This window comes from Pseudomonas sp. GW822-FHT02D10 (genome assembly GCF_058802345.1).
In genome coordinates this window covers 57,672-115,342 of record NZ_JBXAOB010000016.1, presented here as the reverse complement: position 1 = coordinate 115,342, position 57,671 = coordinate 57,672, and the positions used below count along the sequence as shown (strand labels likewise).

At 60.5% G+C, this 57,671-nt stretch carries 47 protein-coding genes, 2 pseudogenes and 1 riboswitch (2 of these 50 cut by a window edge); of the genes and pseudogenes, 35 read left to right on the top strand and 14 right to left on the bottom strand.

The features are described from left to right. Window positions 1-1,330: the 3' portion of a lipopolysaccharide kinase InaA family protein gene (locus tag AC1RPZ_RS22375; protein WP_493139478.1), read on the top strand. It extends 110 nt beyond the left edge of the window; 1,330 of the gene's 1,440 nt are visible here — the last part of the coding sequence; its start codon lies off the left edge, out of view; its stop codon occupies window positions 1,328-1,330. 618 nt (window positions 1,331-1,948) lie between these two features. Here AC1RPZ_RS22375 and AC1RPZ_RS22370 read toward each other — a convergent pair. Then, window positions 1,949-2,273 (bottom strand): annotated as a pseudogene (locus tag AC1RPZ_RS22370) (DUF6124 family protein). 346 nt (window positions 2,274-2,619) lie between these two features. On the opposite strand from AC1RPZ_RS22370, the gene AC1RPZ_RS22365 reads away from it, so the two are divergent. The 9 genes from AC1RPZ_RS22365 (at window position 2,620) to AC1RPZ_RS22325 (ending at window position 12,914) form a co-directional block, all read left to right on the top strand. Next, window positions 2,620-4,377 (top strand): carbamoyltransferase family protein, encoded by a 1,758-nt coding sequence (locus AC1RPZ_RS22365; protein ID WP_103316341.1) that lies wholly within the window; start codon window positions 2,620-2,622, stop codon window positions 4,375-4,377. Further along, window positions 4,361-5,491, top strand: a complete 1,131-nt coding sequence (locus AC1RPZ_RS22360) for a glycosyltransferase (protein ID WP_493139476.1) — start codon at window positions 4,361-4,363, stop codon at window positions 5,489-5,491. The genes AC1RPZ_RS22365 and AC1RPZ_RS22360 overlap by 17 nt, the downstream gene beginning before the upstream one ends. Continuing rightward, window positions 5,491-6,387, top strand: a complete 897-nt coding sequence (locus AC1RPZ_RS22355; RefSeq protein ID WP_493139475.1) for a GNAT family N-acetyltransferase — start codon at window positions 5,491-5,493, stop codon at window positions 6,385-6,387. Before AC1RPZ_RS22360 ends, AC1RPZ_RS22355 begins: the two co-directional genes overlap by 1 nt. Before the next feature lie 8 nt (window positions 6,388-6,395). Then, entirely contained in the window at window positions 6,396-7,808 is a 1,413-nt protein-coding gene (locus AC1RPZ_RS22350) for a PIG-L deacetylase family protein (RefSeq protein WP_493139508.1), read from the top strand. A 52-nt stretch (window positions 7,809-7,860) separates the two neighbouring features. Beyond that, window positions 7,861-8,745, top strand: coding sequence for a DUF6625 family protein (locus AC1RPZ_RS22345; RefSeq protein ID WP_493139474.1), 885 nt, complete (start codon window positions 7,861-7,863; stop codon window positions 8,743-8,745). Next, window positions 8,742-9,896 (top strand): glycosyltransferase, encoded by a 1,155-nt coding sequence (locus AC1RPZ_RS22340; protein ID WP_493139472.1) that lies wholly within the window; start codon window positions 8,742-8,744, stop codon window positions 9,894-9,896. The genes AC1RPZ_RS22345 and AC1RPZ_RS22340 overlap by 4 nt, the downstream gene beginning before the upstream one ends. Continuing rightward, window positions 9,893-10,777: a glycosyltransferase gene (locus AC1RPZ_RS22335; RefSeq protein WP_493139471.1), complete on the top strand. Its 885-nt coding sequence runs from the start codon at window positions 9,893-9,895 to the stop codon at window positions 10,775-10,777. The genes AC1RPZ_RS22340 and AC1RPZ_RS22335 overlap by 4 nt, the downstream gene beginning before the upstream one ends. Before the next feature lie 101 nt (window positions 10,778-10,878). After that, complete coding sequence (locus AC1RPZ_RS22330) at window positions 10,879-12,135, top strand: glycosyltransferase family protein (protein WP_493139469.1); 1,257 nt, start codon at window positions 10,879-10,881, stop codon at window positions 12,133-12,135. A gap of 53 nt (window positions 12,136-12,188) precedes the next feature. Further along, window positions 12,189-12,914 (top strand): glycosyltransferase family 25 protein, encoded by a 726-nt coding sequence (locus tag AC1RPZ_RS22325; protein WP_493139467.1) that lies wholly within the window; start codon window positions 12,189-12,191, stop codon window positions 12,912-12,914. A gap of 33 nt (window positions 12,915-12,947) precedes the next feature. Here AC1RPZ_RS22325 and AC1RPZ_RS22320 read toward each other — a convergent pair whose 3' ends face one another. Next, window positions 12,948-14,804, bottom strand: a complete 1,857-nt coding sequence (locus tag AC1RPZ_RS22320; protein WP_493139466.1) for an O-antigen ligase family protein — start codon at window positions 14,802-14,804, stop codon at window positions 12,948-12,950. Window positions 14,805-14,963: 159 nt separating this feature from the next. Between AC1RPZ_RS22320 and msbA the strand changes: the two genes are divergently transcribed. The 4 genes from msbA to hldE all read left to right on the top strand — a co-directional run bounded on the left by msbA (window position 14,964) and on the right by hldE (window position 19,787). Beyond that, window positions 14,964-16,769: a lipid A export permease/ATP-binding protein MsbA gene (gene msbA / locus AC1RPZ_RS22315; RefSeq protein WP_493139507.1), complete on the top strand. Its 1,806-nt coding sequence runs from the start codon at window positions 14,964-14,966 to the stop codon at window positions 16,767-16,769. A 184-nt stretch (window positions 16,770-16,953) separates the two neighbouring features. Beyond that, a complete protein-coding gene (locus AC1RPZ_RS22310) occupies window positions 16,954-17,658 on the top strand; it encodes a sulfotransferase family 2 domain-containing protein (protein WP_493139505.1) in 705 nt (234 codons plus the stop codon). Continuing rightward, window positions 17,651-18,262, top strand: coding sequence for an adenylyl-sulfate kinase (cysC, locus tag AC1RPZ_RS22305; protein WP_493139465.1), 612 nt, complete (start codon window positions 17,651-17,653; stop codon window positions 18,260-18,262). Before AC1RPZ_RS22310 ends, cysC begins: the two co-directional genes overlap by 8 nt. 103 nt (window positions 18,263-18,365) lie before the next feature. Beyond that, window positions 18,366-19,787, top strand: coding sequence for a bifunctional D-glycero-beta-D-manno-heptose-7-phosphate kinase/D-glycero-beta-D-manno-heptose 1-phosphate adenylyltransferase HldE (hldE, locus tag AC1RPZ_RS22300; RefSeq protein WP_493139464.1), 1,422 nt, complete (start codon window positions 18,366-18,368; stop codon window positions 19,785-19,787). 95 nt (window positions 19,788-19,882) lie between these two features. Here the strand turns inward: hldE and AC1RPZ_RS22295 are convergent, their stop codons facing one another. From AC1RPZ_RS22295 to AC1RPZ_RS22280, 4 genes are all read right to left on the bottom strand, one after another. Next, window positions 19,883-20,848 (bottom strand): metal ABC transporter ATPase, encoded by a 966-nt coding sequence (locus AC1RPZ_RS22295; RefSeq protein WP_493139462.1) that lies wholly within the window; start codon window positions 20,846-20,848, stop codon window positions 19,883-19,885. 43 nt (window positions 20,849-20,891) lie between these two features. After that, on the bottom strand, window positions 20,892-21,704 hold the full coding sequence (locus AC1RPZ_RS22290; protein WP_493139460.1) for an aldo/keto reductase: 813 nt from the start codon (window positions 21,702-21,704) through the stop codon (window positions 20,892-20,894). Then, window positions 21,701-22,876, bottom strand: a complete 1,176-nt coding sequence (locus tag AC1RPZ_RS22285) for an NAD(P)/FAD-dependent oxidoreductase (protein WP_493139458.1) — start codon at window positions 22,874-22,876, stop codon at window positions 21,701-21,703. The genes AC1RPZ_RS22290 and AC1RPZ_RS22285 overlap by 4 nt, the downstream gene beginning before the upstream one ends. Window positions 22,877-23,027: 151 nt before the next feature. Continuing rightward, complete coding sequence (locus AC1RPZ_RS22280; protein ID WP_493139455.1) at window positions 23,028-23,360, bottom strand: DMT family transporter; 333 nt, start codon at window positions 23,358-23,360, stop codon at window positions 23,028-23,030. A gap of 104 nt (window positions 23,361-23,464) precedes the next feature. On the opposite strand from AC1RPZ_RS22280, the gene AC1RPZ_RS22275 reads away from it, so the two are divergent. Then, window positions 23,465-24,355 (top strand): LysR family transcriptional regulator, encoded by an 891-nt coding sequence (locus tag AC1RPZ_RS22275; RefSeq protein WP_493139454.1) that lies wholly within the window; start codon window positions 23,465-23,467, stop codon window positions 24,353-24,355. A gap of 23 nt (window positions 24,356-24,378) precedes the next feature. Continuing rightward, window positions 24,379-25,656 carry a lipid IV(A) 3-deoxy-D-manno-octulosonic acid transferase gene (gene waaA / locus AC1RPZ_RS22270; RefSeq protein ID WP_493139452.1) on the top strand — a complete coding sequence of 426 codons (1,278 nt, stop codon included), beginning with the start codon at window positions 24,379-24,381 and terminating at the stop codon, window positions 25,654-25,656. Window positions 25,657-25,756: 100 nt separating this feature from the next. Here the strand turns inward: waaA and AC1RPZ_RS22265 are convergent, their stop codons facing one another. Further along, entirely contained in the window at window positions 25,757-27,196 is a 1,440-nt protein-coding gene (locus AC1RPZ_RS22265) for a TolC family outer membrane protein (RefSeq protein WP_493139450.1), read from the bottom strand. 195 nt (window positions 27,197-27,391) lie between these two features. Beyond that, window positions 27,392-27,497: riboswitch (TPP riboswitch) on the top strand. Window positions 27,498-27,668: 171 nt separating this feature from the next. Between AC1RPZ_RS22265 and thiC the strand changes: the two genes are divergently transcribed. Further along, a complete protein-coding gene (gene thiC / locus AC1RPZ_RS22260; RefSeq protein ID WP_493139448.1) occupies window positions 27,669-29,558 on the top strand; it encodes a phosphomethylpyrimidine synthase ThiC in 1,890 nt (629 codons plus the stop codon). 184 nt (window positions 29,559-29,742) lie between these two features. Beyond that, window positions 29,743-31,035 carry a putative hydroxymethylpyrimidine transporter CytX gene (gene cytX, locus AC1RPZ_RS22255; protein WP_493139446.1) on the top strand — a complete coding sequence of 431 codons (1,293 nt, stop codon included), beginning with the start codon at window positions 29,743-29,745 and terminating at the stop codon, window positions 31,033-31,035. Here cytX and AC1RPZ_RS22250 read toward each other — a convergent pair. After that, entirely contained in the window at window positions 31,004-31,750 is a 747-nt protein-coding gene (locus AC1RPZ_RS22250; RefSeq protein WP_493139444.1) for an RsiV family protein, read from the bottom strand. The two genes, cytX and AC1RPZ_RS22250, sit on opposite strands and share 32 nt — an antisense overlap. Window positions 31,751-31,973: 223 nt before the next feature. Here AC1RPZ_RS22250 and AC1RPZ_RS22245 point away from each other — a divergent pair, with 223 nt between their 5' ends. From AC1RPZ_RS22245 to AC1RPZ_RS22210, 8 genes and pseudogenes are all read left to right on the top strand, one after another. Next, entirely contained in the window at window positions 31,974-32,591 is a 618-nt protein-coding gene (locus tag AC1RPZ_RS22245; RefSeq protein ID WP_493139443.1) for an NUDIX domain-containing protein, read from the top strand. Continuing rightward, the gene (locus AC1RPZ_RS22240) at window positions 32,582-33,034 is read left to right on the top strand and encodes a DUF1249 domain-containing protein (protein ID WP_493139441.1); all 453 of its coding nucleotides are present in this window, start codon (window positions 32,582-32,584) and stop codon (window positions 33,032-33,034) included. Before AC1RPZ_RS22245 ends, AC1RPZ_RS22240 begins: the two co-directional genes overlap by 10 nt. Window positions 33,035-33,144: 110 nt before the next feature. Next, window positions 33,145-33,960, top strand: a complete 816-nt coding sequence (gene cpdA / locus AC1RPZ_RS22235) for a 3',5'-cyclic-AMP phosphodiesterase (protein WP_493139440.1) — start codon at window positions 33,145-33,147, stop codon at window positions 33,958-33,960. 192 nt (window positions 33,961-34,152) lie between these two features. After that, window positions 34,153-34,761 carry a YqiA/YcfP family alpha/beta fold hydrolase gene (locus AC1RPZ_RS22230; RefSeq protein ID WP_493139438.1) on the top strand — a complete coding sequence of 203 codons (609 nt, stop codon included), beginning with the start codon at window positions 34,153-34,155 and terminating at the stop codon, window positions 34,759-34,761. 43 nt (window positions 34,762-34,804) lie between these two features. Beyond that, window positions 34,805-36,709 carry a DNA topoisomerase IV subunit B gene (gene parE / locus AC1RPZ_RS22225; protein ID WP_493139436.1) on the top strand — a complete coding sequence of 635 codons (1,905 nt, stop codon included), beginning with the start codon at window positions 34,805-34,807 and terminating at the stop codon, window positions 36,707-36,709. Window positions 36,710-36,756: 47 nt separating this feature from the next. After that, a pseudogene (locus AC1RPZ_RS22220) lies at window positions 36,757-36,837 on the top strand (TIGR02281 family clan AA aspartic protease); the annotation flags it as partial. Window positions 36,838-36,847: 10 nt separating this feature from the next. Beyond that, a complete protein-coding gene (parC, locus tag AC1RPZ_RS22215) occupies window positions 36,848-39,112 on the top strand; it encodes a DNA topoisomerase IV subunit A (RefSeq protein WP_493139434.1) in 2,265 nt (754 codons plus the stop codon). A 177-nt stretch (window positions 39,113-39,289) separates the two neighbouring features. Next, window positions 39,290-40,000 (top strand): PqiC family protein, encoded by a 711-nt coding sequence (locus AC1RPZ_RS22210; RefSeq protein ID WP_493139432.1) that lies wholly within the window; start codon window positions 39,290-39,292, stop codon window positions 39,998-40,000. 233 nt (window positions 40,001-40,233) lie between these two features. Here AC1RPZ_RS22210 and AC1RPZ_RS22205 read toward each other — a convergent pair whose 3' ends face one another. Continuing rightward, window positions 40,234-41,772: an AhpA/YtjB family protein gene (locus tag AC1RPZ_RS22205; protein ID WP_493139430.1), complete on the bottom strand. Its 1,539-nt coding sequence runs from the start codon at window positions 41,770-41,772 to the stop codon at window positions 40,234-40,236. A gap of 133 nt (window positions 41,773-41,905) precedes the next feature. Between AC1RPZ_RS22205 and serB the strand changes: the two genes are divergently transcribed. Further along, the gene (gene serB / locus AC1RPZ_RS22200; protein ID WP_019691491.1) at window positions 41,906-43,120 is read left to right on the top strand and encodes a phosphoserine phosphatase SerB; all 1,215 of its coding nucleotides are present in this window, start codon (window positions 41,906-41,908) and stop codon (window positions 43,118-43,120) included. A gap of 92 nt (window positions 43,121-43,212) precedes the next feature. On the opposite strand, the gene asd is transcribed toward serB, so the two are convergent. Genes asd through AC1RPZ_RS22185 form a run of 3 tightly spaced genes read right to left on the bottom strand, consistent with a single transcriptional unit; the run spans window position 43,213 to window position 46,488 of the window. Further along, a complete protein-coding gene (asd, locus tag AC1RPZ_RS22195; RefSeq protein WP_493139428.1) occupies window positions 43,213-44,073 on the bottom strand; it encodes an archaetidylserine decarboxylase in 861 nt (286 codons plus the stop codon). Between the two features lie 9 nt (window positions 44,074-44,082). Continuing rightward, a complete protein-coding gene (locus AC1RPZ_RS22190) occupies window positions 44,083-44,907 on the bottom strand; it encodes a rhodanese-like domain-containing protein (protein ID WP_493139426.1) in 825 nt (274 codons plus the stop codon). Window positions 44,908-44,949: 42 nt separating this feature from the next. Beyond that, the gene (locus AC1RPZ_RS22185; RefSeq protein ID WP_493139424.1) at window positions 44,950-46,488 is read right to left on the bottom strand and encodes an HDOD domain-containing protein; all 1,539 of its coding nucleotides are present in this window, start codon (window positions 46,486-46,488) and stop codon (window positions 44,950-44,952) included. Between the two features lie 166 nt (window positions 46,489-46,654). Between AC1RPZ_RS22185 and motA the strand changes: the two genes are divergently transcribed. Together motA and motB are read left to right on the top strand one after the other, a co-directional pair. Further along, a complete protein-coding gene (motA, locus tag AC1RPZ_RS22180) occupies window positions 46,655-47,506 on the top strand; it encodes a flagellar motor stator protein MotA (RefSeq protein ID WP_493139423.1) in 852 nt (283 codons plus the stop codon). Window positions 47,507-47,509: 3 nt separating this feature from the next. Beyond that, window positions 47,510-48,550 (top strand): flagellar motor protein MotB, encoded by a 1,041-nt coding sequence (gene motB / locus AC1RPZ_RS22175; RefSeq protein ID WP_493139421.1) that lies wholly within the window; start codon window positions 47,510-47,512, stop codon window positions 48,548-48,550. 100 nt (window positions 48,551-48,650) lie between these two features. Here the strand turns inward: motB and rsgA are convergent, their stop codons facing one another. Next, window positions 48,651-49,682: a small ribosomal subunit biogenesis GTPase RsgA gene (gene rsgA, locus AC1RPZ_RS22170; RefSeq protein ID WP_493139419.1), complete on the bottom strand. Its 1,032-nt coding sequence runs from the start codon at window positions 49,680-49,682 to the stop codon at window positions 48,651-48,653. 107 nt (window positions 49,683-49,789) lie between these two features. Here rsgA and orn point away from each other — a divergent pair, with 107 nt between their 5' ends. Together orn and AC1RPZ_RS22160 are read left to right on the top strand one after the other, a co-directional pair. Next, complete coding sequence (orn, locus tag AC1RPZ_RS22165; RefSeq protein WP_493139417.1) at window positions 49,790-50,332, top strand: oligoribonuclease; 543 nt, start codon at window positions 49,790-49,792, stop codon at window positions 50,330-50,332. 198 nt (window positions 50,333-50,530) lie between these two features. Next, window positions 50,531-51,142 carry a trimeric intracellular cation channel family protein gene (locus AC1RPZ_RS22160; RefSeq protein WP_493139415.1) on the top strand — a complete coding sequence of 204 codons (612 nt, stop codon included), beginning with the start codon at window positions 50,531-50,533 and terminating at the stop codon, window positions 51,140-51,142. Window positions 51,143-51,238: 96 nt separating this feature from the next. On the opposite strand, the gene queG is transcribed toward AC1RPZ_RS22160, so the two are convergent. Next, window positions 51,239-52,303 (bottom strand): tRNA epoxyqueuosine(34) reductase QueG, encoded by a 1,065-nt coding sequence (gene queG, locus AC1RPZ_RS22155; protein ID WP_493139413.1) that lies wholly within the window; start codon window positions 52,301-52,303, stop codon window positions 51,239-51,241. A gap of 63 nt (window positions 52,304-52,366) precedes the next feature. Between queG and AC1RPZ_RS22150 the strand changes: the two genes are divergently transcribed. The 4 genes in view from AC1RPZ_RS22150 to mutL are tightly spaced (at most 8 nt apart) and all read left to right on the top strand, a layout consistent with a single transcriptional unit that may run on beyond the window. Further along, window positions 52,367-53,866 (top strand): NAD(P)H-hydrate dehydratase, encoded by a 1,500-nt coding sequence (locus tag AC1RPZ_RS22150; protein WP_493139412.1) that lies wholly within the window; start codon window positions 52,367-52,369, stop codon window positions 53,864-53,866. Continuing rightward, the gene (gene tsaE, locus AC1RPZ_RS22145) at window positions 53,854-54,324 is read left to right on the top strand and encodes a tRNA (adenosine(37)-N6)-threonylcarbamoyltransferase complex ATPase subunit type 1 TsaE (protein WP_493139410.1); all 471 of its coding nucleotides are present in this window, start codon (window positions 53,854-53,856) and stop codon (window positions 54,322-54,324) included. The genes AC1RPZ_RS22150 and tsaE overlap by 13 nt, the downstream gene beginning before the upstream one ends. Then, the gene (locus AC1RPZ_RS22140; protein ID WP_493139409.1) at window positions 54,325-55,767 is read left to right on the top strand and encodes an N-acetylmuramoyl-L-alanine amidase; all 1,443 of its coding nucleotides are present in this window, start codon (window positions 54,325-54,327) and stop codon (window positions 55,765-55,767) included. An 8-nt stretch (window positions 55,768-55,775) separates the two neighbouring features. Continuing rightward, window positions 55,776-57,671 carry the 5' portion of a DNA mismatch repair endonuclease MutL gene (mutL, locus tag AC1RPZ_RS22135; RefSeq protein ID WP_493139503.1) on the top strand. 3 nt of this gene lie beyond the right edge of the window, so the window shows 1,896 of its 1,899 coding nt (coding positions 1-1,896); its start codon is at window positions 55,776-55,778; the stop codon falls past the right edge of the window.

Genomic DNA, 57,671 nt, shown 5'->3' with positions numbered 1-57,671 from the left:
GGTTCTGCCGGGCCAGCGCTACGTTGGCGCCGCGGTTTGGCGTGGACGCCCAGTGCTGGCCAAGCTGCTGGTGGGCAGCAAGGCGGCAAAGCATTTTCAGCGTGAGCTGGATGGCGTGCGTCTGCTCGCTGCTCAAGGGTTGACCACCCCGTTGTTGCTGGTCGATGGCTTGAAGGACGGCGAGGGTGGCTGGCTGCTGTTCGACTTCCTCGAAGGCGCCGAAAGCCTCGGCGATGCGTGGAAACAGGTCGAAGCACTGCCGGCGCTGGCGGACGAGCAAACGGCAGTATTGGCCGAGGCACTGGCGGCCATCGGTCAATTGCACGGAAAGGGCCTGTGGCAGGAAGATCTGCACCTGGACAACCTGCTGCGTCACGACGGCAAACTGTACTTGATTGATGGTGCAGGGGTCCGCGTCGAGCAGGCCGGTCAGCCGTTGTCCCGACAAAAAGTGCTGGAAAACCTCGGGGTGTTTTTCGCTCAGCTGCCCAAATCGCTTGAGCCGTTTACCGAAGAGTTGCTGGTGTATTACCTGCTGAGTAATGGCGAGCACGCCTTACCGCTGGAGGCTTTGCAGAAGCAGGTCAACAAAGTCCGCAGTTGGCGCTTGAAAGACTTCCTGATCAAGGTCGGCCGCGAGTGCACGCTGTTCAGCGTGCAGCGTGGGGCATTCGGATTGCGCGCGATTCGTCGTGAAGAAGAGGCGGCCATGTTGCCGGTGCTGACGCAGGCCGATGCATTGCTTGATCAGGGCTATCTGTACAAGACCGGTGGTGCGGCGAGTGTTGGCAAGGTCGAGGTGGCGGGGCGCACGCTGCTGGTCAAGCGCTACAACATCAAGGGCTTTGCCCATTGGCTCAAACGCTTCTGGCGCCCTAGCCGCGCCTGGCACTCGTGGCGCGAAGGCAATCGTCTGGCGTTCCTTGGCATCGCCACGCCCAAGCCGCTGGCCTTGTTGGAAAAGCGTTTTTTCTGGCTGCGCAGCCGGGCCTATCTGATCACCGAATACCTGTCGGGACCGGACATCATCGAACGCTTCGCGCCGTTCGTTGAAAGCGGTGAGGCTCCCGAAGCTGAATTGCAGGCGCTGGATCACTTGTTTGCCGAGCTGATTCGCGAGCGCATCAGTCATGGGGATTTCAAGGGGCATAATCTGTTTTGGGACACGGATCGCTGGTCGTTGATCGACCTGGATTCGATGTGTCAGCACGGCTCGCTGAGCAGCTTCGCTCCGGCGTATGCACGGGATCGGGCGCGGTTTATGCGTAACTGGCCGGAGAGCAGTGCCCTGCATCAAGTTATCGATCAGCGGTTGCCCAAGGATGTGTAGGAGCTGCCGCAGGCTGCGATCTTTTGATCCTGGCGGCCTGACAGCCGACCAATCTCCCGCAGGTGTACACAGTTCAACTGTGGGAGCTGGCTTGCCTGCGATGGCGGCCTGACAGCCGGCCCATCTCTTGCAGGTGTACATATCCATTTCTGCGGTCACGGCGACTTATGGTTCCGCTCTTACAGCGTGTCACTTTGGCAAACGCCCCAAAGTAACCAAAGGTCTCGCCCCAAGCGTACGGCCCCTCGCCTAGGCTCGGCGTTCCCTCACTCCGGTGTCCATCAGGGGGCATCGCCTCCGGTCGGCTTCGCTTCGACCTCCTCTCGATGTGTCCGGCTGCGCCGTACGGCGCTGCGCGCCAACCCCCTGATGAACACCTGCGCTCGGCCTTCCGAAGGGGCGGGTGGATCAAGATCAACGGCAACAGCACGGCGGCCTACCGGCCGGCCTGAGTGGTTGGGGCGTGTACGGCTTTAGATGCTGATCATTTGTAGATGTACACCGATCAAAAAAATGTGGGAGCGGGCTTGCTCGCGAAGGCGGACTGGCAGTCAGCTGAGATGTTGAATGTGATGAACTCTTCGCGAGCAAGCCCGCTCCCACAGTGCGGTGTTACCGCTATTCCGGCTGATCGAAATTATCCAGTGCCCGATTCACCAACAATTCTCCCAACGAGATCATCTGCTGAATCGCCAGCGCCACATGTCGGCGCGTGCCTTCGAGCTCGAACGCCAGGTCGCTGGCCAGCAGGGTTTCGTTATCCAGATCGGGGATGACCGCGAAGATGTTGGAGGGACGTTTGTCGGGCAGGTTGGCTTGGGCGAACGGTGGTTTCAGGTAGTAGTCCAGCGCGCTCGGCGGCGTCGTGGAGTTTTTTGGAGTCGTTGGAGGCGTAAGGGGAAGTGCTTGGGGTTTCAGGCGGATTTGTAGTGATTTTGTCCATGATGACGCTCCTAGTGAAGTTGCGTCTAGAGATGTCCGGATTCTCACGTCCGGTCGCTGAATTGGCAGCGACCACCAAAGACTAGTCATGGGGCTTCCCACCGACAACCTGAAAACCATGTCGGATGCTTCTCTGAAACCTACAGACTTTATAAACATCGTTCTTTTTGTTGTCGTCGCATGCCGTGTCCTTTTGATTATGAACTTTGTGCGTCAAACAACCTCTGGGTCATTCCCGCCCTCTTTACGCTATAATCCCGCCCTTTAGCTGTTTCTCGCCCTTTTGCGAGGACACATTATTTTCAGGCGCACGCCGCCTGCATGCAGACTAAAGAGGCTAGACCCCTGTGGCATTGACGATTCTTGGCCTGTCCGGCGCCCTTAGCCATGATCCTTCCGCAGCCTTGTACATCGACGGCAAGCTGGTCGCGGCCGCTGAAGAAGAGCGCTTCGTACGCGATAAACATGCAAAGAACCGCATGCCTTACGAATCGGCGAAGTTCTGTCTGGAACAGGCTGGCATCAAACCTTCCGACGTTGATGTGGTGGCGATCCCGTTCGCCCCGATCAGCCTGTTCGGCAAGGCCCGCTGGCACTACGCCAAGCGTTACTGGTACGCCCCGGACCGCGCGCTTGACGCGATCCTGATGGGCAACCGTCGCTACAAACGCTATCGCAACAAGATTGTCTGGTGCCTCGAGCAACTGGGCTTCGATCCGAAGAAAATCAAGATCGAGCCGGTCGAGCATCACCTGGCTCACGCCTCCAGCGCTTACCACTGCTCCGGTTTCAAAGAGAAAACCGCGATCCTCGGGATCGACGGCAAGGGCGAGTACGCCACGACTTTCTTCGGTTATGGCGAGAACGGCAAGATCCACAAGATCAAGGAATTCTTCGACCCGGATTCCCTCGGTGGCCTGTACGGCGCGATCACCGAGTTCCTCGGCTTCGAAATGCTTGACGGTGAGTTCAAGGTCATGGGCATGGCGCCGTACGGCGACGCCAGCAAATACGATTTCTCCCGACTGGCCTCGTTCGAAAACGGCGAGCTGGTGATCAACACCGACTACGCCAACGTCATCGGCCTGCGTCGCTACAAAGAGAAGGGCAAGGGCTTCTACTTCTCGCCGAAGCTGATCGAGTGGCTGGGGCCCAAGCGCGAAGGCGATATCGCTGACGAGCCATATATTCACTACGCCGCGAGCATGCAAGCGCTGTTCGAGAAACTGGCGCTGCAGATGATCGACTACTACCTGGGCGATGTGCTCAAGGAAACCGGCAAGCTGGCTTTCGCCGGCGGCTGTGCGTTGAACGTCAAACTGAACCAGAAAATCATCGCTCGCGACGACATCAAAGAGTTGTTCGTGCAGCCGGCGTCCGGCGATGCCGGCACCGCGGTGGGTGCGGCAGCCTACGTGTCCCACGCCCGTGGTGTACCGGTCGAGAAGATGGAACACGTCTACCTCGGCCCGTCGTACAGCAACGAAGATGTGATCGCTGCCTGCGCCCGTCACCCGAGCGCGCCCAAGTGGCGCAAGCTCGACGACATGCCGGAGAAGATCGCCAAGATCATGGTCGACGGCAATCCGGTGGCCTGGTTCCAGGGGCGCATGGAGTTCGGTCCGCGTGCGTTGGGCGGTCGTTCGATCATCGGTTGCCCAAGCGCCACCGGCGTGGCTGACCGGATCAACCACCAGATCAAGTTCCGCGAGCGCTGGAGGCCTTTCTGCCCGTCGATGCTCGACACCGTGGCGCCGCAGATGATCAAGATCGATCACCCGGCACCGTTCATGACCTTCACTTTCGAAGTGGCTGAAGAGTGGAAAACCCGCGTGCCGGAAGTCGTCCATGAAGACGGTACTTCCCGTGCCCAGGTGCTCAAGCGCGAATACAATCCGCGCTACTACGACATGATGAAAGCGCTGGAAGTGCTGACCGGCAACGGTGTGTCGCTGAACACCTCGCTGAATCGCCGTGGTGAGCCAATGATCTGCTCACCGACCGACGCCCTGAACATGTTCTTCGGTTCCGATCTGCAGTATCTGATCATGGAAGATATTCTGGTGGTCAAAGACGGCGCGGACGCTTATGACACGCTCGGCTGAACGCCATGTGCTGCAGTTCTGTCACGGCTATGACGGGCCGTTCCTGGACTGCGTCCGACAGTACGCCAGCCTGTTTGCAGGGTCTGGTTATCGAGTGACCACGGTGTTTCTCACCGGGGTCGCCGATGCTGACGTTGCAGCAGGTTGTGCGTCTGATGAAGTGCTGTTCATGGAATACAGCTCCAAGGCCATTCGTGGACTGAAGCTTTCGGCGATTGCCGATCTGCGCAAAATCGCCCAGTCGCGCAATTTCAGTTTCTGTATCGCCCACCGTTTCAAACCGATCTACATCGCCTTGCTCGGTACGGCGTTGCCGGTGATCGGGGTGCATCACGCCTTTGGTGATTACCAGCGGCGGACGCGCAAGCTGTTCGCGCATATTTTTCGCAAGCGCCTGAGCCTGCTCGGGGTTTCCGATGCGGTCCGCGACGACATGCGCCGTTGCTTGCCGAAGTGGCCGGCGGCGCGGATTCAAACCCTCTACAACCGCATCGATGTCGACGCATTGCAGGCCTCTCAGGTGTCCTTCGATGAGGCGCGCGATGCCTTGGGGCTGTCGCCGGATGCGTGGGTGATCGGCAACGTCGGTCGCCTGCACCCGGACAAGGACCAGGCCACCTTGCTTCGCGGCTTTGCCCAGGCCTTGCCGCGTTTGCCGGTCGACAGTCAACTGGCGATTCTTGGCTCCGGCCGTCTGGAGCAGAAGCTCAAGGATCTGGCTCGCGAACTCGGTATCGGTGACCGCGTGCTGTTTCTCGGTCAGGTACCGGAGGCGCGTCGTTACTTCCGGGCCTTCGATGTGTTTGCCCTGAGTTCCGACCACGAACCGTTCGGCATGGTACTGCTCGAAGCCATGGCCGCTGGTGTGCCGTTGCTGGCCACCGCGTGCGGCGGGGCGAAGGAAGTGGTCGAAGGTGTCGGTATTTTGTTCCCTCTGGGAGATGTCGAACACCTGGCGCAGGGCCTGCAACACCTGGCCGTGATGAATCAGCACGAGCACCAGGTCTGCGCCGAAATGATGCTTGATCGCCTGCGCGAGCGCTTCTCGGATCGCGCAGTGCGCGAGGCGTTCTGGCGTCTGCCGCACGTCCTTGAACTGACGGCGAGGGCCTGATGCTCAACCGATTTCAAGGCTGGCGCGAGCGTGGCTGGTCCGTTGTCGACGCGTCGACGTATAGCGATGCCTGGCAGCGTTTTGGCGGTAGCGTCGCAACTCATCCACTGGTGGTCGAACGTCTGGCGCAGTTGGCCGATATCCCGGTGCGTTACCTGGCCTGGGAGCAGGGTGGCGAACTGAAAGCCGCGATCCCGACCTGGGGCCGCGACCTGGCATTGTCCAAGGACGTGCTCAAGCGTAACGGCAAGAAGGGTCTGTTCGATCTCGGCAACGCTGAATTCATCCTGCCGGCTGCGGCCGACTCGCAGGCGCTGCTGCGTCACCGCGGGCGTTACCTGTCGGCGCTGAATGAAGGCCGTTTTACCGGCCTCAAGCTGCAAGCCGAACAACTGGCCATGGCCCGCACACCTGAAGAACTGTCGAAAAAGTTTCGCTACAACCAGCGCCGTGAACTGCGCTTGCTGGAAGAGGCCGGTGGCGTAATACGGCCGGTCAGCGACTTTTCCAGTCAGGAGCTGGCAGCGATTTATTGCGATCTGTTTCAGCGCCGCTGGGGTTTTCCGGCGACCGGTGCGGCACGCATGAGCGAGGTGCTCGAACTGCTGCGCGAGTTGCTGATCGGCTCGGTGATCTTCCTCAACGACGCACCGATTGCGATTCAGTTGGTCTACCGCGTTGAAGCGCCGGAGTGGATCAGCGTCGAGTACATCAACGGTGGAGTTGACCCCGAGACTCGCGAGTTCAGCCCCGGCAGCGTATTGAGCTTCCTCAATACCCAAAGCGCCTGGGAGCAGGCGCGAGCGATCGACAAGCCGCTGCGCTTTTCCTTCGGGCGTGCCGATCGCGAATACAAGGACCGTTGGTGCAACCCCGTGCCGGTGTTCACGGTATGAGCCAGACCATCAGCCGCAAGCAGCAATTGCTCAAGCGTCATCGGCGCAACAAGCGCATCGGTCTGTTGATCGCACTGTTGCTGTTGATCGCCGTCGGTGTGCTGGTGGCCTGGTGGCTGCCGCTGGTACTGGCGGTCCTGGCCTGGATCGCCCACGAGGCGTGGTTTGCTGACCACCTGTTTTACTCGCCCAAGGATGATTACCAGTACAGCTTCCCGCCGTACACCCAGCAGCCCAAGGTTCGCCTGGACGGTGGACGTCTGTTGCTGGACGACGGTGTGATCCTGACCGACGACACCACATTGGTGCTGGCGCTACGGATAAAGAGTACCTGGCTGGGGCGTTTTATTGATCCGCTGGTCGAGTTGTCGGGTGGCGATGATCCGGACCGACAAACCTTCGAACGTGGTGTAAACGGCCTGCGTTACCTCAACCTCAGTGGCCAGGCAGACGTTCTGTCGCAGGGCCATTTGCGTTTGCGCGGGCACTTCTGCCGATTGCTCGGCGAGCCAGTGCTCTGGTCGTTCGAACAAGCGGATTACCGGCGTCAGCGAGTGATGGTGATTGCGCCTCATGCCGACGATGCCGAGCTGGCTGCTTTCGGTTTGTACAGCCAGGCCGACGAGGCCTGGATTGTCACGTTGACCGCCGGTGAAATCGAAGCCGAGCACTATCAACAGATGGGGCTGAGCGCGGTCGAAGCTTCGCGGATCAAGGGCCGCTTGCGCGCCTGGGACAGTATTGCCGTGCCGCGCTGGGCCGGCGTGCCTGAGGCGCAATGCGTGCAGCTGGGGTATTTTTGCCTGCAGCTGGCCGCCATGCAGGCTGCGCCGGATCAGCCAATGGCCTCCCGGGAAGCGGACTTGAGCGATACCCGGCTGTTCCGCCAATTGAACCCGTTCTCCCTGCCCGGCGACAGCGACGGCGCACCGACCTGGAATAATCTGCTGGCCGATTTGCGTGAGTTGCTGCTCAAGGCTCGTCCTGAAGTGATCGTCCTGCCACACCCTGCGCTGGACCCGCATCCTGATCACATCTGCGCACAGCAAGCCGTGCTTGAAGCCTTGCAGGGCCTTGAGTGGCAGCCGACGACACTGCTCGGCTACGCCAACCACCTGCATGACAATGATCGCTGGCCGATGGGCGACTCAGGGGCCGGGATTGCATTGCCGCCAGTGTTCGATTCGGCGCACGTGCTGCAGCCATATTGCCTGGCATTGTCGATTGAGCAGCAGCGTGACAAGGCCATGGCGCTGGGGATGATGCATGACCTGCAACCGCGAATGCCGTTCAAGCGTCGATTGCGTCGCTCGATACAATGGCTCCTGGCTGGCAGAGCGCTGTCGCCTCTTGGAGAGAACGAGTTTTTCCGCAAGGCTGTCAGGCGTCATGAGCTGTTCTGGTTTTTGAAGCATAAATAAAGCCTCACGGGTATACATTGCCTCGTGTTCTCTTCTCTGTAGTGAGCTCTCAGTGAATAATCCGTCGCCCCGCATTCTTTTCGTTATTCCTTATTTCGGTCGCTGGCCGTTCTGGATGCAGTTCTTTCTCGAAAGCTGCCGGCGCAATGCGGATATCGACTGGTTATTGTTCAGTGACTGCGGTAGTCCGCAGAACCTGCCAGACAACGTAAAGATCGAGAGCATCAGCTTCAGCGAATACTGCCAACTGGTATCGCGACGCTTGAATATCGATTTCTCGCCTGATGCGGCTTACAAGCTCTGTGATATCAAACCAGCGCTCGGCCATATCCATGCTGATCGCCTGGAGGGTTACGATTTCTGGGCTTTCAGTGATATCGATCTGTTGTACGGTGACCTGCGTCGCTATTTCACTGCTGAGCGATTGGCCGGCTTTGACCTGTTTTCGACCCATGAGCGACGCGTCGCCGGGCACCTGTGCCTGATGCGCAATACGGCTCGCCAGCGCGAGTGTTTCATGCGGATCGAGAACTGGAAAACGCGTTTTACCGATCAGCAGCACCACGCGTTGGATGAAGGGGCGTTCAGCCGGATATTCCTCTGGCGCAAGAATTTCCCCAAACCGTTATTCAATTTGCTTGGCAAGTTCAATTCTTGGCGGCGGCGCAGCGAATTCACCGAAGCGTTCAGTACCCCTGGCGGCGTTATCAAGTGGCACGATGGCACTGTTGATTTCCCCCTGCGTTGGTACTGGCGCGATGGTTGTTTGACTAATGATCGGGACGGTGACCGTTCGTTTCCGTATTTCCACTTCCTGTGCTGGAAACGTAATGAGTGGTCACGGTTGTCAGAGCCTGATCCTGAATACGTAAAAGTCCTGGCTGCCGAGTCGGCCTGGGTCATTGACGCAACAGGTTTCATCGGGGAGGTGCCATGAATCAGCGTTCCAAGGTCTTGCAGCTGCAGCCGGACTACAACGTAAAAGCGCACGATTTTGCCGACCTCGCGGAGCAGATCGTCAAAGCCCTGCCGGTAGAACGGTATGAAATAACAGCGGCGTTCTTGCGCGGCCGGCCGGGGCCGGGTGAGGCTGTGAGCCGTGCCGATCGCTCGGTCTATTTCGAGTTCTCCGACAAGTCCCTCAAGGGGATGCGCCTGCGAGTCATGTGGCGGCTGTATCAGTTTTGCCGAAAAGAAAAGTTCGATGTGGTCATCTGCAACCGCTTCAAGCCGGTGAACATGCTGTTGCAACTCAATCGCTGGCTGAAAATACCGTTGTGTATCGGTATCTCTCATGGCTTCGGTGAGTACGATCGTTTTTACCGGCGGCGTCAGACCCAGAACCTCATCGATGGCCACTGGCGTTTTGTCGGCGTGTCGCCAGCGGTCAAACAGTACTTGCTGGAGTGTGATTGCGGCTTCACTGACAGCAATACCTATGCCATTACCAATGCCATTGATATCGAGCAGGCTGAAGGTTTGCAGCACTCTCGCGAGCGTTCGCGCGAATTGTTGGGGCTTGATCCATCGGTACGCTTGATTGGCGCACTTGGGCGTCTGGTACCCGTTAAAGGCCATACCTATTTATTGCAGGCTTTTGCTGCGCTCAAAGACAAATACCCGAAAGCGCAGCTGGCGATCATCGGTGCCGGTCGCGAAGAAGCACGTTTGACCAGTGAAATTGAGCGATTGGGTCTGAGCGGCCGTGCGCATCTCTTGGGGTTCAAGGAAAACGCCCTGCAGTATGTTCGTGCGTTCGATATCTGGACCATGCCCTCGTTGGCCGAAGGCTTGGGCCTGGCATTACTCGAAGGCATGAGCGGCCATTTGCCGGTGATTGCCTCGAATGTGCCAGCCATGCTTCCGCTTGTTCAGGGCGCGGGCGGTCTTGCCGTCGAGCCGGCGAATGTCCCGTCTCTTGTCGGGGCGTTGGATACCTATCTGGGACTTTCGGATGAGGACCTCAAAACCAAAGGTGAGCGGGCCTACCGTTATCTGCAGGAGCAGCACGATATCGACGTGTTCCGTCAGGAGTATCTGCAATTGATCGATTCAGGGCTGAGTCAGGCGCGCAAGGGGGAGGTATGAAAGACGATCAACCCGTGGTGACGGTGATCATCGCTTCTTATAACCACGGCCCGTACATAGAGCAGAGTATTCTCAGCGTCCTGAATCAGACCTATTCGAATATCGAATTGCTGGTCATTGATGATGGCTCCAAGGATGACAGCGTCGAGCGAATCCAGCGGCTGCAAGAACAACACTCGTTCGATTTCCGGGTTCAGCAGAATCAAGGGCTGACCAATACACTCAATGGTGCGATTGCTCGGGCCAAAGGCAGCTTGATTGTCCCGTTCGGTTCTGACGACATCATGTTGCCGGAGCGGATAGCGATTCAGGTCGCTTACATGGACGGTAAACCCGAGGTCGGAATTTGCGCTGGCAACATCGAACTGATCGACGCCGATGGCAACCTCTTTCCCGAGAAACGTCAGCGCCGTGATGTTCCGTTCCGACGCCTGGACTTCGATGACATGTTCCTCGAGCGCAAACCTTATCCGCCGGCCCCGACGCTGATGATTCGGCGTGAGGCGCTGGACAAGGTGGGTGGCTTCGACCCGACTATTCGTCTGGAGGATCTGTTGATCGAGTTGAAGGTGACTCACGCGGGTTACTTCATCGATGGTCTGAGTGTACTGATGGCGCGTTATCGCAAGCACGCGACCAACTCGTACAAGAATCATCGCTTCATGATCGACAACATTCTGCGGTCCTACGCGCTGTTCAGCGATCATCCGTCGTATGACGAGGTGCGTTACAAGTTCCTCAACTCGATGTTCCTCAAAACCTCCAATCGCGATCGGGCGCTGGCGCGTGAATTGCTGACGCAGATCCCTTTCAAGGCCTGGACTGCAAAGACCTGGCGCGGATTGGCGCGGTTGTATTTTTCCCCGCTGGAAAAGAACTGAGGGGGCGATGCAATGGGCTGGATTCAACGTTTTCTGGAAAAGCGCGCCAAGCGCGCCATTCGCAAGCTGCCGAAGATCGAGCGCTGTGTATTGAGGTCGGCATGACCCCGGAAGTTTCCGGCAACAGCTGGGCTGACAAGGCTCATGCCCTGGACCGCTATCGCTGGCGGCGGTTGCGCGAGCGTCATTCCTGGCTGGGCAGCCTTCTGCGCTTTGGTCGGGACGCTTGCGCAGACTGGTGGTTCGGTTGGAGGGCGCAGGCGCGCCTGGCAACCGAGGTCGTGGCCGAGCCCTGCGATTTCCTGTTGTTGCAGTCGGCATCCAAAGTCATTCCCTTGCAGCGCAAGAAGCTGCTGATTGCAGCGCTGCGCGCCAGCGGTCACTCACTGGTGGAAACCGCGCTGCAGGTGCCAGCGACCATTCTCGCCCAGCGTCTGCTCAAGCATCCGCAGCAGCCGGTGCCGCTGCGCTATTTTGGCTATGCCGCGCATGCTGAGTGGCTGGTGGCTCACCACCAGCCGAAGATTCTGCTCAACGACCGTAACGGTAGTCTGTATGTGCCTTTCCTGCGCCTGGCGCTGAACCGGCATCATCTCCTGTTGGTGCACCTGGCGCACGCGACCACGGTCGAGTCTTCGAGTCGTCTGGGCATGAACGACTACGACTATTACTTCATGTTCGGCCGCAGTTCGCTGGAAGCCCTGCAGTCACGGCCGCTGCGCTTCGGTAGTTCGAATGCGGTGCTGTCCGGTTCGCACATGATTGACGTTGCCTACGACTTGCCGCCACCGGATCCCGAGCGACAGGTGCTGCTGGTGCTGGGCGTCGGTCCGGACAAAGAGAAGGAGCGTGGTTACCAGCGAACCTACGCCCTGTTGCGCGACTGGGCGGTGCAGCACCCGGAGTACCAGGTGCTGATCAAGGCGCATCCGCGTAGCCAGGTATTGTTTTGGCACGGAGCGGCCGCGGCACTGCCCAACGTGCAGGTTCTGGACCGCGGAATCGGTCTGTCCGCAGCGCTGGGACTGGCTTCGATCGTGGTAAGCATCATGTCTAACGCGGTTATCGAGGCGGCTCTGGCGCGGCGCCCGGTCATTTATGTCAATGTCGGTGAACATCACGACATTTTTTCTCAGGAGCGCTTCCTGGGCGAGCGTGTTACCACGACTGCAGAGCTGGCCGAGCGGGTCGTCTGGACTCAGAGCAACTATCAGCAGTGCCTGGAGCGAGCCCGGCATTTCGCCGAGTTTCACCTGGAGCACGGGATAGAAGGGCTGGATACCACGATCGGGTTGTTGGTCGGTCTGTTGCAGGCAGAGCCTGTGCCCTCTCAGGTGCTTGACGGCACCGTTCAGTAGGGGCCCCGAGTCAGGCCATGCACATAAATAATCACGGTTGCGGTGAACGGAAAATGATTTGGCCCTTTGCACATGCCTGCGTCATCAATCTCGACAGTAGGAAGGATCGCTGGGCCCGCATACAGGCACACTTGCACGGCCTGGGATTGAAGGCCGAGCGTTTCAGCGCAGTGTCGATGCATCGGCTGGACGATGACCCGCCTTCGCCGCAACTGCGCGAGTTTTTGCTGCGCGTCGATGGCGACAGCGACAGGTTCGAACACAAGTTGCGCGCCACTTGGGCGTGCATGCGCAGCCATCTTGCGGTGATTGCCATGGCCAAGGCTCGCGGCTGGCCGCAGGTGCTGGTCCTGGAGGACGATTGCGAGTTTGAGTCCTATGCGCCTGCGGTCCTGCGTCGGGTGCCGGCGCAATTGTCGTCGCGGGATTGGACCCTGGTGTATCTGGGGGGCACGGTGAAGAAGGGCGGGCAGGCGCGCAAGGTTTCAGCCAGCCTGGTGGCGGTCAACCGGGTGCGCCTGGCTCATGCCTACGTGGTCAGGGCAGAGCTCTATGATCGGATCCTGCAGGAGGCCCCAGTCAGTGGGCTGCCGCTCGACTGGTATTACTCGGAAAGTCTCCTGCCCACGACCCGCGCGTTCCTTGTGCGCCCCCTGCTGGCCCGGCAAAGCCTGATGGTCATGAGTGATATCGAGCAGGTGGTACGCAAGCCCAAGCTCAAGACCCGACAACTCCTGGGCCGGATGGCTGCGCGTCTTCGCTATGGCCTGTTCGGATAGTGTGCCGGCAGTAGCCAGGAGGCACCACCGGTTCTATCCGCTCGCCAAGCCAAGGGAATGCACTTGCTTGTGCACGCATTTGACTGCGTTGTCCGGTGCCAGGATGGCGTAGCCCTGAAGCAGATCGGTAAAATGCGCGTCGAACAGCCAGCGCCGGTCTTCCATGTAACGCTGCATATGGCACAGGTTGCGTCGACGTAGCTCCAGACTCAGGGGCGAGGGCAGGAGGCGCAAGTCGGCCAGATCAATCAGGCCGAACTCGCCGTCGTCCAGCAAAAGAACGTTGCCAAGGTGCAATGAGCGGAAATAGACCCCGCGTTCGTGCAGTTCTGCCAGAAAGCGCCCAAAACGTTGCACCAGTGCCTGGCGCATGGCCACGCTGGGCATGGCTTGCAGCACCTGGCGCAGGGTTCGGCCTGACAGGGGCTGGTAGCGCACGGCGCTACTGCCATTGGGCATGCGGTACAGCTCAAGGATTGGCGGGGTGCTCAGGCCTGCACGGGCCAGGCGTTGGCTGTTTTCGGCGAAGCGCTCGGAATAGGGGTAGAAGCTGCCATAGGTATACCAACTGCGGGCACGGAACAGCTTCAGGAAACTGCCATCCTCGAGTTTGAGGACTTTGGGCCCAAGGCCGTCCTCTTCGACCACCGATGCGTTGGCTGTCATGCGTTGAGCGTCGTCGACAGCGAGACTGCGAATCGAAAGTCTCGACAGACGATTCGTGCGCCGGGCAATGCTCAGCCCGGCCATCAGTGCCAGCGGAATCCACAGCAGAAACCAATGTTCCCTGGGGGTGTACAGGATGTCGCCACCCTCCGCCAGACTGGCCCCTATACCGAATACCATCAAGGTCGACGCCAGGATGAACAGCGGTTGCGAGCGTTGGCGCCAGCAGTTGAAGAGCCCTAGAAGCTGCATGGCCAGCCAGGGCAGGAACCCGATAATGCCGACATAGAAGAGTACGCCCAGGGTAAAGCTATGGGGTTCGCTGAAGGCGTACCCAACCCCCGGATCGATGCTCAGCGTCGCGTCATAGCCATGACCAGTCCAGGGCGCATCAGCAATCAGATGCAGCGCCTGTTTCCAGATTTCGAAGCGGTAGGAGTCGCCGCGTGCCAGGAGCATGTCCGGTAAAGCGGCCAGCACGCTTGCAGCAATGACGCCCATGATGGCCAGCAGCAACAATGAACGACGGTTCCAGCAAATGAATGCCAGCCAGAGGCCTGCCATGGCGATGGCAACCAGAGGTGTTCTGGAGCTGGTTGCCAGGGCGGCCGCGAACATGACCAGAAAGGCTGGGACAATGCCGAACAGCAGCTTCGGATTGCGCACGGTCATGCCCAGAAAAAACCAATAGGTGCAGAAAAAGCCGAACAGGTGGGAGCTGAGCAGAGGGTTGTCAAAGGCGCCCCCGCCGATCATCCGATCGCCCGGCGTATAGTGCGACAGAAAAATATAAAGATTGACCACGCTGGCAGCCAACGCAATCAGGGCCGCGACCAGCAGGACAGGCTTGAAGCTTTCGGCGCGGTAGCGCAGCAGGAGGCTGGCGCCAGCAAAGAGCATGAAAATATACAGCGGTGGTTTTGCCAGGCTAAAGAGGCTGGCTGGCGTAGGGCTCCAGTTCAGCGACAGCAGCGCCCAGCCGGAATAAAGCAGGAATACCTGAACCAGCGGCTCTCGCAGGACGATCTTCAGTTCGCCGGGGCGTATGCACAGGGCGATCAGGGCGGGGGTGCTCACGAGGCCGTAAAACAGCTTTTGATGGACACCGCGCGAAGGCAGGAAAAACAGCCCGCAAAGCAAAAGAAAAAAACCGAGCGGCAGCACCCACAGACAGACGAAATCGAAAACCCGGGTCGCGTTGTTGTTGATCCTGCTGAATGGCATGCTGATCTGTATTCCGATTAAGGGTCAATAATACTAGCGTATCTGTTTACCCTGGTCCTGCGGAATATTGCCATCGGGCCACCGGTTCGAACGATCCCGGCTGAGACCGGAAGAAGCTGTGATAAAGTCAGCATCCTTTTTTTGAAAACTTCGCGTGATATGACCGACTCCAGTCTCTCCGCAAGCCCTTCGAGCTTGAAAATCTACTTCCGACTCCTCGGTTATGTGCGGCCTTACATCGGCCTGTTCGCGCTGAGTATTGTCGGCTTCCTGGTTTTCGCGTCGACTCAACCGATGCTTGGCTACGTGCTCAAGTATTTCGTCGATGGCCTGTCCAATCCCGAGGCCGCGCTGTTCCCCTCGATACCCTATCTGCGCGATCTGCAATTGATGCAGGCGGTCCCCTTGCTGATCATTTTGATCGCCGCGTGGCAGGGCGCCGGTTCATTTCTGGGCAACTTCTTCCTGGCCAAGGTCTCGCTGGGCCTGGTTCATGATTTGCGAGTTCAGCTGTTCAACAACTTGCTGGTGCTGCCGAATCGTTACTTCGATCAGCACAACTCCGGGCACCTGATTTCACGTATCACATTCAACGTGACCATGGTCACGGGGGCGGCGACAGATGCGATCAAGGTCGTGTTCCGGGAGGGCATGACGGTTGTCTTCCTGTTTATCTCCCTGTTGATCATGAACTGGCGCCTGACGCTGGTGATGGTCGCCATCCTGCCGCTGATTGCGTTCATGGTGAGTCGCGCCAGCTCCAAGTTCCGCAAGCAGAGCAAGAAGATCCAGGTGGCGATGGGCGACGTGACCCATGTGGCCTCCGAGACCATCCAGGGTTATCGCGTGGTCCGCAGTTTCGGCGGTGAAATCTACGAGCGCGACCGTTTCAAGCGCGCGAGCCAGACCAACACCGACAAGCAACTGCGCATGACCCGCACCAGCGCCGTCTACACGCCAATGCTGCAGTTGGTGATCTACACCGCCATGGCGGTGCTGATGTTCCTGGTGTTGGCCCTGCGCGGCGATGCGTCGGCGGGGGACATGGTGGCGTACATCACCCTTGCCGGCTTGCTACCTAAGCCGATCCGGCAGCTTTCGGAAGTCAGTTCGACGATCCAGAAGGGCGTTGCCGGTGCCGAGAGCATTTTCGAACAATTGGATGTGGAGCCGGAAGTCGACAAAGGCAGTATCGAGCGTGACTCCGTCACGGGGCGACTCGAGGTGCGTCACCTCAGCTTCACCTACCCGGGTACCGACCGTCAGGTGCTCGATGACATCAGCTTTTCTGTCGAGCCCGGGCAAATGGTTGCCCTGGTGGGTCGTTCAGGGAGTGGCAAGTCGACCCTGGCCAATCTGATTCCGCGTTTCTACCACCACGATAAGGGCGAGATTCTTCTCGATGGGACTGAAGTCGAGGAGTACAAACTGCTGAACCTGCGTCGGCACATCGCTCAAGTGACGCAACATGTCACCTTGTTCAGTGACACGGTGACCAACAACATTGCCTATGGAGACCTCGCTGGCGCTCCCCGTGAAGATGTCGAGAAAGCAGCGAAGGATGCCTATGCCATGGACTTCATTGCGCAGTTGCCTCAAGGCCTGGACACCCAGGTTGGCGAGAATGGTGTGCTGTTGTCCGGCGGCCAGCGTCAACGCCTTGCGATTGCCCGGGCGCTGTTGAAAAACGCCCCGCTGTTGATTCTCGACGAAGCGACGTCGGCCCTTGATACCGAATCCGAGCGGCATATTCAGGCCGCCCTGGATCAGGTAATGAAGGGCCGTACGACGCTGGTGATAGCCCACCGTTTGTCGACCATCGAGAAGGCCGATCTGATCCTGGTCATGGATCAGGGCCAGATTGTCGAGCGCGGTACCCATTCCGAACTCCTGGCGAAGAATGGCTATTACGCTCGATTGAATGCAATGGGCCTCGATACGCCCGCACCGCAAGGTATCGTCTGATACCCACATCAGGGTGAGCCATGCTCACCCTGAAACCGCCTCGGCGTGCAACGCGCTCAGAGTGTTTGTGTCCAGGTCTTTACATACTTGACTATGTCTAAATAAATTTCCGTATTTCGCCTGCTACGGTTCGAGCATGAATCATTGGCTTCGGGGTGGCTATCCGCCTCGCGTGGGTACCGGAATGTTGCAGCGCTTTTTATGGAAGTTGTTACCCAAACAGCAACGGGCGTTCCTGCTGGGGCGTTTGTCGGTCAGGGATCGGCAAGTCGTGAACAAGGCGATGTCGGCCAATGTGCGCTTCCCTCAGGCTTTCCAGCAGCGCTCCTGCGTGTTCATTCACATCCCCAAGTGTGCCGGGAGCAGCGTTTGCTCCGCGCTATTCGACGGCTGGATGCCTGGACATTTGCCGCTGTACTGGTACGAACAGCAATTTCCCGAGCAGTTTTCCCGCAGCTTCAAATTCACCTTCGTTCGTGACCCTTTGGAGCGGGCCTACTCGGCCTACGCTTTCCTGCGTGGCAACGAACTGGGGGCGCGCGACCGACAGGCCCAGGCGCTGGTTCGTCATTACCGTGACTTCGATGACTTCATCGGCCGCTGGCTGCATCCAGAGAACGTCCAGAAACAGCTGCATTTCGCTCCCCAGACCGACTTCCTGGTTGACTCCATGGGGTATATGGCTATGGATTTCGTGGGGTATCAGGAACACCTGGAGCGTGACTTTCAACTGCTTTGCGAGCATTTAGGGGGGGGCTCGTCATTACCCCATCTGAATGGCTCTCAGCATCGCCATTCGGCACCCGCCCGTGACTTTTGCTCGGTACGCACTCGCCGGTTGGTGCGACGGGTCTACCAACGTGACTATGAGATGCTCGGCTATGAGTAAATTGTCGTTTATCTGCGAACAACCTCCACAGATCCGCCCCTACGCATTGTCGCTGTCGATAACTGCTCGGGCTGCGCTCAAGAATCAGCAGCCGTGCTGTGTCTGGCTGACAGGGCTGTCCGGCGCAGGGAAGTCGACCTTGGCCAATGCGCTGGAGGTGCAGCTCAATGAGCAGGGGCGTCACACTTTTGTGCTCGATGGTGACAACCTGCGTAACGGTTTGTGTAATGACCTGGGCATGGGGGCTGCGGCGCGCAAGGAAAACATCCGACGTATTGCCGAGGTGGCCCGGTTGATGGTCGACGCGGGGCTGATTGTGATTGTCTCGGCAATCTCGCCGTTTCAGGCCGATCGAGCCTCGGCCAGAGCCTTGTTTCGTGCGGACGAGTTTCTTGAGGTGTATGTCAGCACGCCGTTCGATATCTGTGCCCGGCGCGATCCCAAGGGTTTGTATCAAGCTGCGCTGCTGGGTCGAATCAAGGACTTCACCGGTCTCGACAGCCCTTACGAAGCGCCGCAGCAGGCTGACTGTGAAATCAATACCGACGAGGTCGAACTGGCCGATGCGGTGCAGCATGTTCTGGCTGTGTTGCTTAAAAAATGAACAATATAGAGGCGTGATATACACCCGGTGAAGCTGTCGGACTAGCCAGCGTCCACCCTGTGCTAATATCCCGCCCCTGTTCATTTTGTATGTGGGTTGCTCCATGAAGTTGTCCATGCCGCGATTCGATCAAGCCCCTGTCTTGGTGGTCGGCGATGTCATGCTCGACCGTTACTGGCATGGTGGTACCTCACGGATTTCTCCTGAGGCACCGGTGCCGGTGGTCAAGGTCGAGCAAATCGAAGACCGCCCGGGCGGTGCTGCCAACGTTGCCTTGAACATTGCCGCGCTCGGCGCGCCGGCGTCCCTGGTCGGTGTGACCGGTGATGACGAGGCCGCCGACAGCCTGACCAATAGCCTTAAAGGCGCCGGTGTGCGTGCGTTGTTTCAACGCATCGCGCATCAGCCGACCATCGTCAAACTGCGGGTCATGAGTCGTCACCAGCAATTGCTGCGTATCGACTTCGAAGAACCGTTTGCCACAGACGCGCTGGCGCTCGGTGCTGAAGTCGACGGTCTGCTCGACGGCATCAAGGTGCTGGTGTTGTCTGACTACGGCAAAGGTGCGTTGAAGAATCACCAGGTGCTGATCCAGGCCGCACGTGCCCGTGGCATTCCGGTGCTGGCGGATCCCAAAGGCAAGGATTTCTCGATTTACCGCGGTGCCAGCCTGATCACCCCGAACCTCAGCGAGTTTGAAACCATCGTTGGCGGTTGCGCCGATGAGCACGACCTGGTGAGCAAGGGCGCGCAGTTGATGCACGACCTTGATCTTGGCGCCTTGCTGGTAACCCGTGGTGAGCACGGCATGACCTTGCTGCGTCCTGATCATCCGGCGCTGCACTTGCCCGCACGGGCCCGTGAAGTGTTCGACGTGACCGGTGCTGGTGACACGGTAATCTCTACACTGGCGGCGGCGATCGCTGCTGGCGAAGAACTGCCGCACGCGGTGGCCTTGGCCAACCTGGCCGCCGGCATCGTGGTCGGCAAGCTGGGTACGGCGGCGATCAGCGCTCCCGAGCTGCGTCGCGCGATTCAGCGTGAAGAAGGTTCCGAACGGGGTGTTCTGGGACTGGAACAACTGCTGCTGGCAGTCGACGACGCGCGTGCGCACAAAGAAAAAATCGTCTTCACCAACGGCTGCTTCGACATCCTCCATGCGGGCCACGTGACCTACCTCGAGCAGGCACGGGCGCAGGGCGATCGTTTGATTGTTGCAGTCAATGACGATGCATCGGTGAGCCGCTTGAAAGGTCCTGGACGGCCGATCAACAGCGTTGACCGGCGCATGGCGGTGCTGGCAGGTCTGGGCGCGGTGGACTGGGTGATCAGCTTCGCTGAAGGCACTCCGGAAAACCTCCTGACACAGGTCAAGCCGGACGTGTTGGTCAAGGGCGGCGATTACGGGATCGACCAAGTGGTCGGCGCCGACATCGTGAGCGCTTATGGCGGAACAGTGAAAGTACTGGGGCTGGTGGAAAACAGCTCGACCACCGCCATCGTTGAGAAGATCCGCAAGACCTGAGTAAGTCGCTACGCCCAAGATCAAAAGATCGCAGCCTGCGGCAGCTCCTACAGAGGTAATGGGTAGGAGCTGCCGCAGGCTGCGATCTTTTGCGTTTAGCTGCGGGCCTTGGCCGGGACCATCTTGCGCAGTATCTGTTTGGCCTTTCCGGTCAATCGACTGAAACCCGATGCCTTGCCCGGTTGGCTCAAACCCTGCTGCCTGAGCCAGTCCTTCCAGCGAATCCGCTCGTCACGCACCAGCCAGCCTTCCTGCTGGGCAAAACTTTCTGCCAGATACAGTCCGCGCGTGCTTGCCGGGTAGAGCTGATCTTTTTTCAGGGTGTAGAGCTCGGGCAACGGCTGGCCATCCTCAAGCGGCATCAGGTACAGGTCGGGGCGCTTGCGATCCAGTCGCGCGACGAGCTGATCACCTTCAAGACGTTCATCGACATGGAACAGGCTCAGGGATTTGGCTTCCTTGGGCACGTCCAGGCGCAAATCGTAGATCAACTGCAACGAAGCCGTGGGCAAATGCACGTAAGCCCGTGGGCGCTCGATCAGCTGCATAGTGGCGCAACGCACCGGACGTGCAGCGCCAGACAGCGGTGTCAGGCGAAACGGCAGGGCTTCGCGATAATGCAGTGCAGTGGCGTAGGGCGCGGGCAGCCAGGTGTCATTGAAGCGTCCGCCGAGCCAGCCTTCAGGGGTTTCCAGCAGGCATTCTTCGGCGATTTCCTGAATCGCCGTGTGCAACGGCAGGTTCAGTTCATGGGCCGGGACATAACCCGAGATCAGTTTGAGCACCACGTCGCCACGGTCCTGACGGCGCTGGCGGACCAGCACCCAGTAATCGCGATTTTGCCAGTGCAGGGTCAGGCGTACCGAGACACCGAGGTTGGCCAGTTCCAGCGAGAAGTGCTCTGGATTGGCCACCGTGACCGGGCGCCGACGTTGCAGGGTCTGGGAGAAATTCAGCGGCCTGCCGACACTCTGATAACTCAGGCCTTCGGGAGTCGCTTCGACGTATAACGGCAGGGTCTTGAAGTTGTTGGGGTTCTTTCTTATGAGCGTTCGCGGCATGTCGGCTCCTTCTTGCGTCGGGGTCGGCCGCTGTGGCGGCTGTTCAACGACTACCTAGGACTTGAGCAACGGTCGCCACGTTATGGGCGAGGTGCAGCGGATTAATGGTCCCGACAATAGCACTGGCGACACCGGGTTGCGCGAACAACAACTCGAAGCTGGCGCGTACCGGGTCCACACCGGGACTGAGGCAGACGTGACCACTGGCCAGAGCCTTCTTCACCAGGATCGCTTTGCCGTGCGCAGCAGCGTAGTCGATGACCGGCCGCTCGGCCTGCTCGTTGAGATTGTAGGTGACCATGGCGCAATCGCCTTGTTCCAGAGCCTTTAAACCGCCAGCAACGGTTTTGCCGGAAAACCCGAAGCCGCGAATCTTGCCTTCGCGCTTGAGCTCGGCGAGGGTCTGGTAGACCTCGCACTCGTTGAGGATCGCCAGATCGTTGCCATCCGAATGCACCAGCACCAGATCGATAAAGTCGGTTTCCAGACGTTGCAGGCTACGTTCGACGGAAAAACGCGTGTGTGCAGCGCTGAAGTCGTGGTGCGACAGGCCATCGGCGAATTCTTCACCGACCTTGCTGACAATCACCCAATCCTGACGCTGCCCGCGCAGCAATGGGCCGAGGCGTTCTTCGCTGCGGCCATAGGCAGGCGCGGTGTCGATCAGGTTGATGCCCAGGTCGCGGGTCAGCTTGAGCAGCCTGCGCGCTTCGTCATCGTCCGGGATCTGAAAACCGTTGGGGTACTTCACCCCTTGGTCGCGGCCGAGTTTCACCGTGCCCAGGCCCAGCGGCGAAACCACCAGGCCTGTGCTGCCCAGCGGGCGATGCAGGTCGTGCAGGGTGGCTTGGCTCATGGCAGCAGTTGCTCCCAGGCAGGCACGCCCATCGGTGGTTTTGGCAGCGTCGGCAACGGGGCCGGGTGGCTTGGCTGGATACCGTCGCGTTGCAGCGATGCAAGCACTCGGTCAGAGAAGTCCGGTGCCAGCGCCAGTTTGGTCGGCCAGCCCACCAGCAGACGGTCCTGCTCGGCGAGGAAGGCGTTGTCCGGGCGGCTCAGGCCCGATTGCAGTGGCTCGGCGCGCTCGACCCGCAAGGTCGCCCATTGCGCCTGACTGAGGTCGACCCACGGCAACAGGTTGCCGAGCTCTTTCTGTGCGGCGGCGATTTGCGCGGCGGGTTCGCGAGCCACGCCTTCGGTTTCGGCGATATCACCACCCAGGTACCAGACCCATTGACCATCGGCGGCCGGGTGGGTGGTGACCGTGATGCGCGGCTTTGGCCCGCCGCCCAGGCAGTGAGCGTACAGCGGTTTGAGGCTCGGGCCTTTGACCATGATCATGTGCAGCGGTCGACTTTGCATGGCCGGCTGGCTCAGGCCAAGGGTGCTGAGCAAGTCGGCATTGCCGGCGCCGGCGCTGAGGACGATGCGCTGTGCACGGATTTCGCGTTCGTCGACCCGCAGGCCGACCAGCTCGCCGTTTTCCAGTAGTGGCTCAATCTTCTGACCGGCCAGCAGGCCATCGCCGGCCAGCTCGGCCAGGCGTGCGATCAGGCTTGGCACGTCGACCACCAGCTCAGCCAGGCGATAAACCTTGCCCTTGAAGCGTTTGTCTTGCAGGGCGGGTGGCAGTTGCTCGCCCTTGACCTGATCGACCCGGCCACGCACCGCTTTGCTGGCGAAGAAACTGGTGAGGTTGCCGGCGAGGGTGCCGGGGGACCACAGATAGTGGGCTTCGGAGAGCAGGCGCACACCGGACAGGTCCAGCTCACCGTCGCCGGCCAACGCTTCACGCCAGCGTCGCGGCATGTCGGCAATGGCTTCCGAGGCTCCGGTCAACGCACCGTGCAGCGCATACTTGGCGCCGCCGTGGATGATCCCCTGGGACTTCACACTCTGCCCGCCACCGAGGCTGGCACTTTCCACCAGCACGGTCGAAAACCCCTGGCGGCGCAGGCGTGCGTTCAGCCAGAGGCCGGCGACACCAGCGCCGACAATCAGCACGTCGGTGGAAATAACGGATGGCATGCAGCGACCTCTAGAGTTCAAGAGTAGAGGCGCAGTATACAGATTCATGGGGCGCAGCCGTGGCGCGAAAAAGATCGCAGCCTTCGGCAGCTCCTACAGAAGCAGACCGTATCCACCTGTAGGAGCTGCCGAAGGCTGCGATCTTTTCTTTTTAATGTCCTGCGGTTTTCGAGAACAGCTGGATGACCGCCACGCCCAATACGATCAACCCCATGCCGAGCATGGCCGGGATGTCGAGTTTCTGGCCGTAGATAAACAATGCGGCGATGCTGACCATCACGATGCCCATGCCGGCCCACACGGCGTAGGTGACGCCGACCGGGATGGTGCGCACCACCAGGGTGAGCATCCAGAAGGCGATGCCGTAGCCGACAGTGATCAACAGCAGCGGGATCGGCGTGCTCAGGCCCTTGACCGCTTTCATCGATACGGTGGCGATCACCTCGGCGCAGATGGCGATAGCCAGGTAGTAGTAAGCGTTCATGGGGCGTTCCTCGTGTTTTGGACCTACTTGATAAAGTCGGCATTCTAGAGACTTTGGAGATGGGGTAAAGTCATTACCTATCTGATTTGAAGATGGGTTTAGCCATGAGTGTGCAATGGAGTCTGGAGCAGATGCGTTTGTTCGTCAGTGTTGCCGAGCAGCGTTCGTTTTCGGCTGTCGCGCGGGACCAACGTAAGGCACAGTCGGCGGTCAGTAGTTCAATTGCGCTGCTTGAAGCCGACCTTGGCGTGAACCTGTTTGATCGTAGCAGCGGTCGCCAGCCGCGCTTGACCGAAGCCGGCAGCGCGTTACTTGAAGAAGCGCGGGAAGTTTTACGTCAGTGCGAGCGTCTCAACGGCCGAGCGCTGGCGTTGGTGCGTGGGCAGGAAGCGCGGCTGCGTCTGGCGCAAGATGAGGCCATGCCTTATCAGCCGGTGCTCGACAGCCTTGAAGCATTGGCTGAGCAATTTCCCAGCCTGGAAGTGCAACTGGCCAGCGCCGCTCAGGGCGATGTGGCGCGCAAACTGCTGGAGCGCCAGGCCGATCTGGGCTTGCTGTTTTATCACGAGCAGATCCCCGAAGCCCTGGAGCGTCGGGTGCTGGGCAGTGTCGAGATGGTCACGGTGTGCGGAGTAGGGCATCCGCTGGCGGTAGAAGGGCAGGTCAATTGCCAGCAGATGGCGCAACATCGACAACTGCTGATGGCCACGCATTCCAGCGTCTACCCCGGCAGCGAGCAAGCCAGCCCGCAAGTCTGGCGCGCCGACAGTTTCTACGTTCTTGCCGAGTGGCTGATGCGTGGCCTGGGTTGGGGCTGGTTGCCGCGACATGTGGTGCAGTACCCGGCGTATCACGGGCAGATGGTCGAACTGGTCAGCGAGTGGACCCCGCCTGCCTTGGTGGTGGAACTGGTCTGGCGCCGTGATGAGCCATTGGGGCCGGCGGCGCGTTGGTTGGCGGAGCGTTTTGCCGTGCACTTGCAGGCGATCGGCTAAAAAAGCCGATAAACTCCGCCGCCATGAATAGAACTCTCTATACCGTGCTGTTTTACCTGGGGCTGCCACTGGTAGCGATTCGGCTGTGGTTGCGCTCGCGCAAGGCGCCAGCGTACGCCAGGCGTATTGGCGAGCGCTTCTCCATCGGCTTGCCGGTGATGAAGCCCGGCGGCATCTGGGTACACGCGGTGTCGGTCGGCGAGAGCATCGCTGCGGCGCCGATGATTCGCGCCTTGCTCGAACGTTATCCACAGCTGCCGATCACCGTGACCTGCATGACCCCGACCGGCTCCGAGCGGATTCACGCGATGTTCGCCCATGAGCCGCGCATCCAGCACTGCTACCTGCCTTACGATCTGCCGTGTGCGGCGGCGCGGTTTCTCGACAGGGTTCAGCCGAAACTGGCGGTGATCATGGAGACCGAGTTGTGGCCCAACCACATTCATCAGTGCGCCAAACGGGGGATTCCGGTGGCGCTGGCCAATGCTCGGCTCTCGGAGCGCTCGGCCAAAGGCTACGGCCGTTTCGGCAAACTGACGCAGCCGATGCTCGCCGAGATGAGCCTGTTCGCGGTGCAGACCGAAGCCGAGGCCGAGCGCTTTCGGCAATTGGGCGCGCGTGCGGAAACGGTTGAAGTGACCGGCTCGATCAAGTTCGACTTGCGCATCGACCCGCAGCTGCTGCAGCGTGCCGCTGAGTTGCGTCAGCAATGGCAGGCGGTCGAGCGTCCGGTGTGGATCGCCGCGAGCACCCATGAAGGTGAAGACGAAGTGGTGCTGGCGGCCCATCGGCAATTGCTCGCCAGCCACCCGGATGCGCTGCTGATTCTAGTGCCGCGTCACCCCGAACGCTTCAATCCGGTGTTTGAACTCTGCCAGCAGCAGGGTTTCAACACGATCCGCCGTTCGACCGGCGAAGCGGTCAGCACCAGCACTTCGGTGCTGCTCGGCGACACCATGGGTGAGTTGCTGTTTCTTTATGCCTTGGCCGACAGCGCGTTTGTCGGCGGCAGCCTGGTGCCGAATGGCGGGCATAACCTGCTGGAGCCGGCGGCGCTGGCCAAACCGGTGCTGAGCGGGCCGCACCTGTTCAACTTCCTTGAGATCGCCACGCTGATGCGCAGTGCCAAGGCGTTGCAGGAAGTGGATGACGCCCAAGGGCTGGCGCTGGCGGTGCAGCGACTGTTCGAGTTGCCACGCGATGCGCAACGGATGGCAGAGGCGGGGCTGAACGTGATGCGCGCCAATCAGGGCGCTTTGCAGCGTTTGCTGGATGGGTTGGGGCGGTTGATCAACCGTTAGATCGTGGTGTATGACATAAAAAGATCGCAGCCTGCGGCAGCTCCTACGGAGGAACACAAATTCCGCGTAGGAGCTGCCGCAGGCTGCGATCTTTTGCTTTTTATTGAACCGGATTAGCCTTCAGCTGTTCCGCTGCTGCCTTGGCCAGGTCCGGTGGCAGGAAGTCCTTGTCCGGGTTGTAGTCGGCCTTGAGGTAATGCTTCAGGTCCTGCAAGTCGCCCGGGCTCAGGGTGCCGGCCGCCTGCTTCAAACGCAGGTTGTCGAGGATGTAGTCGTAGCGGCTGTTGTTGTAGTTGCGCACCGAGGTGTACAGCTGACGCTGGGCATCGAGCACGTCGACGATATTGCGCGTGCCCACCTGATAACCGATTTCCGTGGCTTCCACCGCGCTCTGGTTCGAGATGATCGACTGGCGGCGAGCCTGCACCTGCTCGACATCGCTGTTCACCGCACGGTGCAGGTTGCGGGTGTTTTCCACCACTTGCCGACGTAGCGCTTCGCGTTGTTGTTCGCTTTGATCCAGGCGCGAGTACGACTCGCGAACCTGGGAGCTGGTCAGCCCGCCGCTGTAGATCGGAATGTTCAATTGCAGGCCGACCGTGCTTTGCGAGACGGTGCCCCCGTAAGGTTGGGGAAAGGCACTTGGGTTGCTGAAGCCCAGCGCATCGTTGTCACCGGTCTTGTACTGCGCCACGGCGTCAAGGGTCGGTGCGTGACCGGCCTTGCGCTGCTTGAGTGTCTCTTCGGCGGCGCTGACTGCGTAGTTGCTGGCCAACAGGTTGAGGTTCTGCCTGGCGGCAGTGTCGACCCAGGCCTTGGCGTCGTTCGGCGCTGGCGGCAGGACCGGCAAGGTGTGGACGATGCCCTGGATCGAGTTGTACTGACGGTTGGTCAGGGTGATCAGCGCTTCGAACGCATCATCCACCTGGCGCTGGGCGAGAATCCGGTTGGCGCGCGCGGTGTCGTAACTGGCTTGCGATTGCAGCACGTCGGTCTTGTCCGAGAGGCCCACATCGAAACGCTCATTGGACTGGTCGAGCTGGCGTTTGAACGCGGCTTCCTCGGCCTTGGTCGAGGCCAGGTTGTCCTGGCTGCGCAGCACGTTGAAGTAGGTTTCGGCGCTTTGCAGGATCAGGTTCTGCTCGGTCGCCGAGAGCTGCAGCGCCGCTTGCTCGTTGACATCCTTGGCCGCCTGAAACTGGAACCAGCGATCGGCGCGGAACAACGGCTGGGCCAGCGTCGCTTGATAGAAGTGGGCACTGCGATTGGCAATGGCCGACGGCTGGTCGATTTTCGTCCGTACATCGGCGACTTGAGCGCCACCCGAGAGGTTCGGCAGCAGGCCGGCGCGAGCCTGGGGCACGACTTCCTTTTGCGCGCCATATTGGGCGCGGGCGGCAGCCAGGTCGGCGTTGTTGTCTACCGCCTCCTGGTAGACGCTGACCAGATCGGTATTGGTCGATAAGGGCGCTTCTGCTGCCCAGGCCATTCCATTGGACGCACAAGACACGGCGAGGGCCAGTGAGAGTTTGCGCAGCATGAGGCGATCCCTAAGTTTTTATTACGTCGATAATTTGAGCGCCAAGGCTACGGCGCAGGCTCGGCAGCGTCAAGGCACAGCATGGCGTAGCGAGTGTAGTAGCGCCAACCTGCGGCAACAATCCTGCAATTACGCCATTCATCACGCTGTTTGCACCGGTGTTGGCGTTCTTTGCCGGTTGTGTCTAGACTGGCCGGGTTCTTGTCGGGGTGCCTTGCTATGAGGCTGAGATCGAATCATTTCGGATCCCGTTGAACCTGATCAGGTTTATGCCTGCGTAGGGAACAAGATTTCTCGTCACCCGGCGAGTCCTCTTGTGCTTCGTCCGGGATGTTGTTCGACAATCGAACAGCTCTCGTGCACTCAGCACAGCACTCATCCAGTTGGAGTTTTCACTGGTGGGCTGCGTCCATTCGTTACAGGTTCGCTCCGACAAAATTCCACTGCCTGGATGAAGTCTGGAGAGCCCGTGATGACTACAAAATCAAAAAATGCGATCAATCTGAGTGACTCGGCCAAGGTCGATCAACAATCGGTTCAGCCTTTTACCCGCTCGCAAAAAATCTATGTTCAGGGCACGCGCCCCGACATCCTCGTGCCGATGCGTGAAATCAGCCTGGACGTGACGCCAACCGACTTCGGCGGCGAAATCAACGCGCCGGTCGTGGTCTACGACACCTCGGGTCCGTACACCGATCCCAACGTGATTATCGATGTGCGCAAAGGCCTGGGTGACGTGCGTTCGCCGTGGATCGAAGCCCGTGGCGACACCGAGCGTCTGGCCGGTCTGAGCTCGAACTTCGGCCAGGAGCGCCTCGCCGACCCGGAGCTGACCAAGCTGCGTTTCGCTCACGTGAACAACCCGCGCCGCGCCAAGCCGGGCGCCAACGTCAGCCAGATGCACTACGCCCGCAAAGGCATCATCACCGCCGAGATGGAATACGTCGCCATCCGCGAAAACATGAAGCTCGAAGTGGCCCGTGCCGCAGGCCTGCTGGATCAGCAGCACGCTGGCCACAGCTTCGGCGCCAGCGTGCCGAAAATCATCACCCCGGAATTCGTCCGTGACGAGATCGCTCGTGGTCGCGCGATCATTCCAGCGAACATCAACCACACCGAACTGGAACCGATGATCATCGGCCGTAACTTCCTGGTGAAGATCAACGGCAACATCGGCAACAGCGCACTGGGTTCGTCCATCGAAGAAGAAGTGGCGAAACTGACCTGGGGCATTCGCTGGGGTTCGGACACGGTCATGGACCTGTCCACCGGCAAGCACATTCACGAAACCCGCGAGTGGATCATCCGCAACTCGCCGGTGCCGATCGGTACCGTGCCAATCTATCAGGCGCTGGAAAAAGTCGGCGGCGCCGCCGAAGACCTGACCTGGGAGCTGTTCCGCGACACGCTGATCGAGCAGGCCGAGCAGGGCGTCGACTACTTCACCATCCACGCCGGTGTGTTGCTGCGCTACGTGCCGCTGACCGCCAAACGCGTGACCGGTATCGTTTCCCGTGGTGGTTCGATCATGGCCAAGTGGTGCCTGGCGCACCACAAAGAGAACTTCCTCTACACCCATTTCGAAGACATCTGCGAAATCATGAAGGCCTACGACGTCAGCTTCTCGCTGGGCGATGGCCTGCGTCCGGGCTCGATTGCCGACGCCAACGACGAAGCGCAATTCGGTGAGCTGGAAACCCTCGGCGAGCTGACCAAGATCGCCTGGAAGCACGACGTGCAGTGCATGATCGAAGGCCCGGGCCACGTGCCAATGCAGTTGATCAAAGAGAACATGGACAAGCAGCTCGAGTGCTGCGACGAGGCGCCGTTCTACACCCTCGGTCCACTGACCACCGACATCGCGCCGGGTTACGACCACATCACCTCCGGTATCGGTGCGGCGATGATCGGCTGGTTCGGTTGCGCCATGCTGTGCTACGTCACGCCGAAGGAACACTTGGGCCTGCCGAACAAGGATGACGTGAAGACCGGGATCATCACCTACAAGATCGCCGCCCACGCAGCGGACTTGGCCAAGGGGCATCCGGGCGCGCAGATCCGCGACAACGCCTTGAGCAAGGCGCGTTTCGAGTTCCGCTGGGAAGATCAGTTCAACCTCGGTCTGGATCCGGACACCGCGCGTTCGTACCACGATGAAACGCTACCAAAGGACTCGGCCAAGGTCGCGCATTTCTGCTCGATGTGCGGGCCGAAATTCTGCTCGATGAAAATCACCCAGGAAGTCCGCGAATATGCGGCCAACCAGCGGATCGAAACCGTCGATGCCGAAGTTGCCCAAGGTCTGGCTGAACAGGCTGAGCGCTTCAAGCAGGAAGGCAGTCAGCTGTACAAGAAGGTTTGATCTGACCTGAGGTTGGCGGTGCCTGCACCGCCGCCATCGCGAGCAAGCTCGCTCCCACATTTGATTTGTGCCGTTCACAAGTCCCCTGTGGGAGCGAGCTTGCTCCGGGCGGCGATCCGACGATGGCGTCAGACCAGACGGCCATGATCTCAATGACACACTTTATCCCTCCGAGATAACACCCTTGAGCATTCCAGCCAGTACCTATTCCCCCGACCACGCCGTGCCTCTGGCCCAGCGTGTCTTCGGCGCCCGCGATCTGTTCTCCCTGTGGTTCTCCCTCGGCATCGGCCTGATGGTCTTGCAGACCGGCGCCTTGCTCGCGCCAGGTCTCGGTCTGTCCGGCTCGCTTCTGGCGATCTTCCTCGGCACCCTGGTCGGCGTTTTGCTGCTGGCGTGTGTCGGGGTGATCGGCAGCGATACCGGTCTGTCGGCCATGGCCGCACTCAAACTCAGCCTCGGTACTCGCGGCGCGAGTCTGCCGGCACTGCTGAACCTGCTGCAGTTGATTGGTTGGGGCTCGTTCGAAATCATCGTCATGCGCGACGCGGCCAGCCTGCTTGGCGCTCGTGCATTCAGCGACGGTAGTCTGGTGGCCAATCCATTGCTCTGGACCCTGGTATTCGGCGCCCTGGCCACCTTGCTCGCCGTCAGCGGTCCGTTGACGTTCGTCCGCCAGATCCTGCGCAAGTGGGGCATCTGGTTGCTGTTGGCGGCGTGCATCTGGTTGACCTGGAACCTCTTCGCCAAAGCCGATCTGGTCGCGCTGTGGGCGCAGGCCGGTGACGGTTCGATGCCGTTCGCCGTGGGTTTTGACATTGCCATCGCGATGCCGCTGTCGTGGCTGCCACTGATTGCCGACTACTCACGTTTCGGCAAGCGTGCGAAAAGCGTATTCGGCGGCACGGCGCTGGGCTTCTTCATCGGTAACTTCTGGCTGATGAGCCTGGGCGTTGCCTACACCCTGGCGTTTGCCCCGAGTGGTGAAGTCAATGCCTTGCTGTTGGCGCTGGCCGGTGCCGGTTTGGGCATTCCGCTGTTGTTGATTCTGCTTGATGAGTCGGAAAACGCTTTCGCCGACATTCACTCTGCGGCGGTGTCCAGCGGGATTCTGTTGCGCATGAACGTCGAACACCTGGCCTTGGTCATCGGTGTGATCTGCACCTTGATCGCGTGCCTGGCGCCGTTGGCTCAGTACCAGAACTTCCTGCTGTTGATCGGCTCGGTGTTCGCGCCATTGTTCGGCGTGGTGCTGGTGGATCACTTCATCCTGCGCAAGCGCAGTGCCCAGGTTGCATCAGCTGCATTGCGCTGGCCGGCGTTGCTCGCCTGGTTGGGCGGGGTGAGTACCTATCACTTGCTGGCGAATCTGTATCCGGAGGTCGGCGCAACCCTGCCATCGCTGGTGCTGGCAGGGCTGCTGCAACTGCTGCTGGGTCGGGTCTTCAGTTACGCTCAGGCACCAGCTCAGGCTTGATCTGACCCTTGAGGCGGGCGTAGGGGATGGTCATCTCGATGAGGCCAAGCGAGTAGGGCGCGATGGTCGCGACGTTGTACTTGAGAACCACCCCGGCGCCGGTCAAGGCCACGTTCGGGGTTTTCTGGAAGGGCCAGCTTTTGACGAAGTCCGGGTCCCGATCCATCTGCGAATTGATCAGCCAGCTATTGTGCGCGACTTGTGCGGTCTTCCAGAACGCCCCTTCTTGCCCCGGCAAGAGCATGTCGCTCAGGCTCAGCTCTTTTTGCAGCTGACGCGAGTAGTTGATGAAACCCCGCCCCGGCGTGTCATTGGCCGTGCCCGTGTCCAGATAGCTGGACACTTCAATGATCACCAGTCCGTCATGCTGCTCACGTACCTTGGCTTGCAAGTAGCTGCTGTTGCGCTCGCCTGATTCATGCAGGAACTGTTCGCGGTAGGCGTTGAGGGAAGCGGGTAGCGCCGCGCCCGCTGAGGTGCGGGTCATTTGCAGCAGGCGTTGTTCGACGATCCGGTCCAGTTGCGGTTCGGTCGGAAAATGCACCGTGTCGATATTTACCACTGGGCAGTCAGGACCGTCGCAACCCGGTTTGACCTGCTCGGACGCCTCGTGAGTGGATACCACCTGTGCCCGATAGCTGGGTTGGAACAGGCTTTGGCAAGCGCCGAGCGTGAGGGCAATACAGGCCACGGAGGCGATTTTCAACAGCGACATGGGCGTCCTTCATGAATCAGTGAAAGGCAAAAGTTACCGGCTTCGACTGCCAGCGGTGCGGTCGGTTCGCCACTAAGCTCAATAGAGCTAATTAGAGTTGTTTTCACCCCTTGCCGTCTATCCCGCTGACTGTAAAGGGGCTGCATCAAAGGGTACGGGCGCGTTAGGATGGCGCGAAGACTGGGGGGAGCCTCGGACAGATTGACAGTAAACGAGGATTGTTATGACTGATTTTGCCAATGCCACCCCGACCATCGTAGACGTCGTGCGCAGCGAGAACTGCTACAAGGGTTTCTACAAGCTTGATCGCGTGCAACTGCGCCATGAGCTGTTTGCCGGTGGCATGAGTCGCGAGATCAGCCGCGAGTTGTTCGTTCGGCATGATGCGGTGTGTGTATTGCCTTACGATCCACAGCGGGACGAAGTGGTATTGATCGAGCAATTTCGCGTCGGTGCGATGGGCAAGACCGATAACCCGTGGCTGATCGAACTGGTCGCCGGTCTGATCGATAAGGATGAACAACCGGAAGAAGTTGCTCACCGCGAAGCGCAGGAGGAAGCTGGGCTTGTATTCACTGCTCTGTGGCCGATGCTCAATTATTTTCCGTCGCCCGGTGGCAGTACCGAATATGTGCACTTGTATCTGGGGCGGTGTGACAGTAACGGGGCCGGCGGCCTGCATGGGCTGGTGGAGGAGGCAGAAGACATTCGCGTGACGGTCTGGGACTTCGAAGATGCCCTGCAAGCCGTACGTGATGGACGGATTTCCAATGCGGCAAGCATCATTGCCTTGCAATGGCTGGCTTTGAACCGCGTTGAAGTGAGGGGGCTATGGTTGTAAACAAACAGCGCGATCGTTATCGGGTCGACCTCGTGGGGCTGCAAAGCTCGTGCGAGGCCAACTACGCCCGTCTGATGCGCCTGTTGCCGGAGATGCGCAACCAGCCGGCTGCCCGGCGCATTGCCATGACCCAGGGCGAGCAGATGCTGGGCGTGCTGATGCTGGAAGTGCTGCAAGCGTGTCCGTACACCACGACCCTGCGAGTGCGCCAGGAGCACAGCCTGCCGTGGCTGCCGGTGCCGCAGCTGGAAGTTCAGGTCTACCATGACGCGCGGATGGCCGAAGTCATCAGCGCCGAACATGCGCGGCGCTTTCGCGGCATCTATCCTTACCCGAATGCGTTGATGCACCAGCCAGACGAAAAAGCCCAGCTCAATGTATTCCTCGGCGAATGGCTGAGTCATTGCCTGGCCTGTGGGCATGAGTTCGAAGCTGTGCGCTAGCGATGCGTGAGTTGTGAACTGCGTCCGGTTCACCGGTTTCCTCTTTTCAATTTCCCCCAGCATAATTGCGCGACTCATCCACCTCCGTGATCACGCCTTGGGAGAACGCCTTGCCGAGCGTATCCACTCTGACCGCCAACGATGCCGTATTGCTGGTGCAGCTCTCTGACAGTCATCTGTTCGCCGAGGCGGATGGGGCGTTGCTGGGCATGAATACCCGCGACAGCCTGCAAAAAGTTATCGAGTTGGTGCTGGCGCAGCAGCCGCACATCGACCTGATGATCGCCAGCGGTGACCTGTCCCAGGACGGCACGCTTGAGTCGTATCAGCAGTTTCGCGAGATGACCCGGCAGATCGATGCGCCCGCTCGCTGGATTCCGGGCAACCACGATGAGCCGCAGATCATGGCCCAGGCGGCGGTCCAGAGTCAGTTGCTTACGCCTGTGCTGGACATCGGTAACTGGCGGGTCACTTTGCTGGACTCGGCGGTGCCCGGCTCGGTGCCAGGGTATTTGCAGGATGATCAGTTGCAATTGCTCGCCCGCGCCCTGAGCGAAGCGCCGGAGCGCCATCATCTGGTGTGCTTTCACCATCATCCGGTGTCCATCGGTTGTGCCTGGATGGAGCCGATCGGCCTGCGCAACCCGGAAGCCTTGTTTGCCGTGCTCGATCGTTTTCCACAGGTTCGGGCAGTGCTCTGGGGTCATGTACATCAGGAAATCGATCAATTACGCAACGGCGTGCGGCTGATCGCTTCGCCGTCGACCTGCATCCAGTTTGAGCCTGGCAGCGTGGATTTCAAGGTCGATACCCTGGCACCAGGCTATCGCTGGCTGCGGTTACTGCCGGACGGACGGCTGGAAACCGGGGTCGAGCGCGTGACCGGGTTCGAGTTTCAGGTTGATTACGGCTCCAACGGCTATTGATTCACCCGCGTAGGAGCTGCCGAAGGCTGCGATCTTTTGATCTTCCTGGGGCGCGTCTGGCAAAAATCAAAAGATCGCAGCCTTCGGCAGCTCCTACGGTGAGTGGGTAGTTGATATCTTTTTGATGCTCCCCCAAGCCTGTCGAAGTCCCTGTAAACTGCGGCATCTTTGCCCGTCACACAGGGAGCTCGCATGTCTGGTTCGATCCTCTATATCCATGGTTTCAACAGCGCACCCTCGTCGAAAAAGGCCTGTCAGCTGGTCGGCGTGATGGATCGTCTGGGTCTGGGGGACCAGTTGCAGGTGCCGGCCTTGCATCACCATCCGCGTGAGGCCATCGGTCAGCTGGAGCAGGCGATTGCCAGACTGAGGCGGCCACTGCTGGTCGGCAGCTCCCTCGGCGGCTACTATGCCACTCACCTTGCCGAGCGCCATGGCCTCAAGGCCCTGTTGATCAACCCGGCCGTCAACCCGCATCGGATGTTCGACGGATACCTGGGCACCCAGAAGAACCTGTATACCGAAGAAACCTGGGAATTGACCCACGACCACGTGACGGCCCTGGCTGAGCTGGAAGTGCCGGCGCCTCAGGACCCACAGCGGTTTCAGGTGTGGTTGCAAACCGGGGACGAAACGCTGGACTATCGCCTCGCCCAACAGTATTACCGAGCCTGCGCCTTGCGCATCCAGGCCGGCGGCGACCATAGTTTCCAGGGCTTTGCCGGGCAATTGCCGGCCCTGTTGAGTTTTGCCGGCATCGGCGCAGATGTGTACCAGGCGATCGATTTCACAGCACTGTGAACCCTCGCCCCTATTTTCATTGAACGACTGACGACGAGACCCCATGGCCACTCCCAGCGCTAGCTCTTATAACGCAGACGCCATCGAAGTCCTCTCGGGCCTCGACCCGGTGCGCAAACGCCCCGGCATGTACACCGACACCAGTCGGCCGAACCACCTCGCCCAGGAAGTCATCGACAACAGTGTCGACGAAGCCTTGGCCGGGCATGCCACATCGGTGCAGGTCATCCTCCACGCCGATCACTCCCTGGAAGTCAGCGATGACGGCCGTGGCATGCCGGTGGACATTCACCCCGAAGAGGGCGTCTCGGGCGTCGAGCTGATCCTCACCAAGCTGCACGCCGGCGGCAAGTTCTCCAACAAGAACTACCAGTTCTCCGGCGGTTTGCACGGGGTGGGTATCTCGGTGGTCAACGCCCTGTCGACCCAGGTTCGGGTGCGCGTCAAACGTGACGGCAACGAGTACCAGATGACCTTCGCCGATGGCTACAAGGCCACCGACCTGGAAGTGATCGGCACCGTTGGCAAGCGCAACACCGGGACCAGCGTGTACTTCGCGCCGGACCCGAAATACTTCGACTCACCGAAATTCTCCATCAGCCGCCTCAAGCACGTACTCAAGGCCAAGGCCGTATTGTGCCCGGGTCTGCTGGTCAGCTTTGAAGACAAGGCCACCGGCGAAAAAGTCGAATGGCATTACGAAGACGGTCTGCGTTCCTACCTGGTAGACGCGGTCAGTGAATTCGAGCGTCTGCCGGACGAGCCTTTCTGCGGCAGCCTGGCCGGTAATAAAGAAGCGGTCGACTGGGCGTTGCTGTGGCTGCCTGAAGGTGGCGACAGCGTGCAGGAAAGCTACGTCAACCTGATCCCGACGGCCCAGGGCGGTACTCACGTCAACGGTCTGCGTCAGGGCTTGCTCGACGCGATGCGTGAGTTCTGCGAGTTCCGCAGCCTGCTGCCGCGTGGCGTCAAGCTGGCGCCGGAAGACGTCTGGGAGCGCATTGCCTTCGTCCTGTCGATGAAGATGCAGGAACCGCAATTCTCCGGCCAGACCAAAGAGCGTCTGTCGTCCCGCGAGGCGGCGGCGTTTGTTTCCGGTGTGGTCAAGGACGCTTTCAGCCTGTGGCTCAATGCTCACCCGGAGCTGGGCCTGCAACTGGCCGAGCTGGCGATCAACAACGCCGGCCGTCGTCTGAAGGCCAGTAAAAAGGTCGAGCGCAAACGCATCACCGCGGGGCCGGCGCTGCCGGGCAAACTTGCCGATTGCGCCGGGCAGGACCCGATGCGTTCCGAGCTGTTCCTGGTGGAAGGTGATTCCGCTGGCGGTTCGGCCAAGCAAGCGCGGGACAAAGAGTTTCAGGCGATCCTGCCGTTGCGCGGGAAGATTCTGAACACCTGGGAAGTCGACGGCAGCGAAGTGCTGGCCAGCCAGGAAGTGCACAACATTGCCGTGGCCATTGGTGTCGACCCGGGCGCGGCGGACATTAGCCAGCTGCGTTACGGCAAGATCTGCATCCTCGCCGACGCCGACTCCGACGGTCTGCACATCGCGACCTTGCTGTGTGCCTTGTTCGTCCAGCATTTCCGCCCGTTGGTGGACGCCGGTCACGTCTATGTGGCGATGCCGCCGCTGTACCGCATCGACCTCGGCAAAGAGATTTACTACGCCCTCGATGAAGCCGAGCGCGATGGCATTCTCGATCGTCTGGTGGCCGAGAAGAAACGCGGCAAGCCGCAGGTCACCCGATTCAAGGGGCTGGGTGAAATGAACCCGCCGCAACTGCGTGAAACCACCATGGACCCGAACACTCGGCGTCTGGTGCAGCTGACGCTGGATGATTTCGAAGCCACGTCGGAAATGATGGACATGCTGCTGGCGAAAAAACGCGCTGGCGACCGCAAGTCCTGGCTGGAATCCAAAGGCAACCTGGCCGAGGTTCTGGCCTGATGCGGAGCGGTTTCGCCCCCGCGTTGCTGGTTGTTCGCGGCTGAAGCCTTGCAGGAACATCGACGCTGAAAAAACTTGAATTTACCCAGCGCGGTGGCACCTTGCTGCTGCGCCAGACAACGAACTGATGAGGCCCGCATGAGCGACTCCCTGGATCTCAGCCTGGACGGCGTTGAACGCCGCTCACTGGCTGACTTCACCGAAAATGCCTACCTCAATTACTCCATGTACGTGATCATGGACCGTGCACTGCCGCATATCGGCGACGGCCTGAAGCCTGTACAGCGGCGTATCATCTACGCCATGAGCGAGTTGGGGCTGGATGCTGACTCCAAGCACAAGAAATCCGCGCGTACGGTCGGTGACGTGCTCGGCAAGTTCCACCCTCACGGCGACTCGGCGTGCTACGAAGCCATGGTGCTGATGGCCCAGCCATTCAGCTACCGCTACACGCTGGTGGACGGGCAGGGTAACTGGGGTGCGCCGGATGATCCGAAATCCTTCGCCGCCATGCGTTACACCGAGGCGCGTCTGTCGCGTTATTCCGAAGTGCTGCTCAGCGAACTGGGCCAGGGTACGGCGGATTGGGGCCCGAACTTCGATGGCACCCTCGACGAGCCGCTGGTATTGCCGGCACGTTTGCCGAACATCCTGCTCAACGGCACCACCGGTATCGCCGTGGGTATGGCCACCGACGTTCCGCCGCACAACCTGCGGGAAGTTGCCACGGCCTGCGTGCGTTTGCTCGATGAACCCAAAGCCACGGTCGAGCAGCTCTGCGAACACATCCAGGGCCCGGATTATCCGACCGAAGCGGAAATCATCACGCCGCGCGCCGATCTGCTGAAAATCTACGAAACCGGTCGCGGTTCAGTGCGCATGCGCGCCGTGTACCACGTCGAAGACGGCGACATTATCGTCACCTCACTGCCGCATCAGGTTTCCGGCGCCAAAGTGCTGGAACAGATTGCCGCGATGATGCAGGCCAAGCCGTCCAAGGCGCCGCAAGTGGCGGACCTGCGCGATGAGTCGGACCACGAGAACCCGTGCCGTATCGTGATCATTCCGGTCAATAGCCGGGTCGATCATGAAGCGTTGATGCAGCACCTGTTCGCCAGCACCGAGCTGGAGTCGAGCTACCGGGTCAACATCAACATCATTGGCCTGGATGGCAAGCCGCAGCTGAAGAATCTGCGAGCGTTGCTGGTGGAATGGCTGGAGTTCCGGGTTAATACCGTACGCCGCCGCCTGCAATTCCGTCTGGACAAGGTCGAGCGTCGCCTGCACCTGTTGGACGGTTTGCTGATCGCTTACCTCAACCTGGATGAAGTGATCCACATCATCCGCACCGAGGAGCACCCGAAGGCCAAGCTGATCGAGCGTTTCGCCCTGAGCGAAATCCAGGCCGACTACATTCTCGACACCCGCCTGCGTCAATTGGCGCGTCTCGAAGAAATGAAGCTGCGCGATGAGCAGGACGAACTGCTCAAGGAACAAGCCAAGCTGCAAGCCCTGCTGGGCAGCGAAGCCAAGCTGAAGAAGCTGGTGCGCACCGAGCTGATCAAAGACGCCGAAACCTATGGCGATGACCGTCGCTCGCCGATTGTCGAACGTGCTGAAGCCAAAGCGCTGACCGAGCACGATCTGCTGCCGAACGAAAAAGTCACTGTGGTGCTGTCCGAGAAAGGCTGGGTGCGCTCGGCCAAGGGCCACGACATCGACGCCACCGGGCTTTCGTACAAGGCCGGGGATTGCTTCAAGACGGCGGCTGCCGGTCGTTCCAACCAGTTTGCGGTGTTTATCGATTCCACCGGCCGCAGTTATTCGGTGCCGGCGCACACGTTGCCATCGGCCCGTGGCCAGGGCGAACCGCTGACCGGCCGATTGACGCCGCCGCCAGGGGCAACCTTCGAATGCGTATTGATGCCGGAAGACGATGGGCTGTACGTCATCGCTTCGGACGCCGGTTACGGTTTCGTGGTCAAGGGTGAAGACCTGCAAGCCAAAAACAAGGCCGGCAAAGCGCTGTTGAGCCTGCCGAACAACGCCAAAGTGATCCTGCCGCGCCCGGTCACCGACCGTGAGCAGAACTGGTTGGCCTCGGTAACGACCGAAGGTCGCCTGCTGATCTTCAAAATCAGTGATCTGCCGCAGCTGGGCAAGGGCAAAGGCAACAAGATCATCGGCATCTCCGGTGAGCGCGTGGCCAGTCGCGAGGAATATGTCACCGACATCGCGGTATTGCCGGAAGGCGCGACCCTGGTCTTGCAGGCCGGTAAACGCACGCTGTCGCTCAAAGCCGACGACCTCGAACACTACAAAGGTGAGCGCGGACGCCGTGGCAACAAGCTGCCACGGGGCTTTCAGCGTGTCGATGCACTATTGGTAGAAACTCTCAATTAAGCGCTCCAGGGGGCTCGATCTACGATTTAACCCGTAGATCGATGCTTTCGCGCTGGAGTCGCAAGCCATATTCACGGATGATATGGCCTTTCAAGCGCGGGCGTGGTCCTGCGTTCTTCATATTGATTGAGTATTTTTCACTGTGGCGGGCCTGTTGGCCGTCACTTGGATGGGATGATGACTGTTCTGCGCTTTCCTCTAATTTTGTTGCTCGCTGGCGTTTTCAGCCTGGCGGGTTGCAGCGTTCACCAACCGGTGTCGCTGTATCAGCTGGACAGCGGAAGTCCGGCTCAGCCTGCGCAAAGCGCGGGCATGGCGGTTTTGCTGGGCCCGGTATCGATCGCTGATTACCTGCAACGTGAAACCCTGTTGCAGCGCCAGCCGGATGGCAGCCTGCAAGCGTCGGCCGACGGTCGTTGGGCCGGCAGCCTGTCTTCGGACATCAATCAGCTTTTATTGCGTCAGGTGGCCGGCCATCTGGACAGCCAGCGCGTGGTGCTGGCGCCGGCGACCTTGGGTTTCACCCCGGATGTACAGGTTTTGCTGTCGATCACTCGTCTGGATTCGGGTGAGTCGCAACCGGCGATCCTCGATGCTCAATGGCGCTTGATTGACCGTCGCGGCCAGGTGCGTGACAACCGCATCGTTCATTTGCAAGAGCAACATGCGAGCGGTACGGCGGCGCAGGTGCGGGCCCAGGGTGTGTTGCTGCAACGCTTGGCCGAGCAACTGTCGGCCGCGCTCAAGCCACTGGCCAATCAGCCACCGGTTGTCGATGTACCGCGTAAACCTGCGCCCAACAAGCCTGCGACGCCGGCAGGACCAGAAAAACCGAAGATCCCGATAGCTTCACCGATTCGCACGGACATGGAAGTGTTCAGGTTTTAAGGTGATTGCTGTACAGACAAAGCCCGCGTTGATGCGGGCTTTGTTGTTTCTGCAGGTTGGAGATCTCTAGCGTTGCCCTCGGCCTCATCGCGAGCAAGCTCGCTCCCACAGTGGATTTATGGGTGGCCGAGATCACTTGTGGGAGCGAGCCTGCTCGCGATGAGGTCGGAACAGGCAACAAAAAGCCCGCAGACGATCACTCGTCTGCGGGCTTTTGCGTTCACGGGCCGGATTCAGCTCTTGGCGCGTGTCTCATGCATGCGCGCCAGTTGCCGCTCCAGCATCGATGGATAAGGCTCCATCAACCGCTCGACGCAGCAAGCGCCTTCAGGACTGGCGATTGGGCGGATCCGCGCGCGTTGGCGGATCAGCACATCGTCACTGATCTTGCGTTCCACCAGCAACAGGTTGCGGCTGTGCTGGGACAAGGCGAGGGCGTCCTGAGCGGTTTCGGTCAGCAGCAGATCAATCTGGCTGAGGCCGAAGAGCTCATCACCCAGGGTCAGGCCCAACTGCAATTGCAGGGTGATGCCGCTGTCGGCGACTTCGATCTGCAACTGGTGGCCGAGCGCACGCAGCAACTCGCCGCAGCAAATGGCGTTGGTCAGGTAGTCGTCGCCACTGTCTTCACTGTGGAACAGCATCAGTGTGCTGCCGTCATTCAGGGTGTGCAGTTCGCTTTGATACAGCGAAGCCGCCTGGTCCAGACAGTCGCGATAACGCTCCAGCAGTTCGGTCAGGCGCGCACGCGGCAGGCGGCGCAGTTGATCCTGAGCACCCAGTTGCACCGCCAATACCGCGCTGTGCTGTGGTTGCGCCGGGGCAGCAGGCTTGGGTTGCGGTTTGGCAACCGGCGCAGCTTCAGCGGTGTCGCGAAGGTCGGCAAACGGATCTTCTTCGTCCAGTTCATCTTCCTCAGCGCTGACCACATGCCGTTGTGCCGGTTTCAGGCCCGCCACCGGAGCGCTCTCGTCGAAACTCGGGTCGCGCAGGTTACGCACTTCGAAGCCAGGCTCGGCCTCTTCGGTGTCGTCGTAATCGTCGAATTCAGGCTCCGGAACCGGTTCAGGCTCGACCCGCTCAGGTGCAAAACTGCTGTGCAGCTGGCGGGCGAGATCGCCGATCTCATCCTGGCGATCAGTCGCCGGGGTGTGTTCGTCAATATCGCGCAGCCACACTCGCAATTGCAGCAGCGGCGTGGAAATGTGCCGACCCAGGCGCAAGCTCAAGGCCAGGGACAAGGCCAGCAGGATAGCGCTGAGAATGCCCATGCTTTGCAGGCTGATGGTCATCGGCTGCTGGAACTGTGCCATGTCCAGGCTGATCCGCAGTTGACCGGCGGTCACGTCCTGAAAGGTGATCTTGCTCTCGTACATGCCTTCGGCTTCGCCGAGCAAACCGTGCTTGGGGCGCTGCCCGGACTCGGCGAGAATCCGGTTGTCCACGCTATAAATAGCCGCGTGAGCCACCAACGGGTTCTTGGTCAGGTTATTCAGCAGCACGTTGAGGCTGAGGATGTCGTTGGACACCAACAGTTCGGTCGCTGACATCGCCGTCTGGGTCGTCAGGCTTTGGCCGAGGGCATCCGCTTGCTCGTGCATGGCTTGTTTGAACTGCAGACCCATCACGCAGGCGTAGATCACCAGGGCCAATGCGACCAGGATCACGTTATGGCTGGCAATGCGCAATGCAATCGGTACACGGCGGTGGCGCAGTGCCCGGAAGATCAGCAGAAAGAAGTTATCGGTTTTGACTGGCGTAGGCCGGTTCACTGAGCTCGGCTCTTTTGTCCGTGAAGTTGAGGCGCAGTATAGCGACAGGCCCCAGACCGGCAAAGCGTTGGCTGTGCCCGATGGTCACTGAAAATGGGTAGAATGCGGTTTTTTCCACTTGCGGGGGTGCGCCTTGCGCGAAATCGTCCTGATAAACATCACGGGAGTCGACCGTCCGGGTCTGACTGCGGCCATTACCGGTGTACTGGCCCAGGGTGGTGTGAACATTCTCGACATCGGTCAGGCGGTGATTCACGACACCTTGTCGTTCGGCATCCTGGTTGAAATTCCCGACACCGAACAGGGTTCGTCGGTGCTCAAGGACATCCTGTTCAAGGCTTATGAGCTGGGGCAACAGGTGCGTTTCACGCCGGTGTCCGAAGAGGATTACCAGCAGTGGGTCGGTGCTCAAGGCAAAAAGCGCCACATCGTGACCTTGCTGACCCGCAAAGTGACGGCCGAGCAGTTGCAGCGTGTGAGTTCGATCACCGCCAAGTACGGGCTGAACATCGATCACATCGACCGTCTCTCCGGGCGGATGCCGCTGGATACACCGGCGGACAAGGGCAAGGGCTGCATTGAATTCTCCGTGCGCGGCGAAGCGGCTGATCCGCAGGCCCTGCGTGCTGAATTCCTCAGCGTTGCTCAGGAACTGAACGTCGACATCGCTTTCCAGGAAGATTCGCTGTTCCGTCGCAACCGTCGTCTGGCGGTGTTCGACATGGACTCGACACTGATCGAAGCCGAAGTCATCGACGAACTGGCCAAGGCTGCCGGGGTGGGTGAGAAGGTTTCGGAAATTACCGAGCGGGCGATGGCCGGTGAGCTGGATTTCCGCGCCAGCTTTAAAGAGCGCCTGGCTCTGCTTAAAGGGCTGGATGTCAGCGTGCTGGACTCGATCGGGGCGTCCCTGCGCCTGACCGAAGGCGCTGAAACCCTGTTCGCCGAACTCAAGCGTCTCGGCTACAAAACCGCAATTCTGTCGGGCGGCTTTACCTACTTCGCCAAACAGCTGCAAGCCAAGCTGGGCATCGATTACGTGTTCGCCAACGAGCTGGAAGTGGTCGACGGCAAAGTGACCGGCGTGGCCGTCGAGCCAATCGTCGATGCGCAGCGCAAAGCCGATTTGCTGCGTGAGCTGGCACACAAGGAAGGCTTGCGTCTGGAGCAGACCATTGCCGTCGGCGACGGTGCCAACGATTTGCCGATGCTGGCGATTGCAGGTCTGGGTGTGGCGTTCCGCGCCAAGCCGCTGGTGAAACAGTCGGCCAAGCAGGCGATTTCGACCCTGGGGCTGGATGGCGTGCTGTATCTGCTGGGCTTCAGAGACCGCGACGGTCAGCTGTAACACTGAATGGCCTGAGTGAATGCAGGCCAGTGTGGGAGCGAGCAAGCTCGCTCCCACATTTCCCATATTTCCCACATTGGATCTTGTACAGGTCAGGCTTTCGGTGAGCCCATGCCCTGGCCCATCACCACTGGCGCACCAGCCGCCAGCTCTTCAGCCCACTTCACTTGATCCGGGCCAAACAGTACGACCGCCGTCGAGCCCAGCTTGAAGCGACCCAGCTCCGCACCTTTTTCCAGATGAATCGGCGCACGGGCAGCTTCGTCGTAGCGGAAGGTTTTCAGTTCGCGCTTGGGTGGCGTTACCAGCCCGGCCCAAACGGTTTCGATCGAAGCAACGATCATCGCACCGACCAGTACCACAGCCATTGGCCCGCGCTCGGTGTCGAAGATGCACGCGACGCGTTCGTTACGGGCGAACAGCTCCGGAACGTTTTCAGCGGTGGTCTGGTTGACCGAGAAGATCCGGCCCGGGATGTAGACCATTTCACGCAGGGTGCCGGCCAGCGGCATGTGTACGCGGTGGTAGTCTTTCGGCGACAGGTAAATAGTGGCGAAATCGCCGCCCATGAACGGCGCCGCGTTCGCCGCGTCACCACCGAGCAATTCCAGCACGCTGAAACTGTGGCCCTTGGCCTGGAACACGCGGCCGTGTTCGATCGGGCCGAGCTGGCTGACGGCGCCGTCGGCCGGGCTGAGGATCGCGCCTGGAGTCTGGTCCAGCGGGCGGGCGCCGTCTTTCAAGGCACGGGTGAAGAATGCGTTGAAGTGTTCGTAAGCGGTCAGGTCTTCGACCAGCGCTTGCGACATATCGACCTGATAGCGTTTGGCGAACCAGGCGGTAAAGGCGTTCTTGAACCAGCGCACGCGGCATTCGGCAATGCAGCCGGCCAGACGCGACAGCAGGTGATGGGGCAGCAGGTATTGGCTGAGGATGAACAAACGCTTTTTCATTAACTGTCCTTAAGAACCTTGAATCTCAACAGGCGTGTCGGGGTGGTTGCCCCATTCGCCCCAGGAACCGGCGTAGCCTTTGACCCGCGGATAACCGAGCGCCTTGGCCACCAGATAGGTGAAACCAGAGCGGTGGTGGGTCTGGCAGTGGGTAATCACTTCTTTGTCTTTGCTGATCCCGAGCTGTTCGAGGATCTGCGGCATGTCGCTGCGGATGCGCAGGTTGCGCGTCTTGTCCATGCCGGCGGTCCATTCGAAATTGACCGCGCCGGGAATGTGTCCGCCCTTGGCCGCGAGCACCTTCTCGCCGGAATACTCCAGCGGCCCGCGCGCGTCCCAGATCGCCAGATCGGCGGCGCCGAGACGGCTTTGCAGGTATTCGCGGGTGGCGGTGGGTTCGTCGTGTAGGGTCAGCGCAACCGGGCCGCCGACGGCCGCTGGAACCTCGGTCGAAACGGGCAAGCCTTCCGCCAGCCAGGCCAGCAGGCCGCCGTCCACGTAGTGATATTTATTGTGGCCGATGACATCCAGCAGCCAGATGAAGCGTCCGGCCCAGCCGCCGCCTTCGTCGTCGTAGACCACGTAGATCGCGTCCGGGTTATGCCCGAGTTCGCCGAACAGGGCTTCAAGCGCAGCCTGCGACGGCATCAGGCCCGGCGCTGGCGCATGCCCCAATTGAGTTCGTTTGGGGTCGACGAAGCGCGCGCCGGGAATGTGGCCTTCGGCGTAGCGGGCGCTGCTGGTCAGGTCGACCAGAATCAGTTCGCGAGCATCGAGACGGGCGAGCAGGTCGCTCGGTTCGATCACCAGCGACAAGCCAGAGAAGTCAGACATGTGAGGTCTCCAGAGCACAAAGGGGAGGATTGTAGCGCAGCGTTATTGTCCGCGGTGGCTAAAGCTGTGCAGGGCTTTTTCGATGCACTGTGCGGTTTTGCCGAAGGCTTGCACGGTGATTTCCGAAAAGGGCCCGCCGCCCTGGTCCGCCACGACCAGCATGATCACTCGGCCATTGTTGACCAGTGAGCGCAGCAACAGGTGCTCACCGCCGAACAGTGCACGCAGGCTGGCGGGTAGTAAGGCCGAAAATTGTGCGTTGTTGTCTGGGGTCAGACGCACCTGAGCCTGTTGCGAGAGCATGCGTTGCAGCACGCTGCTCTGGCTGACCAGCAGGTTCAGGCCGGAGGCTTCTTTTGGTAGCCCGGCGGTCTGGTGCACCCGCAGATGGGCATGGGTGCGGTCAGCCATCAGGATCATCACCCGGCGCATGCCGCAGGCTACCAGCGCGTCCCGGGCGGAAGTGGTCAGGTGCATGGCATTGGTGAAACGGCTCGGCTCCACCAGCAGTTCTGCGCATTGTTTGCGCCACTTCTGCAGATCCTCGGCGGTCGGCGCGGGCGCCGGAAGCTGGCCGCGATGAAGGCGCCGCTCGTCCCACGGCCAGAGCAATGCCCCGGCCGGATGCCAGAGGTCGGGCATGGCGTGGTTACGGGCGCTGAGTGCGGCTTGCTGGTGCAGTTGCTGCTGGACCTCGTCCATCGGCATTTGCAGGTAGAGGCTGGTCAGAAACTGCCAGCGCAAGCAGTGAGGGCTGCTCCAGGCTTGCTGTGCCGATATCGCCAGACCGTTGGCCAGCAACACCGTGTTCGCCGGTTGGTTGAGCCAGCGGCGCAGGGTCGGGTCGTCGTCGAGACGGTTTTGCTGGCGCAGCGGGTGATCGGCGTCGCGGGCGATGTGCAGGACTTTCGCCAGTTCGCGTTGTTCATCCAGCAGCAGTCGATAGCCTTGGCCTACCCAGTTCGGCAAGCGCCAGACCTCCACCAGTGCCTGGCCGAGGTCCAGCAGGCGCACGCCGAACAACTCTTTTTCGACCTTGCCCGCTGGCTCACCTTTGTGCAGAACCCGCAGCTCCCAGTCTTCGAGCAACTGCGGGAAGGTCAATGCCAGTGGCCAGAACGGCGAGAGAAACAGCAGGCTACCCCAGTGGATGTCCTGCCAGAGCCGTGCCAGGCGGCTGGCAAAAAAACCGTTGGCTTGTTGGGCTGCGTGTTGGCTGATCAGTTGCAACTGGCGCAGAGCCGGCGGGATTTCGTTCCGGGGCAGGGCGGGCAGGTGTGCGAGCAGTTCTTCGGTGCGTTTGAGACCGAGGCGATTGATCGCCACCTCAAGGTTCTCGCTGGGCTCGCTCATGCTGCCGTGGGTGTGGCGATTGGCTTTGCGGATAACGCTGAGGGCCAGGGCCGGGCTGCCCTGCATCAATTCGGCGATATCGCGCAATGAGCTGCGATGGTCGGCGATAGCCTTGCAGACGCGATCATGGCTGGCTTGCGGCACAGGCAAAATCACCCCGTCGAGCAGCTTGACCCAGCCTTCGAGTGTGGTCGGTTTAGCCGTTGGAATGGTCGTTTCATTAGCCATGGTCGGGCGCGATCATCGTCTGCATTAAACACGCCCGGAGTGGGCCAAATTGGCTTTTCGCCTTAACTGGCTATAGTCTGGCGCAGTTTTGCCGATAAGTAGAAGAAGAGATTTTTTAACTTCCGAATATGACCTTGAACCCGACTCAGTAAGTACCTTCCTACCTATGGCTAAAATTATCGGCATCATCGTCGTATTCGCGAGCGTGCTCGGCGGATACGTGCTTTCCCACGGCAAGATTGCCGCCCTGATTCAGCCGTTCGAGGTGATGATCATCGCTGGCGCGGCGCTGGGTGCATTCCTTCAGGCCAACCCCGGTCACATGACGATGCACGTGTTCAAGAAGTCCTTGGGCATGTTCAGTTCGCGTTTCAATCACACCTTCTACCTGGAGGTGCTGGGCCTGATCTACGAGATCCTCAACAAGAGCCGTCGCGAAGGCATGATGGCGATTGAAGGCGACATCGAAGACGCCACTGCCAGCCCGATTTTTGCCAAGTACCCGGCTGTCCTCAAGGACGAGCGCATGACCGCGTTCATCTGCGACTACTTGCGCATCATGTCGTCCGGCAACATGGCGCCGCATGAGCTCGAAGGCCTGTTCGACATGGAGCTGTTCAGCCTTAAAGAAGACCTGGAGCACCCCTCCCACGCGGTCAATGGTATCGCGGACGCCATGCCCGGTTTTGGTATCGTCGCGGCGGTACTGGGTATCGTGGTGACCATGGCCTCGCTGGGCGAAGGCGATCAGAAGTCCATCGGCCTGCACGTTGGTGCCGCTCTGGTCGGTACCTTCTTCGGTATTCTCGCGGCCTACGGTTTCTTCGGTCCGCTGGCGCACGCCCTGGCTCACGACGCCAAGGAAGAGCTGAACATCTACGAGGCCATCAAGGCTTCGTTGGTGGCTTCGGCTTCCGGCATGCCGCCATCGCTGGCCGTGGAGTTCGGGCGCAAGGTTCTGTACCCGGCGCACCGCCCTAGCTTCGCTGAGCTGGAACAAGCGGTTCGCGGTCGTTAAGTCATGGAGAATAATCAGCCGATAATCATCAAGCGCGTCAAGCGCATTGCTGGCGGGCATCACGGGGGCGCGTGGAAAATCGCCTTCGCGGACTTCGCGACGGCGATGATGGCGTTCTTCCTGGTGTTGTGGCTGTTATCCACCGCCACACCGGAACAGAAGATCGCCATCGCCGGTTACTTCAAAGACCCGATCGGCTTCTCTGAAAGCGGTACGCCGTACATCATTGATCTCGGCGGCTCTCCAGAGCTGGCGCCGGACAAGACGCTCAATCCCGAGGTCAAGTCCCAGCCGCAACCGGACAAGGTCACCGTCGATACAGACCAGGTCGAAAAAATGGCCGAGGAAGTCGAGAAGGAACGCCTTGAACTGTTGCTGCAAGAATTGCAGAACAAAGTCGAAGAGAGCCCGCAGCTGCAGAAGTTCAAGGATCAGATTCTTTTCGAAATCACCCCGGATGGCTTGCGCATCCAGATTATCGATTCCGAAAAACGACCGATGTTCGACTCCGGCAGTGCGCGCTTGAAGCCGTACTTCGAAGACATTTTGCTGGCCATGGCTGACACCATCAAGGCGGTACCGAACAAGATCAGCATCAGCGGTCACACCGACGCCAAGCCTTATACCGGCACCGGCGATTTCGGCAACTGGGAACTTTCGGCCAACCGTGCCAACGCCGCTCGCCGGGCGCTGGTGGCGGGCAGCTATCCAGAGCAGCAAGTGGCGCGGGTGGTGGGTTACGCTTCGTCGACGTTGTTCGATCGCAAAAATCCGTTCAACCCGGTCAATCGCCGTATCGACATCGTCGTGCTGACCAAGAAGGCCCAGCGTGCCATCGAGGGTGAACAAGGTGCGGAACCGGCGCCGACACCGGGGCAGGGCGCTCCGGGTGAAGTGCCTGCCGTAGCCGTCGATCCGAACGCCTTGCCGGCGGACAAGGAACCGCTGCCGGCGCATGAGCTTCGGGAGCGCTTGAACCTGTTCGACAACCCGGCACCGAAAGCCGGCGACCCGGCCAAACCGGCTGAGCCACCCAAGCAGTGACCCAATAAAAAGCCGCGATGATCGCGGCTTTTTATTGTCTGTCGTTGCAACAGCGGACAGCCAGCAGCCCCGTCAGTATCAGGGCTGCTGGACGGTCTGTTTAATAGCTGGTTTCCGGCAAACTGGCGATGATCGAGCGGTAGCTGTTCATGCGCTGCTGTTGCACGCGGCCCTCTTCCAGCGCCTTGAGCAGGGCGCAACCGGGTTCGCGGTCGTGCTTGCAGTCGCGGAAGCGGCAGGTGCCGATCAAGTCGTTGAACTCGATGAAGCCGGCTTCGACGTCGGCACGGCTGACGTGGCCCAGACCGAATTCCCGAATACCCGGGGAGTCGATCAACTCACCGCCGCCGGGGAAGTGGAACAATCGCGCGGTGGTGGTGGTGTGGGTGCCCTGGCCGGACAGCTCGGACAACGGGCCGACGCGGGTGTCGACTTCGGGCAGCAGGCTGTTGACCAGCGAGGACTTACCGACGCCGGATTGACCGACGAACACACTGATGCGGCCGTCCAGTTGCTCCTGCAACAGTTCCATGCCATTGCCGTGATGGGCCGAGACTTCCAGCACCGGGTAACCCAGCGTGCGGTAAACCGCCAGCAAGGTATTCAGCGCCGGCGCATTCTGCTCGTCGATCAGGTCGAACTTGTTGAGCAGTAGCAACGGGCGAATGCCAGCGTGTTCGGCGGCGACCAGGTAACGGTCGATCAGGTTGGCGTGCGGCTCGGGCAGCGGGGCGAAGACGATCACGATCATGTCGACGTTGGCCGCTACCGGCTTGAGCTGGCCACGACTGTCGGGGCGGCACAGTTCGGTGTTGCGCGGCAGTTGCGCGACGATCACGCCGATGCCCTGGTTGCCGGCACGCCAGACCACTTGGTCGCCGGTCACCAGCGCAGGCAGGTTGGCCCGCAAGTGGCAGCGGAACACCTGGCCGGTCAGTTCGCCGTCGCGGGCTTCGACCTCGACCTGCACACCGAAGTGGGCGATCACCAGGCCCGTTTGCTCGGGGCCAAGATCACCGCCCTCGAGCGCTTCGACGGCAGAGGATTCGCGTTTGGCGGCGCGGGCAGCGCGCTCGCCTTGAATCTTTTCGATGCGCCAGTTTTGACGACGATTGAGTTGGCGTTTGGCCATGGGTGTTCCGTGTCGATAATGCAGCGATTAGGTAAAACGGCCGCGAGTTTAGCACGCCCCGAGAGTCCTCTAGGCTAAACTGCATGCCTACGCCGAGGAGCCGACACATGCAAAACCCGCAGAATCTGATTTGGATCGATCTGGAAATGACCGGTCTGAACCCTGACACCGACGTCATCATCGAGATGGCCACCATTGTCACCGACAGCAATCTCAACACATTGGCCGAAGGCCCGGTGATCGCCATTCACCACAGCGACGAAATCCTGGCCGGCATGGACGAGTGGAACACTCGTCAACACGGCGGCTCCGGTCTGACTCAGCGAGTGCGCGACAGCCGTATCAGTATGGCTGAAGCCGAAGCCGAGACTATCGCCTTCCTGGAGCAGTGGGTGCCGAAGGGCAAGTCGCCGATCTGCGGCAACAGCATTTGCCAGGACCGTCGCTTCCTTTATACGCACATGAAGTCGCTGGAAAGCTACTTCCACTACCGTAACCTCGACGTCTCGACGTTGAAGGAGCTGGCCGCACGCTGGGCTCCGGACGTGCTCAACAGCTTCAAGAAGGGCAGCACCCACCTGGCGCTGGACGACATTCGTGAGTCGATCGCCGAGCTGCAGCACTACCGCACGCATTTCATCAAGTTCTGATTGGGTGGCGCCTGTTCCGGCCCCATCGCGAGCAAGCTCGCTCCCACACTGGATTGCGTTGTTCCTGTGGGAACGAGCCTGCTCGCGATGGCGTTCGCCCAGCCGCTGAGGATGGAGCGGAAGTGGATTCTCGTGCGCCCCCTTTTGGTGCCCCAACGATCTGAGTAGACTGCGCGCCTTCTCGTAAGGACCGCCACCATGTTGCTGATGCTCTACCTGATTGCCATTACCGCTGAAGCCATGACCGGCGCGTTGTCTGCCGGTCGGCGTGGCATGGACTGGTTTGGCGTGGTGCTGATCGCCTGCGTGACGGCCCTGGGCGGTGGTTCGGTGCGCGACGTGTTGCTCGGACACTACCCGCTGACCTGGGTCAAACACCCGGAATACCTGGTGCTGACCTCCGTCGCGGCGATGTTCACGGTCTTTACGGCACGCTGGATGCGCCATCTGCGCTCGCTGTTCCTGGTGCTCGACGCCCTGGGGTTGGTGGCGTTTACTCTGATTGGCTGCATGACCGCGCTGGAAATGGGCCATGGCATGCTGGTGGCGTCGGTCAGCGGGGTGATCACCGGAGTGTTCGGCGGTATCTTGCGTGACATCTTCTGCAACGACATCCCGCTGATCTTCCGTCGCGAACTCTACGCCAGCGTCTCGTTCGCCGCCGCGTGGTGCTACATGCTCTGCCTTTACCTGCAATTGCCCGGCGAGCAGGCGATCCTGATCACCTTGTTTGGCGGCTTCCTGTTGCGCCTGCTGGCGATTCGTTTCCGCTGGGAAATGCCCAAGTTCGTTTACAACGACGAAGCCTGACACCGCGATCTCCCTATCTCCCGTAGGAGCTGCCGCAGGCTGCGATCTTTTGATCTTGAAAAATCAACGTCAAAAGATCGCAGCCTGCGGCAGCTCCTACGGGAGTCCGTGTTGTTTGAGCGCCCACGCTACGTGTTCACGCACCAGCTCTGACGGATAGTCCGCGCGGGCCTTCAAGGCTTCCAGCACGGGAATGCTCGACGGCGCGTTGCCCAGGCCCACGGCCAGGTTGCGCAGCCAGCGTTCATAACCGGCGCGGCGCAACGGTGAGCCTTCGGTGCTGCTCAGAAATTTGTCTTCATCCCACATGAGCAGTTCGGCGAGCTCGGCGTTGTCGAGGTTGTGGCGCGGTTTGAAGTCGCTTTCGCCAGACGGGCGGGCGAAGCGGTTCCACGGGCAAACGATCTGGCAATCATCGCAACCGAACACCCGATTGCCGATCAGCGGTCGCAAGTCTTCGGGGATCGCCGTTTTCAGCTCGATGGTCAGGTATGAAATGCAGCGGCGGGCGTCCAGCACATAGGGGCCGACAAAGGCCTTGGTCGGGCAGATGTCCAGGCACGCCGTGCAGCGTCCGCAGTGTTCGGTGCTGTGGGGTGGGTCCACTGGCAGCGGCAGGTCGACGAACAGTTCGCTCAAAAAGAAGTAGCTGCCGGCCTTGCGGTTCAGTACCAGAGTGTTTTTGCCGATCCAGCCGAGACCTGCCTGTTCGGCGATGGCTTTTTCCAGCACCGGGGCGCTGTCGACGAAAGCCCTGTAGCCGAAGGGGCCGATGACCTGCTGAATCTTCTCGGCCAACTGCTGCACCCGTTTGCGGATCAGCTTGTGATAGTCACGGCCCAGAGCATAGCGCGAGACATAGGCCTTCTCCGGTTGGCCCAGGCGCTTGGCCATTTCGGTGTCGCCCGGCAGGTAGTCCATGCGTAGAGAAACCACCCGCAGCGTGCCCGGCACCAGATCTTCCGGGTGTGAACGTTTGCTGCCGTGGGCGCCCATGTAGTCCATTTCGCCGTGGTAGCCGGCTTCGAGCCAGCGCTCCAGGTGTTGTTCATGCTCAGCCAGGTCCAGACCACTGATGCCGACTTGCTGAAAGCCCAGCTCACGACCCCAGTCTTTGATCGATTGGGCGAGAGCGGGAAGATCTGTGGTAATTGCAGGCATGAGACAGGGGAAACCGGAGCTGAGGTGCGTATAATTCTGCCAGACATCGGAGCCTGAAGACGCATGCCGCAGACAAAACACCATTTACCCGACGCGCTGTACAGCGCCGCACAGGTCCGGGCGCTCGATGCGCGGCTGATTGCGGCCGGGACAACGGGCTTCGAATTGATGCATCGGGCTGCCCGCGCGACGTGGCGGGCGTTGCTCCGGCACTGGCCGACGGCTACTGAACTCAGCGTGTTGGCGGGCCACGGCAATAACGCCGGGGACGGTTATCTGGTGGCGGTGCTGGCCCTGCGAGCCGGCTGGTCGGTGCGGGTGCTGGCGGTGACTGAACCGTCGCGCTTGCAGGGTGACGCAGCGCTGGCGTATGCCGAGTCGCTGGCCGCCGGGGTTGTCGTCGAGGCCTGGTCTCCCGCAATCGAGCTGCGTGGCGTGGTGCTGGATGCGCTGCTGGGCACTGGCTTGAGCGGTGAGGTGCGCGAACCCTACGTCGCTGCGATCGAGGCGATCAATACCTGTGGCTTGCCCGTTGCAGCGGTGGATATCCCATCCGGGCTGTGCGCCGATACCGGGCGAGTCCTCGGGGTTGCGGTTCGGGCTGACCTCACCGTGACCTACATCGGACTCAAGCTGGGGCTGTTCACCGGTGATGCGGCGGATCAGGTGGGGGCGTTGCAGTTCAACGATCTGCAAGCCGACCCGCAGATCGTTGCCGAAAGCGCCGTCAGTGCTCAGCGCCTGAACCCTGACAACCTGCCGCGCCTGACCGCTCGGGCGCCGAGCGCTCATAAAGGCCGATTCGGTCATGTCCTGCTGATCGGTGGCGATCGCGGTTTCGGCGGCGCCATCCTCTTGAGCGCCCAAAGTGCCTTGCGCAGCGGTGCGGGCATGGTGTCTCTGGCCACCCGCAGCGAGCATGTTCCGGCCGCATTGGCGCGGGTGCCCGAAGTCATGGTCCTGGGCACTCACTCGGCTAATCAACTGATGGGCCCGCTTGAGCAGGCCAGTGTGGTGGTGGTCGGGCCGGGTCTTGGCAAGGGCGCGTGGGGGCGCAGCTTGTTGTCGGCGGCGGCCAATGCGTCATTGCCGCAGGTGTGGGACGCTGATGCGCTGAATCTGCTGAGCCTGGGCGATGTGCGTCTGCCGAAGGATTGTGTGATCACTCCACATCCGGGGGAAGCAGCACGGTTATTGGGGATTTCCACGGCCGAGGTTCAAGCCGATCGTCCCGCCGCCGCCCATGTATTGAGCAAAAAATATACAACCACCGTCATTCTCAAAGGGGCTGGCAGCCTGATTGCCAGTCCCGATGGTCGTTTGGCGCTGTGCCACCAAGGCCATCCGGCCATGGCTACCGCGGGTCTGGGGGATGTGCTGGCCGGACTGGTTGGCGCCCTGCTGGCTCAGGGCATGAACGCGTTCGATGCGGCTTGCCTGGCGGTCTGGTTGCACGCCAATGCTGGCGAACGTGAAGGTCAATCTGGTCGGGGGCTGGCGGCCAGTGATCTGATTCCCGCCATTCGTCAGTTGCTGGAGGAGCAAGCACCGTGTCTGAAGTAACCCTGTATCTGGCCAATGAAAACGCCATGGTGGTGTTGGGCAACCGTATCGCTCAAGTGACCCAAGGGCACGGCATCATCTTTCTGGACGGTGACCTGGGGGCGGGTAAAACCACCCTGTCACGGGGCATTATTCGTGGTCTGGGGCATGTTGGAGCGGTAAAAAGTCCGACCTTCACCTTGGTCGAACCCTACGAAGTCGGCGACATCCGCGCCTTCCACTTCGACCTGTATCGCTTGGTCGATCCAGAGGAACTGGAGTTTCTCGGCATCCGCGACTACCTCGAAGACGATGCACTGTGCCTGATCGAGTGGCCCCAGAAGGGTGCAGGCTTTTTGCCAAAGCCCGACCTGACCATTACCATTAGCCCGCATGACAGCGGGCGTTCGCTCAATCTGTCGCCCCAGGGTTTGCGTGGCGAGTCCTGGTGTGCCGCTTTGGCATTGGAATTCAAATAAATGATGGGGTTAGGTATGCGCTTTCGCGCGTTGGTTGCTGTCGTAGGAATGCTGCTTACGGCATTGGCCGTCGACGCTGTGGCCGCGACAAAGGTCAACAGTGTTCGCTTGTGGCGGGCGCCGGATAACACGCGACTGGTGTTCGACCTGTCTGGCCCGGTCCAGCACAGCGTCTTTACCCTGACGTCGCCGGATCGTCTGGTGATCGACATCAATGGCGCAGTCCTTGGCGCACCGCTGAAAGTCTCCACCGCCAATACCCCGATTACCGACATGCGTTCGGCTCAGCGCACGCCGACCGATCTGCGGGTGGTCATCGACCTGAAAAAAGCCGTTACCCCGAAAAGCTTCGTGCTGGCGCCGAATGCGCAGTATGGCAACCGACTGGTGGTCGACCTGTTCGACAACGCCGCCGATGCCGCGCCGCCATCTGCACCGACCCCAATCCCGCCCCCAACCGTCGCCACCGTGCCTGCAGTGCCAGTGACCCCGGTTGAGCCGGCAATCAAGCTGCCGCCTGCTCCGGCCGGCAAGCGCGACATCATGGTGGTCATCGATGCCGGTCACGGTGGCGAAGACCCGGGCGCTTCCGGTTCCCGTGGCCAACACGAGAAAGACGTGGTGCTGGCCATCGCCCGCGAGCTGCAGCGCCAGGTCAACGGCATGAAAGGCTTCCGTGCCGAGCTGACCCGTACCGGCGACTACTTCATCCCATTGCGTGGCCGTACCGAGATTGCCCGCAAGAAGGGTGCCGACCTGTTCGTCTCGATCCACGCTGACGCTGCACCCTCCGCTGCAGCGTTCGGGGCCTCGGTGTTCGCCTTGTCCGAACGTGGTGCAACATCCGAAACCGCGCGCTGGCTGGCCGACAGCGAAAACCGCTCCGACTTGATCGGCGGTGCCGGCAACGTCAGCCTCGACGACAAGGACAAGATGCTCGCCGGCGTACTGCTCGATCTGTCGATGACCGCGTCGCTGACCTCCAGCCTCAACGTCGGCCAGAAGGTGTTGAGCAACATTGGCCGGGTCACGTCGTTGCACAAGCAGCGTGTCGAGCAGGCCGGGTTCATGGTGTTGAAGTCGCCGGACATCCCGTCGATCCTGGTGGAAACCGGATTTATCTCCAACGCCAACGAAGCCTCGAAACTCGCCGCGTCCGGCCACCAGCAAGCGCTGGCCCGTTCGATCAGCGCGGGTGTGCGCCAGTTCTTCCAGCAGAACCCGCCACCGGGCACCTACATCGCCTGGCTGCGTGACTCCGGCAAGATTGCCCAAGGGCCGCGTGATCACACGGTGCGTCCGGGTGAAACCCTGGCGATGATCGCCGTGCGTTATCAGGTCTCGCCTGCAACCCTGCGCAGCGCCAACAGCCTGCAATCCGACGAACTGAAAATCGGCCAGCACCTGAACATCCCAGGCACCGAACTGGCGGCCAAGGAATGAACGACGCGGTGAACAACGCAGCGCGTATAGAGCTGCTCAGCCCGCGCCTGGCGAACCAGATTGCTGCCGGTGAGGTGGTTGAGCGCCCGGCTTCGGTAATCAAGGAACTGCTGGAAAACAGCCTCGACTCCGGTGCCAAGCGAATCGACGTCGATGTCGAGCAGGGTGGCGTCAAGCTGCTGCGGGTTCGCGACGATGGCAGCGGCATCTCCTCCGATGATTTGCCGCTGGCGCTGGCGCGACATGCCACCAGCAAGATTCGCAATCTCGAAGATCTCGAGCAGGTCATGAGCCTCGGGTTTCGCGGTGAAGCACTCGCATCGATAAGCTCGGTGGCGCGTCTGACCCTGACCTCGCGCACGCGTGGTGCCGATCAGGCCTGGCAGGTCGAGACCGAAGGCCGGGACATGGCGCCTCGCGTTCAGCCAGCGGCCCATCCGGTGGGCACCTCGGTTGAAGTTCGCGACCTGTTCTTCAACACCCCGGCGCGGCGCAAATTCCTCAAGACCGAAAAGACCGAATTCGATCACCTGCAAGAAGTGATCAAGCGTCTGGCGCTGGCGCGCTTCGACGTGGCGTTCCATCTGCGCCATAACGGCAAGACCATTCTCAGCCTGCATGAAGCCCATGACGATGCGGCTCGTGCCCGGCGCGTGGCGGCGATTTGCGGCTCGGGTTTCCTGGAGCAGGCGCTACCGATCGAGATCGAGCGCAACGGCCTTCATCTGTGGGGCTGGGTCGGGTTGCCGACCTTTAACCGCAGCCAAGCGGACTTGCAGTATTTCTTTGTGAATGGCCGTGCCGTGCGCGACAAGCTGGTGGCCCACGCGGTGCGCCAGGCGTATCGCGACGTGCTGTTCAACGGTCGGCACCCGACGTTCGTACTGTTTTTCGAAGTTGATCCGGCGGGCGTCGACGTTAACGTGCACCCGACCAAACACGAAGTGCGCTTCCGTGACGGGCGCATGGTTCACGACTTCCTCTACGGTACCTTGCACCGTGCTCTGGGCGATGTGCGGCCGGAAGATCATCTGGCCGCGCCTGTTGCGACGGCCGTGGTCAGACCGACTGGCATCGAAGCCGGTGAGTTCGGCCCGCAAGGCGAAATGCGTCTGGCGGCTAATGCGCTGCTGGAGCAGCCGCAGGCACAACCGTCCTTCAATACGACGGCGGGTTCGGGCGCCGGCGCCGGTTACCAGTACCAATACACGCCACGGCCGCAGTCGGCTGTGCCGGTGGCTGAAGCGCAGGCTGCCTATCGCGAATTTTTTGCGCCATTGCCTGAAGCGAACGCTACGGCGCTGCCTGACGGTCAGGGCGATATCCCGCCGCTGGGGTATGCGCTGGCGCAACTCAAAGGCATCTACATCCTTTCGGAAAACGCCCAAGGGCTGGTGCTGGTGGACATGCACGCCGCTCACGAGCGGATCATGTACGAGCGGCTGAAAGTCGCGATGGCCAGCGAAGGCCTGAGCGGCCAGCCATTGCTGGTGCCGGAGTCGATTGCAGTGAGTCAGCGTGAAGCCGATTGCGCCGAAGAGCACGTCAGCTGGTTCCAGCGCCTCGGCTTCGAGCTTCAGCGTCTGGGCCCGGAAACCCTGGCGATCCGGCAAATCCCGGCGTTGCTCAAGCAGGCCGAAGCCAATCGCCTGGTTCACGACGTCTTGGCGGACCTCATGGAATACGGCACCAGTGACCGGATTCAGGCGCACCTGAATGAACTGCTCGGCACCATGGCCTGTCACGGCGCGATCCGCGCCAATCGGCGCCTGGCTTTGCCGGAAATGAACGGCCTGCTGCGGGACATGGAAAACACCGAACGCAGCGGTCAATGCAACCATGGCCGACCGACCTGGACCCAATTGGGCCTGGACGATCTGGACAAACTGTTCTTGCGCGGTCGT

Excerpts from the sequence above, each read along its gene's own strand:
- AC1RPZ_RS22360 (WP_493139476.1), top strand. The coding sequence starts at position 4,361 with ATGACACGCTCGGCTGAACGCCATGTGCTGCAGTTCTGTCACGGCTAT.
- AC1RPZ_RS22355 (WP_493139475.1), top strand. The coding sequence starts at position 5,491 with ATGCTCAACCGATTTCAAGGCTGGCGCGAGCGTGGCTGGTCCGTTGTC.
- AC1RPZ_RS22340 (WP_493139472.1), top strand. The coding sequence starts at position 8,742 with ATGAATCAGCGTTCCAAGGTCTTGCAGCTGCAGCCGGACTACAACGTA.
- AC1RPZ_RS22335 (WP_493139471.1), top strand. The coding sequence starts at position 9,893 with ATGAAAGACGATCAACCCGTGGTGACGGTGATCATCGCTTCTTATAAC.
- AC1RPZ_RS22330 (WP_493139469.1), top strand. The coding sequence starts at position 10,879 with ATGACCCCGGAAGTTTCCGGCAACAGCTGGGCTGACAAGGCTCATGCC.
- AC1RPZ_RS22325 (WP_493139467.1), top strand. The coding sequence starts at position 12,189 with ATGATTTGGCCCTTTGCACATGCCTGCGTCATCAATCTCGACAGTAGG.
- AC1RPZ_RS22320 (WP_493139466.1), bottom strand. The coding sequence starts at position 14,804 with ATGCCATTCAGCAGGATCAACAACAACGCGACCCGGGTTTTCGATTTC.
- msbA (WP_493139507.1), top strand. The coding sequence starts at position 14,964 with ATGACCGACTCCAGTCTCTCCGCAAGCCCTTCGAGCTTGAAAATCTAC.
- AC1RPZ_RS22310 (WP_493139505.1), top strand. The coding sequence starts at position 16,954 with ATGTTGCAGCGCTTTTTATGGAAGTTGTTACCCAAACAGCAACGGGCG.
- cysC (WP_493139465.1), top strand. The coding sequence starts at position 17,651 with ATGAGTAAATTGTCGTTTATCTGCGAACAACCTCCACAGATCCGCCCC.
- hldE (WP_493139464.1), top strand. The coding sequence starts at position 18,366 with ATGAAGTTGTCCATGCCGCGATTCGATCAAGCCCCTGTCTTGGTGGTC.
- AC1RPZ_RS22295 (WP_493139462.1), bottom strand. The coding sequence starts at position 20,848 with ATGCCGCGAACGCTCATAAGAAAGAACCCCAACAACTTCAAGACCCTG.
- AC1RPZ_RS22290 (WP_493139460.1), bottom strand. The coding sequence starts at position 21,704 with ATGAGCCAAGCCACCCTGCACGACCTGCATCGCCCGCTGGGCAGCACA.
- AC1RPZ_RS22285 (WP_493139458.1), bottom strand. The coding sequence starts at position 22,876 with ATGCCATCCGTTATTTCCACCGACGTGCTGATTGTCGGCGCTGGTGTC.
- AC1RPZ_RS22280 (WP_493139455.1), bottom strand. The coding sequence starts at position 23,360 with ATGAACGCTTACTACTACCTGGCTATCGCCATCTGCGCCGAGGTGATC.
- AC1RPZ_RS22275 (WP_493139454.1), top strand. The coding sequence starts at position 23,465 with ATGAGTGTGCAATGGAGTCTGGAGCAGATGCGTTTGTTCGTCAGTGTT.
- waaA (WP_493139452.1), top strand. The coding sequence starts at position 24,379 with ATGAATAGAACTCTCTATACCGTGCTGTTTTACCTGGGGCTGCCACTG.
- AC1RPZ_RS22265 (WP_493139450.1), bottom strand. The coding sequence starts at position 27,196 with ATGCTGCGCAAACTCTCACTGGCCCTCGCCGTGTCTTGTGCGTCCAAT.
- thiC (WP_493139448.1), top strand. The coding sequence starts at position 27,669 with ATGACTACAAAATCAAAAAATGCGATCAATCTGAGTGACTCGGCCAAG.
- AC1RPZ_RS22250 (WP_493139444.1), bottom strand. The coding sequence starts at position 31,750 with ATGTCGCTGTTGAAAATCGCCTCCGTGGCCTGTATTGCCCTCACGCTC.
- AC1RPZ_RS22245 (WP_493139443.1), top strand. The coding sequence starts at position 31,974 with ATGACTGATTTTGCCAATGCCACCCCGACCATCGTAGACGTCGTGCGC.
- AC1RPZ_RS22240 (WP_493139441.1), top strand. The coding sequence starts at position 32,582 with ATGGTTGTAAACAAACAGCGCGATCGTTATCGGGTCGACCTCGTGGGG.
- AC1RPZ_RS22230 (WP_493139438.1), top strand. The coding sequence starts at position 34,153 with ATGTCTGGTTCGATCCTCTATATCCATGGTTTCAACAGCGCACCCTCG.
- parE (WP_493139436.1), top strand. The coding sequence starts at position 34,805 with ATGGCCACTCCCAGCGCTAGCTCTTATAACGCAGACGCCATCGAAGTC.
- parC (WP_493139434.1), top strand. The coding sequence starts at position 36,848 with ATGAGCGACTCCCTGGATCTCAGCCTGGACGGCGTTGAACGCCGCTCA.
- AC1RPZ_RS22210 (WP_493139432.1), top strand. The coding sequence starts at position 39,290 with ATGACTGTTCTGCGCTTTCCTCTAATTTTGTTGCTCGCTGGCGTTTTC.
- asd (WP_493139428.1), bottom strand. The coding sequence starts at position 44,073 with ATGAAAAAGCGTTTGTTCATCCTCAGCCAATACCTGCTGCCCCATCAC.
- AC1RPZ_RS22190 (WP_493139426.1), bottom strand. The coding sequence starts at position 44,907 with ATGTCTGACTTCTCTGGCTTGTCGCTGGTGATCGAACCGAGCGACCTG.
- AC1RPZ_RS22185 (WP_493139424.1), bottom strand. The coding sequence starts at position 46,488 with ATGGCTAATGAAACGACCATTCCAACGGCTAAACCGACCACACTCGAA.
- motA (WP_493139423.1), top strand. The coding sequence starts at position 46,655 with ATGGCTAAAATTATCGGCATCATCGTCGTATTCGCGAGCGTGCTCGGC.
- motB (WP_493139421.1), top strand. The coding sequence starts at position 47,510 with ATGGAGAATAATCAGCCGATAATCATCAAGCGCGTCAAGCGCATTGCT.
- rsgA (WP_493139419.1), bottom strand. The coding sequence starts at position 49,682 with ATGGCCAAACGCCAACTCAATCGTCGTCAAAACTGGCGCATCGAAAAG.
- orn (WP_493139417.1), top strand. The coding sequence starts at position 49,790 with ATGCAAAACCCGCAGAATCTGATTTGGATCGATCTGGAAATGACCGGT.
- AC1RPZ_RS22160 (WP_493139415.1), top strand. The coding sequence starts at position 50,531 with ATGTTGCTGATGCTCTACCTGATTGCCATTACCGCTGAAGCCATGACC.
- queG (WP_493139413.1), bottom strand. The coding sequence starts at position 52,303 with ATGCCTGCAATTACCACAGATCTTCCCGCTCTCGCCCAATCGATCAAA.
- AC1RPZ_RS22150 (WP_493139412.1), top strand. The coding sequence starts at position 52,367 with ATGCCGCAGACAAAACACCATTTACCCGACGCGCTGTACAGCGCCGCA.
- AC1RPZ_RS22140 (WP_493139409.1), top strand. The coding sequence starts at position 54,325 with ATGATGGGGTTAGGTATGCGCTTTCGCGCGTTGGTTGCTGTCGTAGGA.